This is a genomic window from Desulforamulus aquiferis, from assembly GCF_030577015.1.
GTDB lineage: Bacteria > Bacillota > Desulfotomaculia > Desulfotomaculales > Desulfotomaculaceae > Desulfotomaculum > Desulfotomaculum aquiferis.
The window spans coordinates 115,060-156,657 of the sequence record NZ_JARPTC010000004.1; the positions used below are offsets into that span (position 1 = coordinate 115,060).

Annotated in this window: 42 protein-coding genes and 1 riboswitch (1 of these 43 only partly in view); of the genes, 5 read left to right on the plus strand and 37 right to left on the minus strand. The window is 42.3% G+C overall.

What is annotated here, in order from left to right; all coding sequences use genetic code 11:
• From P6N53_RS03795 to P6N53_RS03875, 17 genes are all read right to left on the minus strand, one after another.
• Positions 1-1,362 carry the 5' portion of a helicase-related protein gene (locus tag P6N53_RS03795; RefSeq protein ID WP_304541311.1) on the minus strand. 195 nt of this gene lie to the left of the window's left edge, so 1,362 of the gene's 1,557 nt are visible here — the first part of the coding sequence; its start codon is at positions 1,360-1,362; its stop codon lies off the left edge, out of view.
• On the minus strand, positions 1,322-3,736 hold the full coding sequence (locus P6N53_RS03800) for a DEAD/DEAH box helicase (RefSeq protein WP_304541387.1): 2,415 nt from the start codon (positions 3,734-3,736) through the stop codon (positions 1,322-1,324). Before P6N53_RS03800 ends, P6N53_RS03795 begins: the two co-directional genes overlap by 41 nt.
• Before the next feature lie 216 nt (positions 3,737-3,952).
• A complete protein-coding gene (gene cobD, locus P6N53_RS03805; RefSeq protein WP_304541313.1) occupies positions 3,953-5,032 on the minus strand; it encodes a threonine-phosphate decarboxylase CobD in 1,080 nt (359 codons plus the stop codon).
• A gap of 14 nt (positions 5,033-5,046) precedes the next feature.
• Entirely contained in the window at positions 5,047-5,958 is a 912-nt protein-coding gene (locus P6N53_RS03810; protein WP_304541315.1) for a GHMP family kinase ATP-binding protein, read from the minus strand.
• Positions 5,910-6,659: an adenosylcobinamide-GDP ribazoletransferase gene (gene cobS / locus P6N53_RS03815; RefSeq protein WP_304541316.1), complete on the minus strand. Its 750-nt coding sequence runs from the start codon at positions 6,657-6,659 to the stop codon at positions 5,910-5,912. The genes P6N53_RS03810 and cobS overlap by 49 nt, the downstream gene beginning before the upstream one ends.
• A 4-nt stretch (positions 6,660-6,663) precedes the next feature.
• Complete coding sequence (gene cbiB, locus P6N53_RS03820; RefSeq protein ID WP_304541318.1) at positions 6,664-7,614, minus strand: adenosylcobinamide-phosphate synthase CbiB; 951 nt, start codon at positions 7,612-7,614, stop codon at positions 6,664-6,666.
• Entirely contained in the window at positions 7,611-9,140 is a 1,530-nt protein-coding gene (locus P6N53_RS03825; protein WP_304541319.1) for a cobyric acid synthase, read from the minus strand. The genes cbiB and P6N53_RS03825 overlap by 4 nt, the downstream gene beginning before the upstream one ends.
• Before the next feature lie 41 nt (positions 9,141-9,181).
• On the minus strand, positions 9,182-9,811 hold the full coding sequence (locus P6N53_RS03830) for a precorrin-8X methylmutase (RefSeq protein WP_304541321.1): 630 nt from the start codon (positions 9,809-9,811) through the stop codon (positions 9,182-9,184).
• Complete coding sequence (locus P6N53_RS03835) at positions 9,808-10,185, minus strand: sirohydrochlorin chelatase (RefSeq protein WP_304541322.1); 378 nt, start codon at positions 10,183-10,185, stop codon at positions 9,808-9,810. The genes P6N53_RS03830 and P6N53_RS03835 overlap by 4 nt, the downstream gene beginning before the upstream one ends.
• Positions 10,170-10,958, minus strand: a complete 789-nt coding sequence (cobK, locus tag P6N53_RS03840) for a precorrin-6A reductase (RefSeq protein WP_304541323.1) — start codon at positions 10,956-10,958, stop codon at positions 10,170-10,172. The genes P6N53_RS03835 and cobK overlap by 16 nt, the downstream gene beginning before the upstream one ends.
• A complete protein-coding gene (cobJ, locus tag P6N53_RS03845; RefSeq protein ID WP_304541325.1) occupies positions 10,955-11,665 on the minus strand; it encodes a precorrin-3B C(17)-methyltransferase in 711 nt (236 codons plus the stop codon). Before cobJ ends, cobK begins: the two co-directional genes overlap by 4 nt.
• Positions 11,650-12,714: a cobalt-precorrin 5A hydrolase gene (locus P6N53_RS03850; protein WP_304541326.1), complete on the minus strand. Its 1,065-nt coding sequence runs from the start codon at positions 12,712-12,714 to the stop codon at positions 11,650-11,652. Before P6N53_RS03850 ends, cobJ begins: the two co-directional genes overlap by 16 nt.
• Positions 12,692-13,438 carry a precorrin-4 C(11)-methyltransferase gene (cobM, locus tag P6N53_RS03855; RefSeq protein WP_304541327.1) on the minus strand — a complete coding sequence of 249 codons (747 nt, stop codon included), beginning with the start codon at positions 13,436-13,438 and terminating at the stop codon, positions 12,692-12,694. Before cobM ends, P6N53_RS03850 begins: the two co-directional genes overlap by 23 nt.
• A 34-nt stretch (positions 13,439-13,472) precedes the next feature.
• On the minus strand, positions 13,473-14,075 hold the full coding sequence (cbiT, locus tag P6N53_RS03860) for a precorrin-6Y C5,15-methyltransferase (decarboxylating) subunit CbiT (RefSeq protein ID WP_304541329.1): 603 nt from the start codon (positions 14,073-14,075) through the stop codon (positions 13,473-13,475).
• The gene (gene cbiE / locus P6N53_RS03865; RefSeq protein WP_304541330.1) at positions 14,068-14,694 is read right to left on the minus strand and encodes a precorrin-6y C5,15-methyltransferase (decarboxylating) subunit CbiE; all 627 of its coding nucleotides are present in this window, start codon (positions 14,692-14,694) and stop codon (positions 14,068-14,070) included. Before cbiE ends, cbiT begins: the two co-directional genes overlap by 8 nt.
• Positions 14,679-15,785, minus strand: coding sequence for a cobalt-precorrin-5B (C(1))-methyltransferase CbiD (gene cbiD, locus P6N53_RS03870; RefSeq protein WP_304541332.1), 1,107 nt, complete (start codon positions 15,783-15,785; stop codon positions 14,679-14,681). Before cbiD ends, cbiE begins: the two co-directional genes overlap by 16 nt.
• Entirely contained in the window at positions 15,769-17,166 is a 1,398-nt protein-coding gene (locus tag P6N53_RS03875) for a cobyrinic acid a,c-diamide synthase CobB (RefSeq protein WP_304541333.1), read from the minus strand. Before P6N53_RS03875 ends, cbiD begins: the two co-directional genes overlap by 17 nt.
• Before the next feature lie 249 nt (positions 17,167-17,415).
• Here P6N53_RS03875 and lgt point away from each other — a divergent pair, with 249 nt between their 5' ends.
• Positions 17,416-18,165: a prolipoprotein diacylglyceryl transferase gene (gene lgt, locus P6N53_RS03880; protein WP_304541335.1), complete on the plus strand. Its 750-nt coding sequence runs from the start codon at positions 17,416-17,418 to the stop codon at positions 18,163-18,165.
• A 347-nt stretch (positions 18,166-18,512) separates the two neighbouring features.
• On the plus strand, positions 18,513-20,261 hold the full coding sequence (locus P6N53_RS03885) for a SulP family inorganic anion transporter (RefSeq protein WP_304541336.1): 1,749 nt from the start codon (positions 18,513-18,515) through the stop codon (positions 20,259-20,261).
• Between the two features lie 104 nt (positions 20,262-20,365).
• Here P6N53_RS03885 and P6N53_RS03890 read toward each other — a convergent pair whose 3' ends face one another.
• Positions 20,366-21,526 (minus strand): YibE/F family protein, encoded by a 1,161-nt coding sequence (locus P6N53_RS03890; protein WP_304541338.1) that lies wholly within the window; start codon positions 21,524-21,526, stop codon positions 20,366-20,368.
• A 128-nt stretch (positions 21,527-21,654) separates the two neighbouring features.
• Positions 21,655-22,275, minus strand: coding sequence for an IMPACT family protein (locus P6N53_RS03895; protein WP_304541340.1), 621 nt, complete (start codon positions 22,273-22,275; stop codon positions 21,655-21,657).
• Positions 22,276-22,370: 95 nt separating this feature from the next.
• Between P6N53_RS03895 and cobI the strand changes: the two genes are divergently transcribed.
• On the plus strand, positions 22,371-23,075 hold the full coding sequence (gene cobI / locus P6N53_RS03900) for a precorrin-2 C(20)-methyltransferase (protein WP_304541341.1): 705 nt from the start codon (positions 22,371-22,373) through the stop codon (positions 23,073-23,075).
• 51 nt (positions 23,076-23,126) lie between these two features.
• Here cobI and P6N53_RS03905 read toward each other — a convergent pair whose 3' ends face one another.
• Positions 23,127-23,639 (minus strand): GerMN domain-containing protein, encoded by a 513-nt coding sequence (locus P6N53_RS03905; RefSeq protein WP_304541342.1) that lies wholly within the window; start codon positions 23,637-23,639, stop codon positions 23,127-23,129.
• Positions 23,640-23,838: 199 nt separating this feature from the next.
• Positions 23,839-24,465 (minus strand): C40 family peptidase, encoded by a 627-nt coding sequence (locus P6N53_RS03910; protein WP_304541344.1) that lies wholly within the window; start codon positions 24,463-24,465, stop codon positions 23,839-23,841.
• 43 nt (positions 24,466-24,508) lie between these two features.
• Positions 24,509-24,639, minus strand: a riboswitch (cyclic di-AMP (ydaO/yuaA leader).
• Between the two features lie 172 nt (positions 24,640-24,811).
• On the opposite strand from P6N53_RS03910, the gene P6N53_RS03915 reads away from it, so the two are divergent.
• Both P6N53_RS03915 and P6N53_RS03920 read left to right on the plus strand, forming a co-directional pair.
• Positions 24,812-25,504 carry a zinc dependent phospholipase C family protein gene (locus tag P6N53_RS03915; RefSeq protein ID WP_304541346.1) on the plus strand — a complete coding sequence of 231 codons (693 nt, stop codon included), beginning with the start codon at positions 24,812-24,814 and terminating at the stop codon, positions 25,502-25,504.
• Positions 25,505-25,662: 158 nt separating this feature from the next.
• Positions 25,663-26,481, plus strand: coding sequence for a YybI family spore inner coat protein (locus P6N53_RS03920; RefSeq protein WP_304541350.1), 819 nt, complete (start codon positions 25,663-25,665; stop codon positions 26,479-26,481).
• A 28-nt stretch (positions 26,482-26,509) separates the two neighbouring features.
• Here the strand turns inward: P6N53_RS03920 and P6N53_RS03925 are convergent, their stop codons facing one another.
• The 16 genes from P6N53_RS03925 to P6N53_RS04000 all read right to left on the minus strand — a co-directional run bounded on the left by P6N53_RS03925 (position 26,510) and on the right by P6N53_RS04000 (position 41,434).
• Positions 26,510-27,277: a M48 family metallopeptidase gene (locus P6N53_RS03925; protein WP_304541352.1), complete on the minus strand. Its 768-nt coding sequence runs from the start codon at positions 27,275-27,277 to the stop codon at positions 26,510-26,512.
• A 117-nt stretch (positions 27,278-27,394) separates the two neighbouring features.
• A complete protein-coding gene (locus P6N53_RS03930; RefSeq protein WP_304541354.1) occupies positions 27,395-29,107 on the minus strand; it encodes a Na/Pi cotransporter family protein in 1,713 nt (570 codons plus the stop codon).
• A 511-nt stretch (positions 29,108-29,618) separates the two neighbouring features.
• Entirely contained in the window at positions 29,619-30,374 is a 756-nt protein-coding gene (locus P6N53_RS03935; RefSeq protein ID WP_304541356.1) for a globin-coupled sensor protein, read from the minus strand.
• A gap of 145 nt (positions 30,375-30,519) precedes the next feature.
• Positions 30,520-32,445: a methyl-accepting chemotaxis protein gene (locus tag P6N53_RS03940; RefSeq protein ID WP_304541358.1), complete on the minus strand. Its 1,926-nt coding sequence runs from the start codon at positions 32,443-32,445 to the stop codon at positions 30,520-30,522.
• Between the two features lie 297 nt (positions 32,446-32,742).
• Positions 32,743-33,141: a response regulator gene (locus P6N53_RS03945; protein ID WP_304541359.1), complete on the minus strand. Its 399-nt coding sequence runs from the start codon at positions 33,139-33,141 to the stop codon at positions 32,743-32,745.
• A 305-nt stretch (positions 33,142-33,446) separates the two neighbouring features.
• Complete coding sequence (locus P6N53_RS03950) at positions 33,447-33,641, minus strand: hypothetical protein (protein WP_304541361.1); 195 nt, start codon at positions 33,639-33,641, stop codon at positions 33,447-33,449.
• A gap of 17 nt (positions 33,642-33,658) precedes the next feature.
• Entirely contained in the window at positions 33,659-34,105 is a 447-nt protein-coding gene (locus P6N53_RS03955) for an ATP-binding cassette domain-containing protein (RefSeq protein ID WP_304541363.1), read from the minus strand.
• A 440-nt stretch (positions 34,106-34,545) separates the two neighbouring features.
• Positions 34,546-35,124, minus strand: coding sequence for a GNAT family N-acetyltransferase (locus P6N53_RS03960; RefSeq protein WP_304541365.1), 579 nt, complete (start codon positions 35,122-35,124; stop codon positions 34,546-34,548).
• A 3-nt stretch (positions 35,125-35,127) separates the two neighbouring features.
• Complete coding sequence (locus P6N53_RS03965) at positions 35,128-35,391, minus strand: hypothetical protein (protein ID WP_304541367.1); 264 nt, start codon at positions 35,389-35,391, stop codon at positions 35,128-35,130.
• Between the two features lie 497 nt (positions 35,392-35,888).
• A complete protein-coding gene (locus P6N53_RS03970) occupies positions 35,889-37,010 on the minus strand; it encodes a tyrosine-type recombinase/integrase (RefSeq protein WP_304541369.1) in 1,122 nt (373 codons plus the stop codon).
• Between the two features lie 40 nt (positions 37,011-37,050).
• On the minus strand, positions 37,051-37,245 hold the full coding sequence (locus P6N53_RS03975; RefSeq protein WP_304541371.1) for a helix-turn-helix domain-containing protein: 195 nt from the start codon (positions 37,243-37,245) through the stop codon (positions 37,051-37,053).
• 17 nt (positions 37,246-37,262) lie between these two features.
• Positions 37,263-38,150 carry a ParB/RepB/Spo0J family partition protein gene (locus P6N53_RS03980; RefSeq protein WP_304541373.1) on the minus strand — a complete coding sequence of 296 codons (888 nt, stop codon included), beginning with the start codon at positions 38,148-38,150 and terminating at the stop codon, positions 37,263-37,265.
• Entirely contained in the window at positions 38,147-38,920 is a 774-nt protein-coding gene (locus tag P6N53_RS03985) for a ParA family protein (RefSeq protein WP_304541374.1), read from the minus strand. The genes P6N53_RS03980 and P6N53_RS03985 overlap by 4 nt, the downstream gene beginning before the upstream one ends.
• Before the next feature lie 22 nt (positions 38,921-38,942).
• Entirely contained in the window at positions 38,943-39,554 is a 612-nt protein-coding gene (locus P6N53_RS03990; protein WP_304541375.1) for a hypothetical protein, read from the minus strand.
• 37 nt (positions 39,555-39,591) lie between these two features.
• Complete coding sequence (locus P6N53_RS03995) at positions 39,592-40,338, minus strand: hypothetical protein (RefSeq protein ID WP_304541376.1); 747 nt, start codon at positions 40,336-40,338, stop codon at positions 39,592-39,594.
• Between the two features lie 127 nt (positions 40,339-40,465).
• A complete protein-coding gene (locus P6N53_RS04000; protein WP_304541378.1) occupies positions 40,466-41,434 on the minus strand; it encodes a hypothetical protein in 969 nt (322 codons plus the stop codon).
• Between the last annotated feature and the right edge of the window lie 164 nt (positions 41,435-41,598).

The window sequence follows — 41,598 nt, forward strand, 5'->3', positions numbered from 1 at the left end:
CCAGGCATGGGCAACAAACCCAGGCGTGCCGGACCAAACAACGAAGTTGGGAGGGACCTCCGCTTCCAACAGTTGCTCCCTAAGCTCATGAACCGGGGTAGGATCATAGGGCGGAGCAGGCACAAATTCACGTCGTCCTGGTATATAATCTACTCCGGCCAGTATTCCCGCCACCTCCTCGGGTGGTAAATCCTCAAGCATACCGGAAAAGGCCAGCTCTGTCACCAAGATCTCCTGGACATGTAGTTCAAGGGCAAAATTACCCCTGGGGAAAAATTCCCGCTCCTTAATATATCCTAGCCTCTCTAAAACACTCTTCACAGCTCTGTACTCATAGATATATTTCTCAGATTGCTGTTTAATTGCATTAACCTGTCCCATTAGACCTGCCCTTTGATAACCCAGGGCTTCTATCTCATCCCGTGCATCTGCACAAACTTCGTGCAGGCAGCGCTGAGTTTGCTGCCCAGCCAAAATATTTCTTATCTCATCTACCCGTTCCCTTGAACCAGGTCGGTTCTTATATTTTGAGGATCTCAATCTTTTTTGCTCACGGATCAGTTTTCTTCTTTGTAAAGGACAGGATGGGTGACCCTGTTGCTCGCAAAAATATCCCTTCACCTGCTCATACTGCTGATTTATACTATCCAGCAGCCCCATGATTTCCCGCTCAGCACGTCTTTCCTGATAGGCTGAAAAGTTTTGGGTTAGAAATCTGTCAATTTCTTCATCTGTTTTCCACTTAAGGAGACTCAGTACAGTATTAGGTGAAATGGCCAGCCGCCCATAGACAGATTCCACTTCTCCCTCATCAAAGAAACCAGTTTGTTCGGCAAATTTTTCATCTATTTTGATATAAACATGGCCAACACGGTCAAAACCCCGGCGGCCAGCCCGACCAGCCATCTGAAAGAACTCCCTATTCATCAATGTTCGGAATTCCTTGCCGTCCCACTTCCGACAGGAGTGAAATAATGTGGTTGCTGCCGGAAAGTTTACCCCCGCGGCAAAGGTTTCTGTACAGAAAAGTACCCAGAGTAAGCGGTTTTCATAAAGCCTCTCCACCAAGTTTTTCAAGATGGGCGAAATTCCCGCATGATGGTAGCCGATACCCTGCTGTAAGAGCTTCCTCAGCATTCTACGATGCCCACGCTGAAAAATATCTGGGTGTTCCTTTTCAGTATCAGTTATAGCCTTTAGGACCTTTTCCTTTTCATCATGAAATAGGAAATCCCATTCTCGGCCTACCTCAGATGCCAATTCCTCAGTCCTAATTCTGCCAAAAACAAAATACAAGGCCGGCAGGTGGTCTTGAACCGCCTCAATTGCCACTGAAGGATTTTCTGCTTCTGCGCGCTCCACGTCCCCACCTCCGCTCTCTTTTGTTAAATTCTTCTTCCCTGGCTGCCTGTTTTTCAGCCTTTCTTTCTTGTATCCTTCTCTTGGTGGCCTCTTCTATATATTCCTTGGCCTCATCTTCATCAAGAATGCTGCCTTCGGTTGTAAGCCAGTTAATGGCCAGGGGAACTGCACGGTTAGTTTCCACAACAACCTCAACCTTTTCGCCCCTAACCTCCCCCATCCAATCTGCTATTTCCTGAATATTGGGAACGGTGGCCGATAACCCTAAAAATTTTACATGGGGCGGGGCAAAAATTATGCTCTCTTCCCAGGCCGTGCCCCTCTCTGGATCATCCAGATAATGGATTTCATCGAAAACAACACAGGCCACATCATCTAGCCCCTCTGGCTCAGAAAAGCACCTATTGCGGAAAATCTCAGTAGTCATAATAAGCAAAGGTGCATAGGGATTAATGGATATGTCTCCAGTAACCAATCCAACCATATCATCCCCAAATACTTTGCGGAAATCAACAAATTTTTGGTTGCTAAGGGCCTTTAGGGGTGAGGTATAAACTGCCGCTTTGCCACGCTCAATAACTACTTCTATCAGCCTCTCGGCAATAACTGTTTTACCTGTACCTGTTGGTGCTGCTACAAGTACATTTTTACCTGCCAATACTGCAGTAACGGCTTTCTGCTGGAAACTATCCAGTTCCACCGGCCCACCTGGTAGAGGTGGTGGTGTAACAGCCCTTCTGGGCCTCTTCTTGCCCAAGGGGGGCTTTTCCTTGCGTTGTAGGTTTGCTGGACTTTCCCTTTTTTGCTTCGCTCCCAAAGCCCATTCATGCTCAATGCCGGGAAATTTATCCTTGATAGCTTGAATATCCCCCCGGCGAACTAAAATGCCCATTTTACCAGAGCCTGTATCTATCTCACCCACGGAATTAACATAACCTTCCCTGACCAGCCTTCTGATACGTTCTGGAGTAGTATCAAGAAGATCCGCCGCTTCCAGGGTGGTCAGCTTAGCAGCCTTCTTTACTAATTTATTAAGATCAGGCCTATATTTGATATCATGAACCTCATGCCGCCAGAGCCTTGTACCTCCGGCTAATCTAAAATAGGTCAATTCCTCCAGCTCACACAGATTTAAAATATCTCCTTCAGAAAGTCTTAATCTATCAGCCGCCTCGGCCACCGTCATAGAACGATTAGCAATCCAGGTAAGGGGAACAGTGTCTTGTATCTGGTCAGCCTCTAAATGTAAGCCTGTAAGCCTCTTCAATTCCTGTACAATCACCTTTATAGGGTGTGGATAGGGAGAAGTCCAAAGACCAACTCCATTAATATTAATCCTGAAGGCCCCGTCACCTTTAATAATTTCCGAGGCAACCTCCCTTTGCTCAGGTGTCTCAACAACCTGCCCAAGATTAAAAAAAGGCTTTTCACGGTAGGTTTGCTCAATTTTTTCCTTTAAACCAACACCAGCCTCACGGCGGGCTAACTCAAGCTGGCCTTCGGGGCTCTCTGAAACAGTTACCCTGTCGTCTGGTAAAAGAATAAATTCCGATATTTCTTTTCCCGCCCGCAAATTTCCTACCAGGGTACTATGGACTTTAAACTTTCTAATAAAATCCTCAAAGGCCAGCGGCCCTGTTTTGGCCAAATAGCTCCTAACATCTTCCCAGGCTGCCTTACTGTCGGCAAGGGCATAATGACCATTTATCAGTCTTAGAACCGGCGACTTTACCTGGGCTAGAAGTTTACCTCCCAGGTTTTCTTCCAGTTCCTTTGGACTCAGAGATTTCCCATCCTTAAATATATCTTTAAGCCTTCTATCCTGCTGTTCAAGCTGCTCCTTAGCCTTTTTTTGCTCCAGCCTGCGTCGATCAAGTTCGGCCTGACCTGCCGTGGAGGTCCTAAGGGTATATCTCCCATCAGGTAATTCTATTATCTGTGCCATGCTTGACAAGGAGGGCACTTCCTCGTCTCCCATTTCCAGCTTAATTTCTGCCAGATTACGGGGGTGGCCATCTCCCAGCAGTCTAAGTATTCTTCCCTTAGCATCATCACCCAGCAAGGTTGACAGCTGCCGCTGTCTTACTGCCACTAATTGGGGTTGATAGCCCCAAGCTCCCTCACCCACAGCAGTTAGGTTTTCTTCCGCAACTTCATTGCCGGCAAGCCATACTTCTTCTCCGCTTTCCCCTTTTAGCCTGGCAACCCTCAACTGACGATTAGCCACAAGGGATTGAAGTGCCGCCAGTAGATTATTAGGATTAACCTTTAATTTTAATACTAAATCTATAAGCTTTACCGGCCTATTTTCGGGCAATTCATTCAAGATGATAACTTTGAGTTCTTCCCTGTGTTTTACCGCCAAGTTCCACACTCCTAACAAGTTTCTCAATGATGTTTCTCATAAACTTTACCATATGAGAGGAGTTTAGCCAACTTCTTGAACATATCATTCCCTGAGAATAAAAAAATAATAAAATTCTTAGGTTTTATCCATGGGTCAAAAAAATAATAATTCCCTGAAGATTTAAACTCCAGGGAATTAAATTCCAGCTTATCACAATAACTTATTAGCCCAATGGTTTTGAATTTATCGGGAAGGAGTAATAAATCCTTTGAGATTATTTATTAATATTTTGTTTTCCCTCTCGGTTCTCACAGCAACCCTAAAATAGTTTGGTCCTAGACCACTAAAGTTATCACACTGTCTGATAAGAATTCCCCGGGGTCCAAGCAGGCTCTGAATTTCTTTCCCTGTCAGACCACTCTCCGAGGCATCGATAAGGATGAAATTTGCTTTAGGGTGAAAGGGGTACAGGCCAGGAATTGACTTTAGACCATGGTATAGGTATTCCTTCTGACTGCTAATCAATTCTAAGGTGCTATTAAGATATTGTTGATCCGCAAGGGAAGCCAAGCCAGCTTCCTGGGCTATAATATTTACGCGCCAGGGTGGAAGTACTTCGGTCAGAAGCTTAATCATATTCGAATTTGCCACCAAGTATCCTAATCTTAATCCAGGTATGGCAAATATTTTTGTTAAGGATCTCAAAACAAAAAGACTTGAGTTTTGCTTTACTTCTTCCAATAAAGATTGTTCAGGAACCACAAAATCCATAAAGGCCTCATCAATTAACAACGAGGCTCCCACATCACGAATCCTTTCAGACAATGCTATAAGGTTGTTTCTATCAACCAGCTGCCCAGTGGGATTATTGGGATTACAGATCACCACCAGATCTCCTGTTTGAACAATCTCCGCCAACTGCCGGGTATCTACCATAAAGTTATTTTCCCTTGACAGGGGAACTTGATATAATTGTCCCTTCCTAATACCCTGGGAATATTCACTAAAGGTAGGTACCGGCAACACTAATCTACCAGGCTTAAGCACCCTTCCCAGTGCGTATATTATTTCTGCCGCTCCATTGCCAACCAGGATGGCATCTCTGGGAAACCCAATTAATTCCCCTAATCTCTCCCTAAAGGTACAAGCCTGGGGCTCAGGGTAATATTTTATAATTCCAGTGGCCCTTTTTATGGCCCCATAAATCAAAGGTGAAGGCCCCAGGGGGTTAATGTTGGCACTAAAATCCAAAAGATCCTCAAATTTTACCCCATAATATTCTGCTGCCTTCCATACATTTCCACCATGCTGTTGTTCTCCCACAGCATTTCTCCCCTTTAGCGAAGGCCACCGTTAATCAGTGTCGTATGCCATACTTTCCAGTCCGGCTTCTTTCGCTGGATATAAAGTGCTACTTCTCTTGGTTCCAACCCGTCTGGTCTCATTAACATGCCCATAATTGTTCCACTATGGGCTACAATGACTCCCAGGGCCCGAAATTCTGAGGCCCACTGTCTCCATAGACTAAGATGCTGTTTAGGAAGAAGCACCTGATTAGCCTGGGCACTTATGCTTGTGCCCCTGCCCAGCATCTCCCAATCCCCCGTCAACAATCCCCTGGTAACCAGTTCCAAGGCCTGCCTTACCATGGGTTCCTTTTGAAAATTTTTACTGGCCAGATCTCTACGGCAATTGAATAGAACCGAGTCAATGGACCCCCCCGGATCAGCTATAACCATTTCTAAGGGGGGAGCCTGCCCCAGGTATCTCTTTGGCTCCCCAGTTAGGTGATTTATCATCATGATACCTGGAAACATTTGACCGTCACTGGGTTCCACCCTGGCAGCTATCCCGGCAATCACTTCCGGCGGCAGTTCACGACCACAGGCCCGGGCGGTTGCCAAACAGGTGGCAGCGATATCTGCTGTACTGCTGGCCATCCCTTTTCCCTCAGGAAGAGGAGATTTCCTAGTCATAGAAACACAGTTGGCACGTACCCCCAGATAGGCCAGGGAATGTTGCAGGGCCCGGCAGGACTTATCTAAATGTGCAACCGAGTCTCCCTCGGAACTTAATTCCACCGTTACCTCACTCCACAAATCCACCGGACAGGACACAAGAAACGGCTCACCACGGATTACCCCCTGTACCAATTCCCCACAGGTCCCGGGAGCAGCAGCAAAACCTTGTTTAAATTGTATTACATCTTTGCTAATTGCTGTACCATTAGCACAGTTAATAAAGTCCATGTATCTATCAGCTCCCCGGTGGCCCCGTAGGTATCTCCCGTCAAACCACCTAAACACTTATTAATATATTTAGTCAATAACCAGGCGGCAAGAACTACCGATCCCAGCAGTATAATCCCCATGCTGCCCATCAGCCCTATCACGGCCACTAATAAGGTAAAGCTGGCAACCAACATTTGTTTCGTTCCCGCTAGTTTTGTACATACTCCCAGCCCCCCTGACGGTCTGGCGTAAGGATATCTGGTAATTCCAAAGACCATTGCCCAACGTCCTGCTGTCGGTGCTAAGATCAGGGCAATAAATTTTAAATCACCATTGATTTCTAACAAAAATGCTATCTTAAGCATCATTACAACAACAAGGGCCAATACCCCCATCGCTCCAACTCTGCTGTCCTTCATTATTTCCAGTTTTCTCTCCCGGCTGCGTCCACTAAGAACACCATCTGCAGTATCCATTAGGCCATCCAGGTGTAAACCACCGGTTAGAATAATTACTGTTACAATGGCTGTAATATCGGCTGCTATGGTGAGTCCTAAGTACCTCAGCCCAAGGCATACTCCCGCTGAAATGGTGCCTAGAAGTAAACCCACCAGAGTATAATACGACACAGAACGACCCATTTCCTGGTTATCTACTTCTTTGTTATAAAATGGCAATACAGTTAAAAAACTAATGGCCAACCTTAGGGAGTTTAACATAAATTTATCCTCCGATAAAGTAATTTTTTGTAAACGCCCCTAAAAGTGCCAGAGCTGTAACTCCGTAAGTCAATTTAAGTACCTGTTCTATATGACAGCTTGCCAATTGAAAAATCTCCTCGCCCATAAAGGCTCTCTGGGATAGCTCTCCCTGATAATAATTGGTTCCGCCCAACTGCACCCCCAAGGAACCTGCCACAGCAGCCTCTGGAATGCCGCTGTTAGGACTTGGGTGTTTTGGAGCATCATTTATGATAGCCCTTAGGGTTGCTTTAAACCCTCCCGGTGTAACAGGGGATAAAATAATATAGAAAAGTCCAGATATTCTAGCCGGCAGATAGTTAGCAAGGTCATCAAACCTAGCCGCTGCCCAGCCTAGATTAATGTACTTTGAGTTTTTATGTCCCAGCATGCTGTCCATGGTGTTAACTGCCTTGTAGGTCATGGCCAGGGGGGCTCCGCCGATAACAGCATAGAATATGGGTGCAATAATTCCGTCCACAGTATTTTCTGCAACCGTTTCCACTGTACCCCTGACAATTTCCTGCTCATTTAGGTTTTGCGTATCTCTGCCAACAATCAATGAAAGCTTTTCCCTGGCTTGGGATAGATTACCTTCGTTCAACGGCTTAGCTACTGCCAGGGCATGCTGAGCCAGTCCTTTGACTGCAAAGGTGGTGGACAAAAGCCACAGGTGCAGGGCAATACCCAGGTAATAATGTAATTTAAAAGCTAACCAGATTAAACCCCAGGTAACTGAAAATGTTAATAAGCAAACGGTAAATACCAGCAGTGCTCCCCCTACCTTTAATCCCCTCCCTGTAGCAGCAAGGGATCTTAGGAATCTCTCCAATCGGCTTATCAGCTTACCGATTATAATTACCGGGTGCGGTATACACCTCGGATCTCCGATAATTAAGTCAATCAGCAGTGCCCCTGGAATTAATAAATTCATGGGGTGTATTCCCCCAGCCCCATAATTCTATATAGTTTTTCCATGTCTAAATGTTCCCGCACTTGGTTAGCTAACTTATCATATTTATCTTCCTTGGTAGATCCCTTCTTAAACTCAACCCTTGGTAACCCTTTATTATGTCTTAGGAAGTTTACCCAATCCGATAAAAGGGAGGGGTTATCGAAAAGGCCGTGTAAATGTGTTCCAAAAACCTTCCCGCCACCCTGTACAGCCCCATCTGTTATTTCAACCTCTGCGCCTGATCTTTCAAGGATACATAGTAGCGGCTGAGCCTGTGACCCAACCTCAACTTGTCCCGTATGTATCTCATAGCCCTGTATTTCTGCATGGCTTGAATCTAGCCAGCTTAAACTGCCAGGGTCTATAATTGCCTTACAGCGATGGGTTTGCTTTTCGGCAAAAAAGGTGGTGGAAATATCTAAAAGCCCAAGTCCCGGACAATTTCCCTTAGCCGCCTCAGTCCCCCATGGGTCATAGAGCATTTTACCTAACATTTGATAACCACCGCAAATGCCCACTATGGCCGCTCCCCTTTGGGCTAAGGCCACAATCTCCTGTTCCAGACCCTTTTCCTTAAGGTAATATAAGTCATCAATGGTATTTTTAGTGCCCGGAATAATTACAGCATCAGGCACTCCCAGTTGATCTCCCGGACCCACATATCGTACGGAAACTCCCGGAAATGAACTGAGGGAGTCAAAATCAGTAAAATTAGATATCCGGGGCAGTTTAATTACTGCTACATCTATTTCGCTTTGGCCTACCACCTTTTCTGAAAGGGAAACTGAATCCTCCTGCTCAATGCCATGATTATGGAGGTAGGGAACAACCCCTAGGACCGGCCTGCCGGTACGTTCTTCTAAAAACTCAAGTCCTGGTCGTAGTAATTCAAAATCGCCCCGAAACTTATTTATAATAAAGCCCACTACCCTCTGACGTTCGTGAGCTTCTAATAGTTCCAAGGTTCCCACCAGGGATGCAAAGACCCCACCCCTATCGATATCAGCAGCCAGAATGACCGGCGCATCAGCCAACATGGCCGTACGCATATTGACAATATCCCTATCTTTAAGATTTACTTCCGCCGGACTGCCTGCACCTTCAATAACAACTATTTCATATTGGTTTCTCAATTCGTCAATACACTGTTCCACCAGGGTTACTGCCTCGGGCAGAAAGCTCTGCCTGTATTCCCTGGCGCTCATATCTGCCAGGGGCTTGCCCAAAACTATAATCTGGGCGTGCAAATCCTGTTTAGGCTTAATTAGTATGGGATTCATCTTTACCGTAGCAGGAGTTCCTGCAGCATCAGCCTGTGCCCCCTGGGCCCTGCCAATTTCTCCTCCATCAGGTGTCACATAACTATTGAGAGCCATATTTTGCGCTTTGAAGGGAGCGACACGATAGCCTTCCTGCTTAAATATCCGGCAAAGGGCGGTACATAGTAAGCTTTTACCTACGTGGGAAGAAGTCCCCTGGATCATTATTGTTTTTGCCTGGGTCAAAGGGAACACCTCCTAAAAATCTAACCTCATTAACCAAATAATTAATCCTGCAAATATAACAGGGCATTTACGGTTGCTGCCGCCAGAGGACTGCCACCCCTTGTTCCCAAAACTGTGATATAGGGTATTCGGCTTTTCATCAGCATTTCTTTAGACTGGGCAGCTCCGACAAAACCAACGGGCATCCCAATTACCAGGGCTGGACTAAGCCCCTGGTCAATCATTTGAAGTAATCTAAATAATGCCGTTGGGGCGTTGCCAATGGCTACTAACTGGCCATTAAGGTCGTTACCAAACTTCTCCATAGCCACGGCCGCCCTGGTTATGCCCCTTGCACGGGCTTCCTCTGCAACCTCTGGATTATATATTTCACAGCGTATTTCTCCTCCGTATACTGCTAGCTTACGCTGGTTAATACCCGCCTTTAACATGGTTACATCCGTATAGATGTGGGCGCCTCCCCTGAGTGCTTCTAGACCCCTTTCAATTGCCTTTGGATGAATGCAGACCTGATTTCCCAGTTCCGGATCTCCACTTGTATGAATTATTCTTCCCACCACCGCCCTCTCACCTGTAGCCAGGTTCAGGGGTAAACAAAACTCTTCCACCTGCCGCATACTTTCCTGTTCAATCTCCCTGGGGTTCCAAATAATTCCTTGGTAATTGCTCAATTTAACAGCTCACTTCCTTGTTTTATCCGTTCCAAAACTATCTCAACGATGCGAGGGTCCGCTCCAAGGTGGGGTGCTAGGTAAAAGCTCACTTCCGGGTATAGCTTCCGCTGCTGACTAAGTATTTCAGGGACATCAATGGCAATGTGACTTCCCACTACCAATAAAAGGGGCACAACCGTTATTTTCTTAATACCCTTATTAACCAATCTCTCAACGGCCAAGGGCAGGCCTGGTTCCCCAAACTGCAAAAAGCAGGTTTCAATCAACGCCCTGCCAAACCTTTTCCCAACCATTTGTCCAATCTGTTCGATTTCCTTGTTAGCTTCCGGTAGACGGCTTCCATGTCCCAGTATGATTACTCCCTCTTGCACAAGCTTCCTCCTAAATTCTCTTTGGCATATGCCAAAACTTCCCCTGGTGTATTTACCATCAGTGGATATGTAATCTTGGGCCGCTGCCAAACTATAATAGGGATACCTAACTCAATGGCAGCTTGTACCTTTTCCTTGACACCACCGGCAGAACCACTGTCCTTGGTTAGCACTACCTCAGCACCATATTGCCCATATAGTGCTTTATTTACCTCAAGACTGCAGGGTCCCTGGAGGGCAATTATTTCTGAAGGTTTTATATCCAACTCAAAACAGGTATTTAGGGACTGTCGTTCCGGCAGTACCCGAACCACAAGCCTAGCCCCGAAACCTTTGGCTGCCTCATATAAAAGCCTCATATTTTTGCCTCCTAAGGTTGAAAACCAAACCTTCTTACCTAAATTATGTGCAGCCATTAAACTTTCCTCCAAGCTTTCCACATAAATCACCAGTGGGTCCTGAGGCAAGGACTCCCTCGGTCTTTCCAATCTGAGATAGGGAATACCGACCTCATTAGCTGCAGCAATAGCTGTTTTAGAACCAATCACTGCAAAGGGGTGGGTAGCATCAACCAGCAATTCAATTCCATCTCTAAGTTGTCTTATTAAAGCCTGTTCATCTAGCTGCCCCGTTAATAGATTATTTACCCCTTGCTTTTTCAGCAGTTCGGCACCGTAGCCGGTGACTGTTGATACCTTAACCATAAACCCGCTCTGTTGGAGCAGCTCAGCAGTTATTCTGCCCTCCTGGGTGCCAGCCAATACCAGTATCAAAGACGATACCCCCTGGGGGTTAACATAAATTCCCCTTCTACCCTGGTTTGACTATTGCCGACGATAACCGTGGTCAGCATGTCTATCTCAAAGTCAAGCATATTCTGAAGGGTGGTTATAACCCTTTCCTCATGGCCGCGTCTGGCCTTTCTCACAATACCCACCGGGGTTGCCGGAGATTTATATTTCAACATTATTTCCCTGGCTATCTTAATGTGATCCGGACGCCCGTGACTGCGTGGATTGTATAAAACCACCACAAAATCTCCCGCTGCCGCGGAATCAATACGTTTTTGCACTGTTTCCCAGGGAGTTAGCAAATCACTAAGGCTAATGGAGGCAAAATCATTCATCAATGGGGCACCAAGGCTTGCAGCAGCCGCAGATGCAGCGGTAACACCCGGGATTACCATAACAGGTACCCTCCCCCGGGCCACCTCGATAATAATACCGGCCATCCCATATATGCCCGGATCGCCGCTGCTAACCACAGCAACCAGCTCTCCTTGAAGGGCTTTTTCTACCGCTTTATTGGCCCGCTCAACTTCTCCCCGCATGGAGGTTGCCACCCGTTCCTTACCAGCTAAAAGGTCCTCTATTAGCTGCATATAGGTATGGTAGCCAGCCACAACACTGGCAGACCTAATGGCATCTAATGCTTCCGGAGTAATATTCTCCCTGTCTCCAGGCCCTAAGCCCACCACCATAATTTTTCCTCGGCCAGGGCCACTGTCACCGGTCCTAATTTTTGTTTGGGAACTACAATCTTTCCCATACCACTGGCTATCATTGATGCCGGTTCGCATACTCCACCAACTCCTATGATTTCCTTGACAAAATCTGACGGGGTATATTGCCCGGTCAGCTCTTCTATATTTTCTCTGTCCACCTGCACCAGGGGGACTTTAAAATACTCAGCCCCCTGACAGAGTCCTATTTCCTTCATTTTTATATCAATTGAGGCAAGACATTTCAATGATAGGAGACTAAGCCCGCCCAGCCTAAAGGCCCTTTTCAAGGCAGACACAATTAAGTCCCGGCTAACCCCTTTACGACAGCCTACACCGGCCACCAGGTTCCTTGGCCTTAGTATAAGCCTCGCCTCATTGTCTGGCGGCAAAAGTCTATTTGTTATGTAAACTCCAACCCCTTCCTTTGAAATCATAGTGCCGGGTATATATTTCAAACCCTCACCTAAATTATGCTTAAGGGGCCACTGGGAAAAAAGGGGTATTCTTTCCCCTTCAGCCAATAACCTGTTAAAAACCTTTAGTTGGCTCCGGGGATAAATCCGGCACTCCAAATCCGCTGCTAGGCTATCTAAGGCTATTACACCATTTACATCCGTAGCGGTTGTTATAACAGGTGTACATTTCAATGCTCTGGATAACTTATTGGCCAAAGCATTAGCCCCGCCTAGATGCCCCGATAGAAGGCTTATGGCAAAGCTACCCCTCTCGTCTAACACCACCACCCCGGGGTCTGTATACTTAGACTCCAAAAGGGGGGCCAGGGTGCGTACTACAATGCCGGTTGCCATTATAAATACTAACTGCCGGTATTTTTTAAAGGCCTCCCGAACAGCTCCGTTCCAGTCATCAAAAAAGACAGTTTCTTGAACAAATTGCCGGCTTTTGAAGCGGCTGGGCACCATCAGTTGAATATCACTAAAAAGCCTCCCTAGGGCTTCACCAAGCTCAACTCCGCCCCTGGTGAGGGCAAAAACCGCAATCCTATTCTCCTTCTCTGTAGCCATGGGCAAACTCCTGGGCATATAGAAGGGAGCGGCCGTTTTTGCCAAGATAATCCCCTACAAGGATCAAGGCTGTACGAGTAATTCCCGCTGCCTCCATTAACTCAGCCAATCCGTCAAGTCTTCCGTGAAACAGCCTTTCCCCTGGCCAGGTGACCTTTTCAACAACGGCCACCGGAGTATCGGGTGAGTAACCCCCAAGAAGTTCCTCCTGAACCTGACGGGCCATGGACGCGGATAAAAAGATAGCCATGGATGCCCCATGGGCAGCTAATTTTCCCAGGGCCTGCTCTTCCGGCACCGGCGTACGGCCTGAAAGTCTGGTAATTATAACTGTCTGGGAAGCACCAGGCACAGTATATTCCCTTTTTATTGCCGCCGCAGCCGCAAGGAAAGAGCTTACACCTGGCACTATTTCATAGTTCAGTGATAATTTATCTAATTCTTCCATTTGCTCACCAATGGCACCATAGAGACTTGGGTCACCCGTGTGGAGTCTCACCACGAGCTTGCCTGACCTGCTAGCATCAGCCATTAGTTTTATAATTTCCTCCAATACCAGGGGGGCACTATCCAGCTTTATAGCTTCTTCCCGGCAGCAGCCCAATACCTCTTTAGGAACCAGTGAACCTGTATAAATCACTAAATCTGCCTGTTCCAGCAGCCTTCGTCCTTTAACTGTCAATAACTCCGGGTCACCTGGACCCGCTCCCACAAAGTAGATCATGCTTATTATCAGTCCTATTCCTTTAGACTAAATACTAGAGGGGCTTCTGACCGCATATTACCTGCACTGGATTTTGTGCCTGCCAAAGATGAGACAAACCTGCTTGTTTAAGCCTGGAAACACTTACACTTATACCATCCACCTGCAAATACCCCTTACTTTTTAGAAATTCAAGGACAAGGGGGCCTGTCTCCAAGGTCACTGCATTGGCGACCAACCAGCCACCTGGTTTTAGCTTTTCATTGGCCATGGTTAAAATCTCCCTTAGGGAACCAGCATGTCCACCAATAAATATTCTGTCTGCCAGAGGGAGTTTTTCCATGGTGCCCGGTGCGTCACCCGGGACCAATTTCACATTATTCAGGCCAAACCTGCGAATGTTTGCCTCCAGCAGTTCATCAGCATGGCTGTCCCTTTCCAAGGCATAAACTGTACCGGGATGAACCTGCAGGGCACACTCTACAGAAATACTGCCGGTACCTGCACCAACATCATAAACCACCGCTCCAGGGAATAATCTTAATCTGGAGACTGATATAATTCTAACCTCTAGCTTGGTCATAGGCACACCGCTTACCCGCTTAAACAGGTCATCAGGTATACCCGGGGTCCTATAGGGCCACTCTACCTTAGACACCAATTACCACCACACAGTTTAGAAGAATTTTATTATAGTCCTTCAATTGGCTTAGACTTCCCCTATAGAGGTATTCTGTCTCAAGGGACAAATTGCATCCAACTGACACCGGCAAATCGGAACAGCCACCAGCCAATAATTCAGCGGCTAATCCCTGGGGGGTATTAACCTTATCCGTTAATACTGCTGCCACCAGCCCTGCCTGAAGAACCCCCAGCAAACGTTGGTCCTGCCGCCCATGCCGGCTTATGAATGCCACATCCTGCCAGGGTTGTTTTAGGCGAGCAAACATTAATTGGATAGAACTTATCCCTGGAATAAACTCAAGAACTTCCTCCGGAAACCTATTCCTTAAAAAAGCGGCCAGGCTGTAGAATCCGGGATCACCAGATACCAGCACAACCACCTTTTTAAATTGATAGTTGCTCCTAATATATTCTGTTGCCGCCTCCAAATCTGAACCTAAGGGGTAAGATTCCTGGCCCGGCGATAAGAAACTCGCCAACAGGCGAGGGGCACCAATCAATATCTCCCCCTTGGCTAGTGCCCTGGCTCCGGCCCTGGTTAAAAATTCTGGGTCCCCAGGCCCAACTCCTACTATGGTTATGATATTTTCCATCCCAGCTTACCACCCATCTCCTTGGCTCCATTGTCCAGACCCACAACTTGACCATTTAGGGAATACATAACAGTGCCAACCTTAAACTTTTCATGGACATACCTATAGGCCCTTATACTTGCTGCCGCAGCCAGCCGATCAAATACCCTGGTCAGTTGATATCTCTCTAATATCTCTACACTTTCCTCTGCCGTATTCATATTCATTAAACTAAAAATTGCCTCCTGGGGTGCTCCCTCCAAGGCTGCGTAGGCTGTTATGGTCTCCCGTCTGGCGTCGGCCAGCTTCCCCAAGGTATGGAAAACCCCTGCTGCAACCTTAACCATTTTCCCAAGGTGCCCCAGCAGCATAATTCCCTCAACAGACCTATTAGAACATTCCTCCAGCATGAAGCCTATAAAATTGCTGGTTTCTATTATGGCATCAGGGGGAATCCCTAGTTCTTTAGCCTTTTTGACACCGAGGAGTCCCGGAGTTAATACTAATGTTCTATAGCCCAGGGCTAAGGCCTGATCAATTTGGGGTGTAAGGGAGTGACGGTAGGCTTCCTCTGACATGGGTCTCACCAGACCTCCGGTTCCCAAAATAGATATTCCACCCACTATACCTAATCTTGGATTCATGGTTTTATCCGCGATAGCCTCTCCCCCGGGCACGCTGATTATTATACTAGCACCCGCTCCGGGAGGCAGTTCTTTTTTTACCTCTTCAATAATCATTTGCCTTGGCACAGGATTGATGGCCGGCTCACCCACCGGTACTGATAGACCTGGCTTTGTCACTAGCCCGACACCATCACCCCCGGCAAGGATAATCTCTCCATCCGTGAGGCTAACCTCAGCAATAACCGATAGGCCATGGGTAACATCGGGATCATCTCCCGCATCTTTAGTGACATGGGCCCGACAAAAATCCCTGCCCCTTTCAAGACGGTCAATCTTTAACTCAACCTGGCCGCCCCTGGGTAAAGAAATCGCCATTTTCCCGCACTCGGAACCACTGACCAAATACCTGGCCGCAGCCTTTGCAGCGGCTGCCGCACAACTTCCAGTTGTATATCCAGTTCTTAATCTGCTATTTAAATTGGCCATTATTTTCCCCCGGCCCTTGGTATTGGGCACATGCAGTTAAGAAGTTTTCTGCTGCCCTGGGATTATATCTAAAATGCAAATGCACATAGGTAGCCAAAATATTTCCATCTATATACCCATCGGGCCGATTATCCTGACCCCTTCCACCTGTTAGGGTAAATGCCTGACCATCTTGTAATTCCGAAATGGAGGACCAATGAAATTCATGTCCCCGCAACTCCAATCCGGCATCCCCCAGGATACTTTTTCTAAGTAATTTGGCCTTGACGTAACCAAGACCTGCTAATTTTTTACCCATTATGGCCTTTGCCGGAACTAAGCCAGCCCCGGGAAATACCTCTCGGCTCTGGGAATGTATCTCCTTGCATAGATACATCAGCCCCCCGCATTCGGCATAGATGGGCATACCATAGGCAGCAGCCTGTTTAATATCCGCCAACAAGGCTTTATTCGCCGCTAGGGTGGGGAGAAACTCTTCTGGAAATCCCCCGCCTAAATAGATACCCTTAATGTTAGCGGGTAAATGTGAATCCTCCAAGGGACTAAACCAATGTATTTCTGCACCCAATTCCTTGAGGTAGTCCAGGCTGTCCTGGTAGTAAAAATTAAATGCCTTATCCCTTGCCACGCCTAAGGTGACCTTGGTTTTGAACACAGAGGGATTTTCGGGATACACCAAAGGGAAATCCCCTGCTCCCTGTGCTAAGGAAATTAATCTATCAATATTTATTTCGTCCTCAACCTTAGCTGCTAGCTTAATTAGTGCCTGTTGCAAGTCTTTATTCTCTTCGGCAGGCAGTAATCCCAACTGGCGGGCAGGCATGCTTATGCCCTTATCTTCTTTTAAGGCGCCCAGCAGCGGTAATCCCAATTCACCTTCAATGACTTCCTGAATAAAGTCAACATGCCGTTGGCTACCCACACCGTTGGCAATAACTCCCACCAGGTTGACATTGGGATCAAAATGCCGGTAGCCTGCCACCAGTGCCGCAGCACTTCTAGCCAAGCCCTTGGCGGAAAACACCAGTACCACGGGAGTTCGCAATATCTTAGCAACCTGGGCGGTACTTCCTACCTCCCCTTGACCCCTGGCTCCGTCATAAAGCCCCATAACGCCTTCAATTAGGGATAGCTCGCTGGTGGCAGAGTGCTTTTGGAATAGGCTTTGAATTGCTTCTGGGGAGCCCATCCAACTATCTAAATTATGTGAGACCATCCCGGCCGCCACCTTATGTAAACCTGTATCAATGTAGTCAGGTCCAACTTTATAGGGTTGTACATTTAATCCCCTTAATCTAAGGGCCGCCAGCAGACCTAATGTGAGGGTGGTCTTACCCACTCCACTATGTGTTCCTGCCAAACATATCCTGGGTAGATACATATTTTCACCTGATATCTTTTAATGAAATTAATATAATCAGTGAAATTATACTTTACCACATCTGGAAATACAAGGAATTACTTTCTACAAAAGGATTGCCTCTAATGTCGGTTTTTCGGCAGGATTTTATTACCCAAAAGAATAATTTATATATATATGTTAGATTTTCCAATATTTAAAGACAGATTGGAAATACTTAGTTTTGTAGAAAAACCAAATTGCTCATTATTCTGGAGAGGATGAAACAAATTGGAAGTAAGTCCGTTTATTTTTTCCTGGGGACCAATTACCCTGAGATGGTATGGCTTCCTAATGATGGTGGCCGTCCTGCTTGGTACATGGCTAGCTATCAGGGAGGCTCGCCGTGTTGGCGTCAAGGAAGACGACATTATTGATATGGTGCTTATCGGAGCACCCATTTCCTGGCTTGGGGCCAGGGCATATTATGTTATCATGCGTTGGGACTACTACAGTCAAAATCTAATTGAAATACCAATGATTTGGCATGGTGGTCTGGCCCTGCACGGCGGCTTAATTACTGCTGTTATTTTCGGCTACTTTTATTGTAGGGTGCGGGGCTTATATTTCTGGCAAATAGCAGATATCGTGGCACCAAGTTTTCCCTTGGGCCAAGCAATTGGCCGCTGGGGCAACTTCTTTAATCAAGAAGCCTATGGATATCCGACCAACCTGCCCTGGGCCATGTATATTGATGGTGCCTACCGCCATCCAACCTTCTTATACGAATCCCTGTGGAACTTCCTTGTTTTTGCAGTCCTAATGTTCCGTCGTAAAAAGGAGGTTTTTCATGGTCATCTCTTTGCTATCTACCTGGCCCTATATTCAGTAGGTAGATTCTTTATTGAAGGACTGCGAACAGACAGTCTCATGCTCGGTCCCTTAAGGGCCGCCCAAGTGGTCAGTGTGCTGCTCTTTGCCCTGGCAGTGGCAGGCTACATCTATCTTTCTAAAAGACACCAAAACAAGCTGATAAGATAAAGTTATCCTTAGCTCTTAAGAAGCCCTTCCTTCTATTATAAAAGGTCCGGGCTTTTTTTAATGGAGCATTTCTATACATCATTTTATCCTATTTATTAAAAAAAGACCGTTTCAGGTGAAAATATATGATTTTAGTCATATTCATGACATTTACTCCTAAATATGAGGTATGAGGTAATACCTTTTCGTTTGCACGTCCAATTAGATAGGTATATGATAATAGTATTAAGAATCTAGTTAGTTAAATTTAAGCAATATTGTGAGGCGTATTTAAAATGATGCCCGAAGGTCCTTAGGCAGAGCTGAACCACATCTTTTTAAAAAACATGACAGGTGGGTATAAGCAGATGCAACTAGAATATGGACTTTCAAAACTAAAAATCAAATTTTCTGGTCGGATGGAAGGCTACAATTCAGCTATCCTACGTAAAGACATTACTGCAGGCATTATTGTAGGTATTGTAGCTATCCCCCTATCCCTTGCCTTTGCCATTGCTTCAGGGGTAAAACCTGAGTATGGTATTTATACCAGCGTTATTGCCGGCTTGATAGTTGCCTTATTTGGCGGTTCCCGGGTTCAGATTGCCGGTCCTACCGGTGCCTTTGTACCTATTTTGCTTTCCATTGTTTTGTTATATGGTTATGAAAATTTACTGATTGCAACTTTTCTTTCAGGGATCATTCTATTGCTAATGGGCATAACCAAGTTGGGAGTATTAATTAGATTTATTCCCCGACCTGTAACCGTAGGTTTTACATCGGGGATAGCGGTAATAATTTTTTGCGGGCAAATTGATACCTTTTTAGGGCTCCAAGGGGTATTAAAGCATGAGTATTTCCTACAAAATATTTCAGAAATCGGTAGACATTTACACACAATCCATATGCCCAGTGTTATTGTATCTGTTATCTGTCTAGCGGTTTTAATAATATGTCCTAAATTAGTTCCAGCTTTACCAGGTCCCTTCCTAGGAATTATAGCCTCGACTCTGGTTGCTACTTTCTTTTTTAATGGTTCTGTGGAAACCATTGGCAGCAAATTTGGTGAAATTTCTACAGCATTTCCCGAAATTCGTCTGCCCCAGATTACCATGGACCGAATAAACCTGCTGATAGGACCTGCCCTGGCCATAACAATTTTGGGAAGCATTGAGTCCCTCCTATCCTGCGTTGTTAGCGACGAGATGACTGGTCATAAACATGATAGTAATAAGGAGCTAGTCGGCCAGGGAATCGCCAATATTGTGACCCCTATGTTCGGAGGTATTGCTGCCACCGGCGCCATAGCCCGCACAGCCACGAATATCAAAAACGGTGGAAAAACACCCGTGGCAGGAATCATTCATTCTTTGACAGTGCTCCTTTTAGTCTTTACATTGGCACCCCTGGTTTCACGTATACCCTTGGCCAGTATGGCGCCTATTTTAATGGTGGTGGCTTGGAATATGAGCGAACAGAAACAATTTTTTCATCTATTAAAAACTACAAAAAGTGATGCCTTGGTATTAATAATAACTTTTATCCTCACCATATTGTTAGATTTGACCGTGGCAGTAGGCTTTGGCCTGCTTTTAGCGGCAGCATTATTTGTTAACCGCATGAGCGATACCCTCTCTGTAGAAAAGGTGTTACCAAACCGTAATTTAAGGGAAAAGGTAACACCTGAAGTTGTTAATCCTTATCATGACTGCCCTCAAATAAGTATCTATACAATCAATGGAGCGCTATTCTTCGGGGCTGTTGAAACCTTTGAAACAACTTTAACACAATGTATTAAAGCTAAACCAAAGCTATTGATATTAAGACTTGGTAATGTTTTCGTATTAGACGCCACCGCAGAGGTAGCCCTAGAGAAAATAGTAGAGACATTTCATAAAGAAAAGGGTCTTGTCCTTATCACAGGACTAAAAAAACAACCTAAAGAAATCCTCAGAAAATCTGGACTTTATGAAAAATTAGGTGAGCAAAACTTCTATGACCGGACCGGGTTGGCCATCAGCGATGCCCTCCTGCATATTGATTCAGAAAAATGTTTAGGATGCAAACATGACGCCTTTTACGAGTGTAAGGAACTTTCAAAACAACTAGCAATATAGATGCTCAAAAAGCCGGAGAATCAAAATTAATCTCCGGCTTTTAACTTCTAACTTCTATTCAATTAAATCTTTAAGTCTTGCGCCGTGAGTCAGGGTTTTTTGACTCATTTTTTCTTTTGGGCTGGTTTATCATTTTTTTCAAACCTGGTAAACAGCATACCAGACGCCACCGCGGTTATTGGGATGGCTAAGATTAGGCCAATGCTGCCTGTTAGAGCGCGAACGATTTCCGTGGCAATTAAATCCAGGTTTATTATTTTCAAAAAGGGCATTTCATAGGCCATAAAAATTAATATAAGGGGAATGGCGCCACCTGTATAGGCTAAAATCAAGGTATTTGCCATGGTACCCATTATATCTCTACCTACATTCATACCTGCCTGAGTCAATTCCTTCATTTTAAGCAAAGGATTTACCCTTCTAACTTCTTCAATGGCCGATGCTACTGAAATTCCTACATCCATTACCGCCCCTAAAGCACCAATAATCATTCCGGCGAAAAGCAAGCCCTGGAAATTAAAGTCCACCTGTTGGGGAATATATAGCAGCATCTGCATTTCCTCACTGCTGAAGCCTGTCAGTCTGGCAGCTTTACCCACCAGCATGGCTAAAACACCTGCTACCACAACACCGCTGGTGGTGCCAATGATGCCCGAAAAGGTCTTAATATTAAAGCCATGCACCAAAATCATGGTGAAGGAGGTCAAAACAGCAGCTACAAATACGGTGGACAGGATAGGGTCATAGCCCTTAAACAACATGGGCAGCAGGATATAAAAAATACCCGCCCCGGTTACGCCCAGTGAGATAACCGATTTTAACCCCTTTATCCCTCCAATTACGATCATAATTAGCGCAAAAAAACCCGTCAGATAATAAAGCTTCTTATCCCTGGCAAAATCCGAAACAAAGGCACCGGTAATCTTTCCCTCATCAACCATCAGGGATAATACAACCTCATCTCCAGGATTGACTATTACAGCCATGCCTAGTTGGGCGGGTACCATATGAGTGAGTATCAATTCTTCACCTTTAAAGTCGCCGCTGAGCATTTTAACGGTCAGAATTTGCTCCTTATCCTGGACCCAGCCTTCCATTACCGGGTCAATTTCTTGCCCTTCGATTACCTTCAATACCTTGGCCCGAACGATTACTTCCTTTTCAACTGCAGGTTCATGTATATCATTTTCATTAGCCAGGACCTGTCCAGCAAATAACAGTGACAAAATCAGCATCAGGATAGGCAATATAGCAAATCTTTTCATAACACACCCCATACTTAAGAATATTCGACAATAACCTTACTAGATTGTACTTTAACTAGTTAATTCCCGGCAACCCTTCAAAAATGGCTTTTCCGGGAATTTGGGCTTTTCTAGGGTAGTAATTTGTCTTAAATATACTCCTGATCCAATTTGTTAATATTTGCACGTCCTGAGGACAACTCCACCAGTTTTGCAGCTAATACCTCAAATTCTTCTAATAATATTTGAGCTCTAATTAATGCCCGATCCGTTACTAAAACCTCAATTATGTTAGCACCCGATTTTTCAATTGCCTTCTTCACCCTACCAAACAAATTTAAGTCAAACTGTACAGTAAAAGCTTGGGCTAAACGCCTGGTGACTAAACCAGCCTCTGCGATTCCTAAGGTGCTGGTCTGGGAATAGGCCCTGACTAATCCCCCTGCCCCTAATAACACTCCACCATAGTAGCGGGTAACTACCAGAGCTACCCTTAGTAAGTTTTCGCCCCTAATAACGTTTAAAACTGGCCTTCCCGCTGTTCCACTGGGTTCACCATCATCACTGCACTTTTCCTGATCTTCTGAAATTCGATAGGCATAGACATTATGGGTAGCTTCCCTATGGAGTTTACCAACGGCCCGGATAAAATCCATGGCCTCCTCCTCGTTCGGAACGGGTTTAACAGTGGCAATAAATCGAGATTTTTTAATAATTAATTCAGCGACAGCCTCTTTGGAAACCGTGCAATAGCTTAGCAAAATTCTCATTCCCTTCTGTCTTAAATCGTGGACACCTTTGAGGATAAATGGTATTATTTCCAAAGACAAGTGATTTTTGGTATTTTTTATAATCGGAGGCTGAAATGAAAGGAATTTTATATGGCATTGGTGTAGGTCCCGGTGACCCCGAGCTGATTACAGTTAAAGCTGTAAATATCTTAAAAAATATTGATGTGGTGATAGGGCCAAGAACTCAAAAAAAGGGGTCAAGTCTGGCATTGGATATTGCCTCACCTTATTTAAAACCTGATGCAGAGATATTGGAACTGGTTTTCCCCATGGTTTACGAGGAGGAAACCTTAAATACAGCCTGGGAAAGCAGCTCGAATGAGATATTAAACCAATTAAACCTAGGCAAAAAAGTAGCCTTCCTAACCCTTGGTGACCCAATGCTTTACAGCACCTATATTTATATATACAGGTTACTTTCTAAAAAGGCTGCCCAGATAGAAACAATTCCAGGTATCACGTCCTTTTGTGCAGCCGCCAGCAGGCTTGGGTTTCCCCTTGCAGATACCAATGATATAATCTCCATTGTACCGGCTACCTGTGAACGAAAGGATTTAGACCGTGCCCTTGCTATTTCAGACACAGTGGTCTTAATGAAGGTTTCAAAGGATTTCCCAGGAATCATTAAAAGTCTCCAGACTAATAACCTCGCTGATAATGCCGTGATGATCAGCAAGTGCGGCCACCCTGAAGAGTCAATTCATTACAATTTAACAAGCCAGGAGGCTCTTAAGCCAAACTATCTCTCCACCATTTTAGCAAAACGTTCATCCAAGTAAATAAATATAGCCCAGCCCTCTGACTGATAAAATCATCCAGAGGGCTGTGATTTATTTATTAATGGTACTTTCGTCCCTTACCAAAGGCTTATCATAAACAGCATGCCCTGTTGTTAAGGGGCTGCGCTCTACCAGTAACTGCACTTTATTAAATTCTGGCAATTGGGTAATGGTATTAACAATAGCGTTTACAGCGATGAATTCCCCGGTGCTACCCTGCATATTAGCTAAAGCCTGATTAAAGTTTAAGGTAATGGTATCTCCATCCTTTTGATAGTAGATCAATTCTGTTCCCTCCGGTATCACCGGGTTCAGCTTATCAGGCTTAGCAAGCTCATTAACGAGTGCTACCACCATATCATTAGGTTTGTCAATTTCTCTTTCAACAGGTACAAGGGCATCAGCCTGCTCATTAGCAAAATACAGGACAACCTTAACTCTTTCAGGAGACGGTTCTTGTTCTACTAGGACAGGTGCTGCCTCCTGATCAGTTTTACTGTTTCCACACCCAACTACTATAAGAGAAAGGATCATCATGACTACCAAAATAGTGTATTTTTTCATAGTATCCTCCTGAATTTTTATTACTAATGGAGTTTACCATATTTCCAACCAATTTAGCTACACTAAAAAGCAAGGCACAAACTTACAAAATATGGTTTTGGACAATCTCAGAAAAATCCAGAGGATAAGCCCTATAATCCACCTTTAATCGTTTTAATGAATAAGTTAAACCTCAGGAAGCCTGAGGTTTAACTGTTGCTTAAAGTATTTTATTGGCGCCTCTATATCGAGGTCCCCAATAGTTGTCATTCATTGAGTCAATCCTAATTCCTCTGGAACTAGAAGAATGAATAAATTTATTATCCCCGATATAAATACCTGAATGGTTTATCCCATTACCACCGGTATTAAAAAATACTAAATCACCTGGTTGTAATTCTTCTTTTTTAATAATAGTACCTGAATTATATTGTCCGGCTGCAGTGTGCACTAGGTCTATACCAAAATTCTTAAAAACATACTTAACATAACCGGAACAATCAAACCCCGCCGGTGTATCCCCACCGGAACGATATCTTACCCCAATATATTCTTTAGCATATTCCAACACTGCCTGTGCTCTGTCAACTATTCCCCTGGAAGCCAGCTCTTGCTCTTGTCTCTGCTCTTCAGTAAGGGTTCTAAAGGATTGCTGGTTTGCTGCTTGTTCAGGCAGCTCCAGAATCATGCCCGGTTGCAGATTTGTACTACTGAGATTATTTAAATTTTGAAGTACATCCACTGTGGTACCATTCTTATTTGCAATTGACCAAAGGGTATCTCCTTTTTCCACTGTTACTTGGGCTGCCATTGCCGGACTCGCCAGTAGTATTAATGGCAAAGACACTAAAACCACCCATGTCCCGATGCGCTTGCTAAATGTCAACTACACTTCCCCGCTTTCTACGCCTACGGAGTTAGCTGACGGGTTCGGACCGAAAGTAGCCCGCTACCGAGGTAGTTCACCCCCAAAAGATTGGTTCCCCCGTTTTCCCAAAAAGAAATTAGGCGTTTCTTAATATCGTATAAATTTAATTCGCCAAAAGTTTCCACTTTCCTGCAAAAACTAGATAATTATTTCACTTATTGCCTAAAGTTCTATAAAGATGTAAATATTTCTAATAATTCTTTATGTATTTGGAAACAATTAAAATTGCTTCGAAAAACACTGCTTTAAATTAAGGAGAATATCTATGACTCTATCCCAGGCTACCTGGAACTGTACTCGTCTAATGTTAAATGTAGCCCTGCCAATTAAAGCAGTAATAAATCCTCCCCGTAAAAGAAACACTCACCGTTTCTGCAACCTACAGGCCATAGGAATTTTGAAAAGAGATGGTCTTCGAAAAGAGGCCTTGTTGTTACAATCCGGCGTTGACTCCTTGAACGAAGGTGCCATCTGGTGTGATACAGGTTTTAAATACATCAGTCACTATTACAATCCCCATGTAGGTGCAGGTCTTTGGAATGGCCCGGATGCACCGACAGAGTGTCAGTCCTATTTCAACCGAGCAGTTGAGATGTGGCGGAGGGGGTATCGTGAGCAGGCAATTTTTTACCTGGGAGCAGCCACCCATATTATGCAGGACCTTTGTGTTCCCCATCATGCCAGTGGTCTTGTTTTCAATGGACACCAATATTTTGAGTACTGGGCTCGCAAACACTATGAAGACTTCGCAATTAATTCCTGCGGCATTTATAAAATTATTAATTCAGCAAGTGATTGGGTAAGGGAAAATGCATTTTTTTCGTCAATCTATTTACCCACAGTTTCGGAAAATGCTCAAATTACTTCTATTGAAAAGACCGTTGAAATTCTCCTTGAACGGGCACAAAGAACTACTGCAGGCTTCCTGCATTTATTTTGTAAAAGTGTTTTGAATTGATAAATCCTTGCTATTAAGTTAGGCTCTACTATTTACCAATTAACTAAAATAAGTTTATAATTCCCAATAAATGAGCCCTAGGTTTAGTGAAACACTTTACTAAAATCTCCGTCTAGTATAAAGAACACATTAACAGCATTCTAAAAAGGAGAGCAGCCATGAGCAGGACCACCTTTATACTATTGATTACTTTGTTCACTATAACTATGTTTACGGGATGTGCCTCCCAGGACAATGAAATCCTATTGCAAAAAACAGATACCAACTTTCAAGAAACTTATTCTGAATTAGGTAACAAGGTAATCCTTAACTCAATCGAAAGACAGCTTCCCGGGAGCAAGAGTAAGGATAAAATTATCCTATATGCCGAGCAGGCAGATGACGGAATGCCCTTGTCTTGGTCACTGGTTGTCGATGGAATTGAGATGGTCAAGCTTGATCATGAGGAAAATCTTTACGGATTTGCCGAGGTCAAATTCCAGGATTTAGACGGCGATAATAAAGATGAAGTCCTATTATATCGTCAGTCAAGTGGCAGTGCCGGTGCCAGGGGGTTGAATGTTTATAGAGTTTCTGATGAAGGCTGGGAAGAAATTTTTGGTATAATAAACCCCGTAGATCTAGAAGATGAAAGGTATATTGTAAAATACCTGGGCGATTATTATGCCAGTTTCGAGGATACTGCGACAGGTTTAAAATCTACCATTCAGTTGGATAAGAAAAGCTACCAGGGAATGGAGGAAATGCTATCGGGCATTGGAACCTGGGTAGACCCAATTGCCGAATATAGTATTGTGGATCCTGACGGGGACAATTCGAAAGAAATAATTTCTATTCAGAGGGTTATTGGTATATCCCATGTTGATACCCTGGCTTTATTAAAAACCACCTATAGACTGGAACAAGGAAAATATAAGGCTATCACCTTAAGCTTAGCTGACAAAAATGATAAATTACTAGCGGAAGTAAACCTTTAAAGACTAATAAGGGAGTAATCAGCGGCGATTACTCCCTTATCATTAGCTCTTGACCATGTTCTTTCAACCATTGACGGTGCCTTTTATATTCTGGACAAAGGCTTTCAACCAACGACCAGAATTTTTTTGAATGGTTCATTTCTATTAAATGGGCTAACTCATGTACCACCAGATAATCAAGTACAGGTAAAGGTGCCATAATAATCCTAAAGTTGAAATTTAGGTTTCCTTGACTTGAGCAGCTTCCCCAGCGGGTTTTTTGATCCTTGATAAATATTTGATTGATATTAACACCCAGTTTATTTTTAAACTCAGCAACCCTATTTGCTATTATTTCTTTGGCCTGGTACCTAAGCCAGGCCTCTAAAATCTCCGTCTTCTTACCCGATTCTTTCTGGGGCAGCATCAAAACAACTTTATCCCCCACCAGTTCTACTAAAGGCGGACCTTGCTGATAAACGGTTACCAAACGATAGTTCCTGCCCAGGAAGGGTAAAATCTGCCCGTCTTGACCAAAGCGGTTCTTCCTTCGTTTTGAAACCTTAGTCAGGGAATCCAGTTTTTGAATAATCCAATTTTCGTTGTTCTTTAGCAGGGGTTCAATTCTAGAATGTGGATAATTAGCCGGTACTACAACCTCTAATCCCTTCTCTGTACTTACTTTAAGGTTAACCCTTTTAGCCCTGCTGCTCTCCCTTAGGGAATAGGTAATCTTCTTCCCGCCTAGCTTTATTTCTGTACTATTATGACAGGCAGGTACAGTTGGCGATTTTTTTCTACCAGATTCATTCACCATCTCAACCCCCTTACCAAATAATACCATATAATTGGTTGCTTGTTCCATAATTTTTGACTTTAATTAGAAAATAAAGGACCGCTGGGGATTAAACCCACCGGTCCATATTTATTAATACTAGCTCTCCACCTTTGTTGACTTATGTTGATTTCCATTTGCCTCCCATACCTCGGAGGGAGGTGTTAGTATTAATGCCTCATCATGCCAGGTACAGGATACTTCATCTGTTAAGGCCAAAGCAATATTTCTTAGATGTTCGCTTATTCTAAGATAGGCATTGATAACATCCATATGAATAAAGCTGGTATTCTCAGTTTCATGGGCTCCCTTTTGCATCCTGGCAATATGGCTCATTCTCAGCCTGAATTCCAGATCAACAATATCTTCTTGCAGGGTTTTTGCCCTCTCTGCCATAACGCAGCTATTTGTTGCCAAGGCGGTGTTTACCATATGGGTTAGTTCTACAATTTTTGTGTGCATGGTATATATATCCGTGTGCCCCTCGGTGGAAAAGTCAAGATTGTTGACATACTTACTTTCTGCCTTATAAAGGATATTCTTTTCTATGACATCTCCGATGTACTCAAAATCCCGAACAATATGAACTAAACCCATGGTCTTATTGAATTCATCCCTTGTTAATGGTTGCCTTAACAAATGAGTAAGATATTTATTTGTGGCCGTCGAGAGAAGATCAATATGATTTTCCTTTTGATGTATTTGTTCGGCTAGATCTGGATCGTAGGTCTTAAACAATGGGTATACCTGCTTAGTCATATCTGTCACGTGATCAGATATATGCATTATTTCCTTGGAGGCCATGCCAATAGCTACCTCAGGTGTAGAAAACAAGCTTTCGTCTAAATACTTGGGTGCAATATCCGCAGAGGCTTCTTTCTTTTCCGGAACAATTATTTCTAGGAACCTGGCAAAATGAGATACAAAGGGAACGAATAGGGCAGCAATTGCCAGATTAAATAGTGTGTGAACATTGGCCACCTGAAAACCCGGGGAAGAAGTAAGTTTCATCATTAATTCGGCCAGTGGCCCCACAAAGGGTAAGAAAAGTATTACCCCCACAGCCTTAAAAAGCAGGTGTGCGGTAGCTACCCTTTGGGATTCCCTAGATGAACCAAGGCTTGATAATATGGCGGTAAAAGCAGTTCCTACATTGGCTCCGAACAGCATAAATATTGCAGGCTCAAGGGTTATCATATGCTGCATGGAAAGCAACATTATTATCCCAATGGTTGCCGCACTACTGTGTACCAAAAAGGTGAATACCGCAGCAACAATCATAGCAAGAAGAGGGCTGTCACTCATCTGCAGTAGAACCTTGGCAAACATAGGATCATCCCTTAAGGGATACATGGTATCGGACATAATCTTTAGACCCAAAAACAGCAGGCCAAAACCCATCAATACTTGGCCGATCCTTTTGTGCTTATGCCTTTTCGAAAAAAAGATAATTGTCGCACCAATGCCGACAACGGGTAATGATATTTCAGTAACTTTTAATGCAATCAGTTGAGCAGTAACAGTGGTGCCAATATCAGCACCCAGTATTACGGCCAAGGTTTGCCGCAGGCTAATAATTGACGCACTTGTCAAGCTTACCAATACCACGGTTGTAGCGGTGCTGCTCTGGAATAATATTGTTACAAAGGCCCCTAGTACCATACCAATTAATCTATTATTAGTTAGTGAAGATAGGGCTTCACGAAGTTTTTTTCCTGCAATTTTTTGTAAACCTTCACTTAGAACATACATGCCGTAAAGTAATAAACCCATACCACCAATCATACTGAGAATAGCTGTTTGCCAAGACACTTCGCTCACACCCTTCCGCTGGTAACTGTGGATATTTTCACAAATAAAGGTTAAAAAAAATGTAGCAATAGCTACCTAAATAATTTTTACAAAGGTTTTCTTAACATATTCTTAATAATTCAATTTTAATCCATTCCTCGAACCATGTCAATTCATCGGGATCATCCTAAGATCATTACCTGCCCGCATAACCGGCATAATATAAAATATGCCTCATCTTGGCTATTTTGTAAAGGGAAATTAGTAAATAATTCCTTCCTGTTAATTTAATCAATGGCTCAGCCCCCCCTAGGGAGAAGGCGTCCAAATAAACAGAATTTATAATCTATTATATATTCTTTATATGTTAAGCAGGGTGCTTCTTGATACTTGTCTCCGGACATAAATATTGACCGTCCTATTTTTCTAGAGAAAACTACTTTACCTATAAATAAAAAACACCCAAATGCCTTTTATATAAGGAATTATCGGGTGTTCTATTATTTAATATTGAATTACTATTTTCACCTTGCTATTCTTCCGAGGATTTTTTCATCTTTTCAATGGCTTGTTGGTTTGAAGACACCATTTGGGCTATATCCTTTGCAGACTTAGAAGATCTTTCAGCCAGTTTTCTTACCTCTTGAGCTACCACTGCAAATGTGCGGCCATGATCCCCAGCCCTGGCAGCTTCAATGGAAGCATTGAGGGAGAGCATATTGGTTTGCTCGGCGATATCGTGGATGATTTCCGCCACGGAGCCAATATCCTGCTGAAAAGAAACTAGTTGCTGTAGTTGATCTAAGATATAATTTTCGATGGCCAGCTGCATATCTAGGTTTAGCTTCTTCATAAAAGCAATTAATGCCTCTGTATAGACATCAGTGCAACCACCATGGTGTTCAGCTAAAATTCGTTGGATTTGGTTAGTGTATATCTGATATGTACCTAAGTACCACTTTGGGTAAAGGCCGATCTGTTGATGCCTTTTACCAATGGCCAGCCTTCCCTCAATATATTTATCATCAACGGGATCGCACAGGGAGATGAAGTATCTCTTTTGAGTTTCCTTCAGTCTATCTACGGTGCTGAATTTACTGATCATGTCCTTTAGATAAGAAAACCCTAGGATATGCTTATAAAACTCGTTTATTACACCGTCAGCTTCTTTAGTAAATAACTCCTTATAACTAACCATTAGCTGAACTTCCCGCTCAGTAATATCTAAATAAGCCAACTGGGATTGGCGTTGAACTGCTTTGGCAGCTTGATTTATATGTTCAGTCAAAAGTAATCACCCCTTCAAATTGTCATGATTTCTTGATTATTTAATTCGACATTTGCGATTATTTTCCTTCCCAATATAAAATGCCCCCTTAGTTAAACAGTTTTATTATTTTAACTGTCTACCATAAAGGGAGCATATCAACTATTTAAAATTTGTATTGATTTATCTTTTCTTTAATATTCTTTGTAACTAGATTTACCTCTTCGGCAGAGCTAGTTAGCTCTTGGATAGAAGCAGATTGTTCCTCCGTAAAGGCTGCGATGGTTTCTACACTCTCGGTTGTGCTGGTTACCAATTCTGTGATTTTTATAATTTCACTATTTGCCCTTTGACTTTCCTTTTGAATTGTTTGGGCATCAGTAGCTACCTCCATCATATTCTGGGTTACTACCTTTGTTTTGGCAAGGATATCTGCAAAGGCTTTTACAACATTATTAGAACTGCCGGTTGCATTTGCAATGCTAACAACTTCTTCCATGTCGTGTTTGATCTGTACTAACAAATCATTGATCCTGCTTGTTGCCTCGGCACTTTGAGAGGCCAGTTTCCGAACCTCATCAGCAACCACGGCAAAGCCTTTGCCTTGTTCCCCCGCTCTCGCTGCCTCTATGGCGGCATTGAGGGCTAATAGGTTGGTCTGTTCAGCAATTCCCTTAATGGTATCAACTATTGTATTAATTTGGTTAGTTTTTTGATTTAGGGTATCAATGGATACTACCATTCTTTCAACTAACCCTTGACCTGTTAAGGCGGTTGCATAGGCCTCATCGGAATTATACTTTGTATTTTCCAAATTAGCAGTGATGGTAGTTAAATTGTTGTTCAGATTGTTGATAAATTGAGCTAGGTCTTTTATTTTATTTTGTTGGGAATTGGCTGATTCAGCAATATTCTGAACTCTGCCGGCCATATCAACGGTGGCGGCAGCGGAATTCTCCGAAAGTTCCTTAAATCTTTCCGATGAATATGCTAAATTACCTGCACTGCTATTGATGTAGGAAAATAGGTTTTTTAGATTTGTTGCTAATTTATTAAAGCTATCTCCTAATTCATCCCGACTAGCAATTTCCCTGGTAAAATCCTTTTCCTCAACAATCTTAATATATTTCTTAATTGGCCTAATAATTTGGTTAGTTATAAAGAAAACAACCACAATCACTACCACTAATACAAATAATACAACCTTTATTGTTTCGGTCTTGAGCTTGTCCGCCAGGGCATAAACCTCATTCTCCGGACTAACCATAGCAATAGACCAATCATTTATACCGGCCGGTTTATAGTTGACGATCATTCTTTTCCCATCAAGATACATTTGGTCCGTTCCACTTTGCAGGCTGATCATATGACTAATTAATTTCTTGTCATCTTCACTTAACTCTTCACTGGTAGCTAAATTCTCCGTTAAAAGCTTTTCCTTATCAGGGTGACTTATGTACTCGCCAGCTTTATTTAACATAAAGGTAAAACCATTATCAGTTACCTTCTTTTCAGTTATCTTGTCGGATATATATTCTAACCTAATAAATCCAACAAGCACGCCTATCTTTTCCTCCTGTTCATTAAATAAGGGAATTCCTAAACCCACAATCTTCCTTCCAGTACTCTTTGAAAAGGTAGCATCAGCAATAACAGGTTGGCCAGTTTCCCAGGGAGTAAAAAAGTATTCTTTATCTGCTATATTTACACCATGATGCTGAGCCCCTTCCGAGTGGGCAATTTCAGTACCGGTGGGATCACAGATTAATAGGTGAGAGTACTGGGGGTTATCTTTGATAAATTTATGAAAATATGGTTCAGATTTATTGTAGTCCATTGCTGTGATTACAGAGTTATGTGATAGCTGGATCATCACATCTAACTGAGATTTTAAAACATCGTCAAGATTTGTCTCTAATATCTGTTGTGTTTGGCTAACGAATTGATCCCCCAGCATGGCTTTAGACTTGTTGATACTATAGACTGTGTAAGTTAATAAAGGCACAAGTGATAGCAGAATAAACCATAAGAGTAATTTTACACGTAAGCTTTTCAAATTAATGATTTTGAGATCAAACTTCCTTTTCGCCACATTTTAACCTCCCTAATAATTACTCCAAAGGAACCATATTAATATTATCTTAACATTCAATTTACACCAACTTGCTTTTACAAATATGGTAATTAATAGTCATGAGGTGAACTTTTTGTGTCATTTTATGTTAAATATTGTCACATTATTTATTATATATTTGGTTATTTTTTCCATACCTGACAATTTAAAAAGTCTCTTAAGTCCAATAAAATCTTGGATTTAGAGACTTTTAGTTAAATTTAAGTATAACAGGTAATCGTTTATTTTTGTTATGTCTATTAAGATATAAGAACTTTATAGTGCATGGGTTAATTCCCGCTTGTTAGGTGTCGATTTTAATTCACTGACCTTTTCAATGGTTTTTACTAATCTTTCTTTAGCAAAAGGTTTTACAATAAAATCTAGCGCTCCCTCTTGAATTGCTTTTTTAATTATGCTCTCTTGCCCTATGGCACTGATCACTATGATGATCACAGAAGCACAAATCTGTTTAATTGCTTTTATTGCTTCTAGCCCATCCATTACAGGCATGGTTATATCCATTAGTACAATATCTGGTTTATATTCTTTAAACATATTAACTGCTTGTTCCCCATTCTCAGCTTGACCCACTATGTTATGACATTCTCTTTCTAATATAAGTTGTATCTGACTTCTCATAAATGCCGAATCATCTGCTATAAGAATGTTCATTTTACAACCCCTTTCATAATCCCTTTTATAGTAATTTTAAGCCCTTAATGTAATGTCATTACTTTATATATCGACCTTTAATAACATTATTAATGGAGCTTAGGTCTATTCTTCTTAGGACTATTGGACTATATTTTAAAGTATTATTATCTGCCTAATAAACTCCTGTGTTATGACCCCCAAAAAACAAAAAACCTGCAAATCCTTTAATTTTAAGGATTCGCAGGTTTATATTTGGATTCTAATATGGTGCGCCTGACAGGAATCGAAGAAACCCTACTATGATACGGCTAAAGTCTGTTATATCAAGCTTCTTTTAACTCTTCCTTGTATTCTTTTCCGACTGATTTTCCGAATAATACATTTAAAGCATCCGTCACATTTACTCTCCTCTCAATAACATGTGAGTACATTGCTATAGTGGTAGTAGGGGTACTGTGCCCAAGCAGATATGCAACCGTAGGAATTGTAAAACCTGCATATACAGGTGAGTATACCATTTAATTGATCCTAGCTTTTAGTATGGGGAGAGTGAAATACCTGCACCTAATCTTATAACTCTAGAAGAATTTTGAATCAATCTATCGTCATGCGTGGCCAATATTATTGTTTTTCCTTCTCGATTAAGATCCCTTAATATATTAAGTACTGACTGGACATTATCCCCGTCGAGATTACCTGTTGGCTCGTCAGCAAGGATTAGAGGTGGGTTGTTAGCAAGTGTACCTATCATTTTAAACAATGTTAGTTCTTCAATTTTATTTCCATAAAACGGCATATCTTCTGGTTTTATTTCAGCTATCACGTTCGCTGGTTGCAGTTTATGCCAAACGTAGGCCTCGATACCCCTATAAAACGGGATTATTAATATTGGTACGGATATAATAAGCACTACTAGGTTAACAGAAAATTGTCTAAACCAGAACTTATAGTCAAGAAACAGCATTCTAATAATAGGTAGCAAATATTAACACCCCAAAAAATTAATTAGTCCATTCCTCTTTTAATAACTTAAATTGTAATTGAATATTATTATAATAAAGATATGTTATAAGTGAGTTTAGTATCAATAACCCATTCATTGACAAGATTATTAATATAAGTCACTTGTTTAGCACAGGTGCAAAAGGAAGTCCAATAATTTTCATAAATATTACACGGGTTATTAATAAGTACGTTAATAAGCCGGATATTGATAATATAGTTGTTTTGTATATAGTTAAGGCTATATACATATATAATTTCTTAATACCTAGAACTTCAAGAATAATTCCATAGGGTAGAAAATATTTTTTTATACTTCTCATTTCATAAATAGATAAAAAATATTAATTCTAAAAAAATAGCAATAGATATTCCTTTTACCAATAAACACATATTTTCGCTACTGTTATAAAAAACCGATCATTCACTGATCGGTTGAAAATCATTAAGTACATCGTATCTCATACTCATTGCATTTTTCCTACTTTTATTAACCTTCTCGTTATAGACAAAACCATTCTTTTCATAGAACTTTGGGGTATCTGGTTTATGTGTTATATCTGCGTCAACTACTAGAAACCTACAACCAATGCCAATATGATTCAATTGCTCTAAATAACCTAGTGCTAGATACATTAAAAACGAACCATACGGTGGTTTACCTTCTCCACGGTACTTTTCACATACCGCCAATTTACCAATTTTAAGTGCCGGAATCGAGCCAAACGGAATATTCAAACCTTCTTTTTCTTTTTCATTTGGATCGAGAATAAAAGAGTCTGTGTTTAATGATATGTAACCGATAACATCAGCATTGGTTTTGTTAATTAATAACTTTACTTGGCTGATATTCTTTTCAATATAAATTTGCGCATCGTGAGTTAAAAACTCATTATAATCTGGAATACCACAATCAAAATCCCCGAGCCTATATCTCGGGGAATAGTTAACTAGTTCTACCGCCTCTGCAATTTCGTCAAAAAACTCTTCTCCATACATTGTTTATTTTGTTACTAAAAGCAATGTTGCCAAGGCTTTCTTCCTACGGCTTTGATTTTTGTCTGGTTTATTCAGATCTTTCACTAAATCAACTAGATCTTGACCTTTTAATACTGGTGTAGATAAAATTGGAGTAGCCATTAATTTTACCTCCTTATCTTGAGGCGGCAGATTACTATAGTTTTTATTGGTATTTTTATCGTTATTGCCCATATTATACCATCCAATCTGGTAAAATTCTACCACTTTTTTCCCACTTTTAGCCATGTTTAACCGTCTTGTAAACGCTTATTATAGTTTATTAGTGTTCCCAATAATCATTCAAAACAAATATCTACATTTAAATCAAAAGCCCCAAAAACCAAAGGACAATGACTAGGGTGATTAATTGAATCTTTAGACCTGGTAAAACCATGCCTAGACGCAGAATTTAGCCCCTAGAAACGTTCTTAATAGAGTTTAGGCATCTAAATTAAGAGTGTCTTAAAATAGCTAATTTAAAATAATAAAACCTCTAAGATTTTTTCTTAGAGGTTAGTTCATTCCCATTTTCAGTTGGACTCGATTTGGACAAGTTGGACTTTTGGGAACTTTTTCTGACCTACCTTAACCTTCCTTCAGATTAGCCCAAGCCCCGTAATTACTAGGTTTGTAAGGGTTTATACAATGAAATATTTTAACTTAATATGGTGCGCCTGACAGGAATCGAAGTCCTCTTAAAAAATGACCTGCAGGTATCCGCAAGTCTTGATTTTACTGGGTTATCATCTTATGCCCTTGAGTATGTCAGTCTGTTGGTTGTCAATCTGTTGTTGGCTGGCTTCCAGAGCATCAACTACATTGATACCTTTTCTAATTGCATGGGCATATATGCCTGCAGTAGTTGAGGGACTAGAATGCCCTAGCAAGTTTGAAACCGTTGTAATAGCATAACCTGCATCCAGTATAAGTGAACCTGCAGTATGCCTTAAGTCATGCAGACGAATGTGATGTAATCTTGCCTTTTTAATCACACGGTTCATGGTTCGTCTAACCGCAGAATGGTGAACCACTCTCCCATCCTCATGGAACACCAGGACCTCTCCTATATTAAGGAAAGAAATTTTAGATTTTTCCTGGTTCTTCCTTAGCTCCATCAAGACTTTGAGAGTTTCTTTGTCTATAATAATGGTCCTGCGGGCAGTTTCAGTCTTAGGATCATCCTTAAGCTGGCGGTTCACACTGTCAGCTGCTCGTTTGATTGTAAGCTTTCCAGTAGTAAAGTCAATGTCTTTCCACTTTAGTCCCAGACATTCTCCAATCCTCATTCCTGTTACAGACAACAATCTTATTATAGGATAATGTTTGTAATCTTTAGCTACCTCTAAGAGAAGCTGTAATTCTCCAAGTTTAAGTACTTCTCTTTCCTTCTTAGGAGTCCTCGGGGTTTTAAGGCCAACTGTATAATCTTTTGGCAGTAACTCCCACACCATAGCTTGCCGTAAAGCCGTTCGCAATGTGCCGAAAATGCCCTTTACCGTATGGGGTGCTAAATCCCCTAAATCATTGAGTCTGGTCTGAAGCTTTAGTGTGGTTATTTTATTTAGTTTTAGTTCAGAGAGCTTTGGTTTTAATTTAGCTACATGATAGGCATAAGTTTCAAGTGTTCTTTCTTGAACTGATTCGGAAAGCTTAACCTGCTCTAGCCAAAAATCTAGGTATTTATCAACGGTCATGTTGCTATCTGCCGTAATCCGGGCCATTTTCAGCTTAAGCTCTGCTTCCTTTAGCTTGGCTTCTTTGGGCGTTCCTTTGAAAGTTTCATAGTAGTATTTTTTCTTGCCCAGGGCATCACGACCCAAATAAACAGAAATAGTGTAGCTATTTCCTCTTTTTACTATCCCCAATTGTAATCCTCCTTAAAGAGGACAAGGCAATTAGTTACTTCTACACTGCCTCGTTATTTCCCTGTATGATTACTTTTTTACTTTCAAGATATTTTTGAAGTGCTTGATCGGAAACCCTTAACCCTCTTTCTGAATGTTTGGTTGCTTCAAGTTCTCCGGAATAAATTAATTCGTAAACTTTACTCTTTCTCCTCTTTAATTTTTTAGCCACCTCGGATACTGTATATAATTGCATAAAGGTGTCTCCCTCCGTTACTCATTAAGTAAAACCAACGCTTCCTTAATAACTTTAAGGACGTTCTCCAATTCTGTACGAGTTGCATTCTTTTCTTGGGAATCCATATTCGAAAACCTGGTTTTCAATCTTGTAAAATCCTTAATAGTCTTTTCCACTAATTTTGATGTAGGTTCCTTTTTGGGCATTTGAGCTAAGTGTCTTGTAGCCCACTCAACTGCCTGCTGCCCTGTTAATTTTTTATCCATAATTTCATTAAACAAAGTCTTTTGTGTCTCTGGATACCTTTTTAGTTGAGTAAGTGCCCTGGCGTGCATCTCGTTCAACCCAGACTCACAAAAGGCCTGTTTCATATGATCAGGAAGCTTAAGAATACTAAGTAGTTGATGAATTCTGGCCTTTCCATAACCAAGTTGTTTTCCTACCTCTTCCAGTGTTAACGGCTTGCCTTCGCTTGTCTTAGAGTATTCAATAATGTCTTTTATCGCCAAAGCCATTTCTATTGCTTTTAAATTTTTACGTTGTAAATTCTCAATCAGTGCTTCTAACATCACCTTCATGTGGTTATGTTCATCTACAACTATACAAGGAATAGTCTCTTTCCCGGCCATAGCCGAACCCCGCCATCTTCTTTCCCCGGCAATTATTTCATAATAACCAGGCCTTTCAGCGGGCCTTACCCTGATGGGCTGTATAACTCCGTGCTCCTGGATGGACGCAGCCATTGTTTCAATATCATCAAACTCTTTTCTAGGCTGATCCTTTCTGGGTACAATTCTATCTAAAGATATTTCTTTTATTTTCTGCTGTGGGGAACGAATGAAAAGATCCACAACCTTGTCAACCTTGTCAAACTTGTCAATTCCTTTGCTACCGCCTTCATTCGTATACCTCTCAGCCATCATGCAATATCACCGTGTAACTGCAGTAGTTCCCTGGCCAGGGCATCGTATTCCTGGGCACCGGTGCTGCCGGCATCATACTTTCTTGCAGCAACCCCCTGCCTTGAGGCTTCAATCAATTTACTGTTAACCCGAATTTCAGTGTTAAACACCTTTTCCAGATAGTTATCCCTGACCTCTTTAAGCATCCTCTTATCTTCGTTCCTCCTGAAATCTACCATTGTTAATAACAACGCCCACCCCCTTAGGTTTGGATTAATCCGGCGTTTTACTTTCTCAATTATTTCCAGAAGCTTTGTCATCCCGGCCATGGCGAAGGCCTGGGGCTGTAATGGAATGATAACCTCATCAGCAGCAGCCAGAGCGTTAATACTTAAGACCCCTAAATTCGGGGGTGTATCAATTATTATATAATCGTATTTTTCTACCTGTTCCCTTAACACCCACTTAAGCAACCGGTCTTGTCCTATATCCCCTGCAAGTTCTGCTTCCGCAGCGGATAACATTATACTGGACGGTATTAAATGCAACCCGGGAACATTTGTCTCTTTAATTACCTCTTCTGCCGTTGCTTTTTCCATTAATAATTCATATACTCCGGGGTCATCTTCGTTTAATTTGATGCCAAGACCATTACTTAGGTTCTCCTGGGGATCCAGGTCAGCTAACAGTACTTTCTTTCCGGCCCCGGCAAGAGAAGCACCTAAATTAATAGTTGATGTTGTTTTTGCCGTTCCGCCTTTCTGATTTGCTATTGCAATAATACGACCCATATATACACACCTCCGTATAAAATTAAAAAAGGGCCAGCTGGCCATCAGATTCTACAACTATTTCGCAATCTTTTAGTATCCTGGACTTTTGCAGATTTAAGCTTTTTTGTTCTAAACGCTGAGCAACCGTACAATTGAACCTAATACCTAATTCTTCATAAACCCTAGAAAGACATCTCCCTTCGGCCTGACACTTCAGGTATAGGTGACAGCAAGAAATATTTTCAACCCTACCAAGGTTTTTTAAGTAATAATCTTTCTGTACATTGAAATCTGGTAATTGAAAAGGATAATGCCCCCATAGGCCTAAATTTGAGCATAACATTTTTAACCGTCCATCAGCCCAGGACCTGTAACCAAAGCAGGTCTCCACCTCATCACTTTTCTTTTCGATAGTTCCTTTTTCTAACCGATAGGTACCACAGTGGTCGAAAACCACAACTTGATCTCCAATCCTGATTTTAGGTTTGGGAAGGCCTTTTACACACAACAAAGATTTTGCCCTTATCCAAAGTTCATCAAAGGTGAATTCCCGAATATTTATGGTTAACAGGTATAGTTCCCTACCCATAATATCGCTAAGAACATCCCAATTCCCTTGCAAAGCGTTGTTAATTCCAACAACTAATTTCATAGTGAAACACCCATTTCCTTAGATGCCAGAAGCAATACTAAAAAAATACCTGGTATTCATTTAATCCTACCCTTACATGGCGGACACCGCTTCCATACGATGTAATGTACTCTTTAGCAATCTCACCCGCATCCTTACCGGATAATCTTACACGAATAACCCCATCTGCATTTTCTTCTTTTTGAAATTCTGCTTTACACTTGTACCCGTAATCTCGAATACAATTCAACATGCTGTCCTTAAATCGTTCTATCACAACCTCACGACCCTGATTCATTACCCTGAAACTCATTAATTTTTGATAAAAATTAGCCGCATCTTCATGGCTGATATTACCTTCAAACCGTGTAAAATCAATATCTTCAGAATACGGGGCTGTATTGATCTTTTTATAGATATCTTCAGCACTACTCTTTATCCGCCGTACAGAATACGAATTAACAAATGAAGATAATAAATCAACCAAGTCGAGGGACATTTCATTTACCCGATAATCTCCAAATAGGTAGGAGGCCCTGGAACTGTTCCTCAAGTTAATCAATAGCTGGGCCAATTTAAGAAATTCTTCCCGGGGAGTTTGAGGCACACTTTCTTTTAGGTTCCTCTCATCTTGCCAATACATCATCTGAGTAACAAACTGGCCAAGAATTTTTCCATCCGTTATAGGAATTTGTTTTTCCCTAACCCAGTATTGAACCTGCTCCATGCTAAGTTCGATTATAGACACTACCTCATCCAAGGAGTAATGTTTATTATGATCTATCATAATTACATATTGTTGCACTAATAGCCCTCCCTTTTAAGCATATTTCCAAAAAAACAAATCCCGGGAATGCTCTTACCCCCGAGATTTTATGTAATAAATTGTTATATTAAGTTTGTTGACTTGTTCTAATAACCAGTGATAAAATTTACTTCGAGTTAATAGTTTTTTGGTTTTGGAAGCTCGGGTTGCAGCCCGGGCGTTTTTCTTTTCCAGAACTCTTTCTTTTTGCCTGAATCTCGACCACCCTACTTGTGGACCGGCTGATTAGTTCCTTGACCAACTTATTAACTGTATCCGTTAGTACAAACTCTCCGTATTCCTTCCTGACCAAGCCCCTTCTTTGTAACTCTTCCAATTTGGTAAAAATTAGATCGTCGCATCTACTTACGATTCTGCATATTACCCTGTCGATGTCCTTATCCTTAAGGGATGACACCACATTTATACCCTTTAACAGCCTAAATTTCCAAACCACCTTGCTTTTTCCTTTTACTATGGTTAACTTGCCATCTGCTAATGCTACTTCTACTTGGATAGGATCATGTGGCTTTAAACGCTTCTTCGATGGTGGAAAATCAATATCTCTTACCCTTAATGGGTATTCCAGTGAGCTACATATATTTGCAATACTTCGACCGGTTAATTGTATACATGGGTGACCACTAAGTACATAGATAACACCGAGTATGGCCCGGTCGATTTCGTCCAGGTAATTCAACCTTGTCTTTCTGAAGTCAGTTTTTACTAAGGTCTTAGCAGCGAACCTGGCAAACATTGTCAAGTTATCTCTGGGTTGTAATTTATTTTTTTTAGTCTTATTGTGTTCTTCTAAAAGAGCCATAGTTTTAAATGCATCAACGCCCGTTAGTATTTCTGTATCGTAAAGCACAATATTGTCTTCCCGAAAATGTCTTTTAAAATCAAAGGTTATTTTGGAGTCTTCAAAAGCCTCTTTGTGCTGTATAGCTTCCGTTCCCACCCAACTGGCTCGCCCTTTATTTACCGCATTAAGGGCTGTAGATAGCTTTAACTTGTTCACCGAAAGTCTGCCTTTACCGTCAAAAACAAAAATTTGTTTCCCCGATGCGGCAGAAATGTCCCTCAAAATTGACATACTAACACCCCTCCCATGAGATATTAATAGGTTTGCCACAGGCCCATACCGCCCCAAAATGGGTCCCGGGTGGGCACGGTTTAGATCCTGTGGTTGGCGGGGATTCTAGTCCTGGGAGTTTCCGTAATTCTTCATCAAGGTTTTACTAGGGACTTCTTTGAAGA

Bases quoted from the DNA above. Each gene is read 5' to 3' on its own strand.
- P6N53_RS03810 (WP_304541315.1), bottom strand. From the start codon at position 5,958: ATGGACTTTATTAACTGTGCTAATGGTACAGCAATTAGCAAAGATGTA.
- cobS (WP_304541316.1), bottom strand. From the start codon at position 6,659: ATGTTAAACTCCCTAAGGTTGGCCATTAGTTTTTTAACTGTATTGCCA.
- cbiB (WP_304541318.1), bottom strand. From the start codon at position 7,614: ATGAATTTATTAATTCCAGGGGCACTGCTGATTGACTTAATTATCGGA.
- cobJ (WP_304541325.1), bottom strand. From the start codon at position 11,665: ATGGTGGTGGGCTTAGGGCCTGGAGACAGGGAGAATATTACTCCGGAA.
- P6N53_RS03850 (WP_304541326.1), bottom strand. From the start codon at position 12,714: ATGGCTACAGAGAAGGAGAATAGGATTGCGGTTTTTGCCCTCACCAGG.
- cobM (WP_304541327.1), bottom strand. From the start codon at position 13,438: ATGATCTACTTTGTGGGAGCGGGTCCAGGTGACCCGGAGTTATTGACA.
- cbiE (WP_304541330.1), bottom strand. From the start codon at position 14,694: ATGGAAAATATCATAACCATAGTAGGAGTTGGGCCTGGGGACCCAGAA.
- cbiD (WP_304541332.1), bottom strand. From the start codon at position 15,785: ATGGCCAATTTAAATAGCAGATTAAGAACTGGATATACAACTGGAAGT.
- P6N53_RS03875 (WP_304541333.1), bottom strand. From the start codon at position 17,166: ATGTATCTACCCAGGATATGTTTGGCAGGAACACATAGTGGAGTGGGT.
- P6N53_RS03885 (WP_304541336.1), top strand. From the start codon at position 18,513: ATGCAACTAGAATATGGACTTTCAAAACTAAAAATCAAATTTTCTGGT.
- P6N53_RS03890 (WP_304541338.1), bottom strand. From the start codon at position 21,526: ATGAAAAGATTTGCTATATTGCCTATCCTGATGCTGATTTTGTCACTG.
- P6N53_RS03895 (WP_304541340.1), bottom strand. From the start codon at position 22,275: ATGAGAATTTTGCTAAGCTATTGCACGGTTTCCAAAGAGGCTGTCGCT.
- cobI (WP_304541341.1), top strand. From the start codon at position 22,371: ATGAAAGGAATTTTATATGGCATTGGTGTAGGTCCCGGTGACCCCGAG.
- P6N53_RS03905 (WP_304541342.1), bottom strand. From the start codon at position 23,639: ATGAAAAAATACACTATTTTGGTAGTCATGATGATCCTTTCTCTTATA.
- P6N53_RS03915 (WP_304541346.1), top strand. From the start codon at position 24,812: ATGACTCTATCCCAGGCTACCTGGAACTGTACTCGTCTAATGTTAAAT.
- P6N53_RS03920 (WP_304541350.1), top strand. From the start codon at position 25,663: ATGAGCAGGACCACCTTTATACTATTGATTACTTTGTTCACTATAACT.
- P6N53_RS03925 (WP_304541352.1), bottom strand. From the start codon at position 27,277: ATGGTGAATGAATCTGGTAGAAAAAAATCGCCAACTGTACCTGCCTGT.
- P6N53_RS03945 (WP_304541359.1), bottom strand. From the start codon at position 33,141: ATGAACATTCTTATAGCAGATGATTCGGCATTTATGAGAAGTCAGATA.
- P6N53_RS03950 (WP_304541361.1), bottom strand. From the start codon at position 33,641: ATGGTATACTCACCTGTATATGCAGGTTTTACAATTCCTACGGTTGCA.
- P6N53_RS03960 (WP_304541365.1), bottom strand. From the start codon at position 35,124: ATGTATGGAGAAGAGTTTTTTGACGAAATTGCAGAGGCGGTAGAACTA.
- P6N53_RS03965 (WP_304541367.1), bottom strand. From the start codon at position 35,391: ATGGCTAAAAGTGGGAAAAAAGTGGTAGAATTTTACCAGATTGGATGG.
- P6N53_RS03975 (WP_304541371.1), bottom strand. From the start codon at position 37,245: ATGCAATTATATACAGTATCCGAGGTGGCTAAAAAATTAAAGAGGAGA.
- P6N53_RS03980 (WP_304541373.1), bottom strand. From the start codon at position 38,150: ATGATGGCTGAGAGGTATACGAATGAAGGCGGTAGCAAAGGAATTGAC.
- P6N53_RS03985 (WP_304541374.1), bottom strand. From the start codon at position 38,920: ATGGGTCGTATTATTGCAATAGCAAATCAGAAAGGCGGAACGGCAAAA.
- P6N53_RS03990 (WP_304541375.1), bottom strand. From the start codon at position 39,554: ATGAAATTAGTTGTTGGAATTAACAACGCTTTGCAAGGGAATTGGGAT.
- P6N53_RS04000 (WP_304541378.1), bottom strand. From the start codon at position 41,434: ATGTCAATTTTGAGGGACATTTCTGCCGCATCGGGGAAACAAATTTTT.